This window comes from Bacillus cereus group sp. BfR-BA-01310 (assembly GCF_022664325.1).
GTDB lineage: Bacteria > Bacillota > Bacilli > Bacillales > Bacillaceae_G > Bacillus_A > Bacillus_A paramycoides.
This window is the reverse complement of the sequence record NZ_JAKUHD010000001.1, coordinates 690,902-745,722: the sequence shown is the minus strand read 5'-3', so window position 1 is coordinate 745,722 and position 54,821 is coordinate 690,902. Positions and strand designations below refer to the sequence as shown.

Genomic DNA, 54,821 nt, shown 5'->3' with positions numbered 1-54,821 from the left:
TGTTACTCTCGCGGAGAAGGCAAAGAAACAAACGACAGTTGTAGTGGAATTAGATCCACCGAAAACGTTAGATACGCAGCGATTCTTTGAAGGGGCAAGAGCACTGAAAAGGGCTGGAGCGGATGCTATTACTCTAGCAGATAATTCATTAGCATCTCCTCGCGTTTCTAATATGGCTATGGGTGCATTATTAACGAAGCATGATATTCCAGTATTGACGCATTTAACGTGTAGAGATCATAACGTCATTGGATTGCAGTCTCATTTGCTTGGATTATCAGCATTAGGTATGGAGGAAGTGTTAGCTTTAACTGGTGATCCAGCGCGTGTTGGTGATTTCCCAGGTGCAACTTCTGTATATGATTTGTCATCTATCGAGCTAATTAAAATGATTAAAGAGATGAACGACGGTCGTTCTATTTTAGGGAAATCAATCGGCCCGGCAACAAGATTTTCTGTCGGAGGTGCATTCAATCCTCATGTAAGACATTTAAAAGCAGCGGTAAAACGAATGGAAAGAAAAATAGATGCTGGAGCAGAGTACTTCTTAACTCAGCCGATTTATGATGTAGCTTTAATTAAAGAAGTATATGAAGCGACAAAGCATTTGGAACAACCTATCTTTATTGGAATTATGCCGTTAGTAAGTAAGAGGAATGCCGATTTTCTTCATTTTGAAGTGCCGGGTATTACTCTTCCAGAAGAGATAAGGCAAAGAATGGATGGACATGAAACGAAAGAGGCAGCTATCGAAGAAGGAATTCGTATTTCACAACAATTAATTGATGCAGCGATGAAATATTTTAACGGTATTTATCTTGTTACGCCGTTTTTAAAATATGAAATTACAGAACATCTCGTGAAATATGTGAGAGAAAAGCAAGAAGTGAAAGAAGTGAAAGAAGGTATTAATTGATGAAACGAATAGAAGAGAGATTACAACATGAAATTTTAATATTAGATGGTGCAATGGGAACGATGATCCAACAAGAAGACTTAACAGCGGAAGATTTTGGAGGAGAAGAATACGAAGGGTGTAATGAATATTTAGTAAAAACAAGACCCGATGTTATTTTAAAGATTCATAAAGCTTATATTGAAGCTGGTGCAGATATTATTGAAACAAATACGTTTGGTGCAACTAATATTGTACTAAGTGATTATGCATTGTCTCATTTAGATGAAGAGTTAAACGAAAGGGCAGCGCTTTTGGCGAAGCAAGCGGTTAAAGAAAGCGGGAAAGAAGTATTTGTTGCGGGAGCGATGGGACCAACGACGAAAGCGATTAGTGTTACAGGCGGTGTGACTTTTGAAGAGTTAATCGAAGCATATACAAGGCAAGCGAGAGGATTATTAAGAGGAGAAGTTGATGTATTGCTCGTTGAGACGAGTCAAGATATGCGTAATGTAAAGGCTGCGTATATTGGAATTCAATCGGCGTTTGAAGAACTAAACAAAATAGTACCTATTATGATTTCGGGAACAATTGAGCCGATGGGAACGACTTTAGCAGGGCAAACAATCGAAGCTTTTTATTTATCAATAGAGCATATGAAGCCGTTATCTGTTGGATTAAACTGTGCGACTGGTCCGGAATTTATGAGGGAACATATTCGTTCGCTATCTGATTTATCGGAGTGTTATATTTCTTGTTATCCAAATGCCGGTCTTCCAGATGAAGATGGGCATTATCATGAATCGCCAGCTTCACTTGCTGAAAAAGTAAAACGTTTTGCTGAGGAAGGCTGGATTAATATTATTGGTGGTTGTTGTGGCACAACACCCGCACATATAAGTGCAATGAAATCGACGCTTGCCTCGATTAATCCTCGTGAGCATCATGAACGAGTTGGACATGGAGTTAGTGGGCTAGAAGCACTGCAATACGATGATTCTATGAGGCCCCTATTTGTTGGAGAAAGGACGAACGTAATTGGATCGCGTAAGTTTAAAAGATTAGTAGCAGAAGGGAAATTTGAAGAGGCTGCTGAAGTGGCAAGAGCACAAGTGAAGAAAAATGCTCATATTATTGATATTTGTATGGCGGACCCTGATCGTGATGAAATAGAAGATATGGAAAGATTTTTGGCAGAAGTTACGAAAGTGCTAAAAGTCCCGATTATGATTGATTCGACAGATGAAAATGTTATGGCGAAAGCTCTTACTTATATTCAAGGAAAAGCTGTTATTAACTCTATTAATTTAGAAGATGGAGAAGAACGTTTTGAAAAAGTGACACCTCTTCTTCGGAAATACGGTGCTGCTATAGTTGTAGGGACAATTGATGAAGATGGTATGGCGGTTAGTGCAGAAAGAAAGATAGAAATTGCTAAAAGAAGTTATGAGTTACTAACGAAGAAGTACGGTATACGCCCATCTGATATTATTTTTGATGCGCTTGTGTTTCCTGTAGGAACAGGTGATGAAGAATATATAGGTTCAGCGGCAGCGACTATAGAAGGGATTCGTCTTATTAAAGAAGCGTTACCAGAATGTTTAACAATTTTAGGGGTGAGTAATATATCATTTGGTCTGCCGCCGGCCGGCCGAGAAGTGTTAAATTCGGTCTTTCTTTATCATGCAACGAAAGCAGGATTAGATTATGCGATTGTCAATACGGAAAAATTAGAGCGCTATGCGTCAATTCCGGAGGAAGAAAAACGTCTTGCAGATGCATTATTATTTGAAACGACGAAAGAGACGTTAGAAGAGTTTACAAACTTTTATCGTGTTGCCAAAACGAAAGATGTCGTTGTACAAGAAACGCTAACGCTTGATGAACGATTAGCAAACTATATTGTAGAAGGTACGAAGCAAGGACTACAAGAAGATTTAAGTCTCGCGCTTACAGAAGGACGAAAACCGCTGGATATTATTAATGGTCCACTTATGACAGGAATGGATGAGGTGGGGCGATTATTTAATAATAATGAGCTTATAGTTGCTGAAGTATTGCAAAGTGCTGAAAGTATGAAAGCTGCCGTAAGCTATTTAGAGCCACATATGGAATCTAGCGATAGTGCGAAAAAAGGGAAAGTATTATTAGCGACCGTTAAAGGGGACGTACATGATATTGGGAAAAACCTTGTTGAAATTATTTTATCAAATAATGGATATGAAATTATTAATTTAGGAATTAATGTTCGTTCGGATAGAATTGTTCAAGAAGTACAAGAAAAGAAACCTGATATCATTGGTCTTTCCGGTTTATTAGTAAAATCAGCTCAACAAATGGTAACGACTGCCGAAGATTTAACAGCAGCGAATATTGATATTCCAATTGTTGTCGGTGGTGCAGCGCTAACGAGAAAGTTTACAGATAATCGTATTTCTCCATCATATAAAGGGCTCGTATGTTATGCGAGTGATGCGATGACTGGCCTTGATATTATTAATCGATTACAAAAAGAAGAAGAGCGTGAGAAGATGAAGCAAGATAAAAAGGAACGCCATCTTCATATTGTGAAACAAGAGGAGAAGAAAGTAGAAATTCCGGCAGTTATTGAACCTTTACCAAAAGCGACGGTTATAGTGCCCGATTCAACAAAACGAATTGTATTACGCGATATTCCGGTTTCACATCTTTCCCCATTTTTAAATAGACAAATGTTACTCGGGCACCACCTTGGATTAAAAGGAAACGTAAAAAAACTCCTGCAAGAAGGAGATAAAAGAGCGCATGAGCTAAATGACTTAATTGATGAATTATTACAAGAAGGACAATCTTGGTTACGTCCGAAAGCGGTATATCAATTTTTCCCGGCGCAAAGTGATGGACAAAATATCGTTATATACGATCCAGAAGATCATACACGTATTATTGAGCGATTCGAATTTCCGAGACAAGGAAAAGCTCCATACCGTACTTTAGGTGATTACTTACGCCCGATTGGAGATGAGATGGATTATGTTGCTTTCTTATCTGTCACTGTTGGAGAAGGTGTCCGCGATGTTGCAGAGGAATGGAAGGCGAAGGGAGATTATCTACGCAGTCATGCGATTCAATCGTTAGCACTCGAATTAGCAGAGGGGCTCGCAGAGAAAACACATATGTTAATTCGAGATCGCTGGGGAATTCCAGATTCACCAGAACTGACGATGGAGGAACGATTCCGTACAAAATATAGAGGTATTCGTGTTTCATTTGGTTATCCAGCATGCCCAGAACTTGCTGACCAAGAAAAATTATTTCGCTTAATTCACCCAGAGGAAATAGGGATTTCATTAACAGAAGGATTTATGATGGAGCCGGAAGCGTCTGTAACGGCCATGGTATTTTCTCACCCTGAGGCAAGGTATTTTAGTGTACTATAGTGTAGAAGGGGGAGACGTATGAAAAAAATAGTCTTTACAGGTGGCGGTTCGGCAGGACATGTAACACCTAATTTAGCAATTATTCCACATTTACAGGAAAAAAACTGGGACATTTCTTACATCGGTTCTCATCAAGGAATTGAAAAAACGATTATAGAAAAGGAAGGAATTCCGTACTATAGTATTGCAAGTGGGAAGCTACGTCGTTATTTTGATTTGAAAAACATAAAAGATCCTTTCCTTGTGATGAAGGGTGTTATGGATGCGTATATAAGGATTCGAAAACTAAAACCGGATGTTATTTTTTCAAAAGGTGGTTTCGTATCTGTACCAGTCGTAATTGGCGGATGGTTAAATAGGGTGCCAGTTTTGTTACATGAGTCTGATATGACACCTGGACTAGCAAATAAAATTGCGCTCCGTTTTGCCTCAAAAATATTTGTTACATTTGAAGAAGCTGCGAAGCACTTACCGAAAGAGAAAGTAATATATACAGGATCGCCCGTGCGTGAAGAAGTACTAAGAGGAAATCGTGAAAAAGGTTTAGAGTCTCTAGGATTTTCCCGTAAGAAATCAGTTATTACTGTTATGGGAGGAAGTTTAGGAGCAAAGAAAATTAATGAAACTGTTCGATTGGCACTTCCAGATCTTCTGAAAAATTATCAAATTGTTCATCTTTGCGGAAAAGGAAATCTTGATGAATCATTACAAAATAAAGAAGGATATAGACAATTTGAATATGTACATGGAGAGTTACCAGACATATTAGCAGCAACAGATTTTGTTATTTCACGTGCAGGATCCAATGCGATTTTTGAATTTTTAACATTGCAAAAGCCGATGCTTTTAATTCCGTTATCGAAATCTTCAAGTCGCGGAGATCAAATTTTAAATGCAGAATCCTTTGAAAGACAAGGGTATGCATCGGTATTATATGAAGAGGATGTAACGGTGGACTCGCTTATACAGCATGTAGAAGAGTTATATCATAATAATAAAACGTATAAAGAAGCGTTAAAAAAATATAATGGAAAAGAAGCGATAAAGACCATTATTAAACATATCTCGGAGGCATGATTTTTAAATCATGCCTTTTTCAATAGAATGAAAGGTTCGAAGAATTGATATATTTATGTTACAATAACAGATGGTTAATAGGGAAATTCCAATTGATTAAGCGTGAAAATACGAATGGATTAGGAGTGACTGTGTTGGAGCTAAGTCTCTATGAAAATACTGCACTTATTATATGCTTTGTGTTGTACGTTGGTAGTGTTATTGTTTATATTTCACGGAAATTTTCACAAGAACGAGAGCTTGAGAAATCAGAAATAACAGCTGAACTAGAAATGTTAGCTGATGAAAGTTATAAAAAACAAAAAATAAAAGAAGACCATGAGGCACCCCATCATTTAAACACAAATAAGTTCTAAAGATGGGGATTTCTTTTGAAAAAAATCCCATTAACGCTAAAGAAGGAGTTTCCCCATACATAATTAAGGAGTGTATATAAATGAATTTTTATATCGCCTCAGGATTCCAAAATAAACATCTTGTACGCTCTATAGCGAATGAACTGAAAAATTCAGGATGGCACCATACATATGATTGGACCCAAAATGAAAGAGCAGTTAATCAAGAACAATTAAGAGAAATTGGTCAGGCAGAGAAGAATGCTATAAAAGAAGCCGATGTCTTTTTACTTATATTAGATGGCGGAAATGGAAGTCATACAGAGTTTGGAATGGCGATTGCGCTAGAGAAAAAGGTATATATTTATCATGAAGGAAACCCGCTGCAAACAACGTTTTACCATTTGCCAGAGGTAAGTATTTTTGATGGAGATGCATCTGAGTTTGCATCTTATGTTATAAAACATATGGAATAATAGTAACTACCTAAAAGATTATAAAAGTGATCTTTTGGGTACAGTGATGATAAGAAAAAGCCATAAAGGAGTTATGTTATATGAAATTAGAAAATGGATGGGAAACAAGTTTTTTAGAAGTTGTACAAAATAGTGAGTTCAAGAAAGATGCACTTCTTAGCCAATTGCTTTGTGAGGATAGTGAAGAAGTGGAAGAGCTTGTTGATGACTATGGTTATGAAGAGATTATTGAACGTGAACATGATGATGAGTTAGCTGAAATTTTAGGAGAAGAACTTTTCAGTGAGATGGAACGACACGTATTTTTATCTTCACAGCCAGAAGAAAAACTTATTTCATTCGTCAATGGATTAGGTTTTCATGTGTTAGATTGGATCGTGCTTCTTGAAACAGAATTTGGCATTGATAGTGCAAATTTCACATCGGATGCAGTAAAAATGTTAGAAAAACGTTTTAGACAGTTCCCATACATAGAAGATAAAACGATTTTTGATATGACTTTTGGAGAAGCAATGGATGTATTACAATCCGTTACAGGATTACAACTAAAAGAAAAGATGAACATATAATGAAAAAAGAACGTGAGGATATCACGTTCTTTTTTTTACATAATAATAATTTTATCATCTAGCTTTGTTTGTCCAGTAAGAAGAGCATTTAAATACTCTACTTTTCGTATGCAAGTTTGTATATGTCTTTCGACCTCTTGTAACTCTGCTTGGTGATGTGTCTCAATTGGGTGAATTTGTACGTTGAATTTTTCAAATTGACTACTATATGTTATTTCTGCATAGCCGCTCATAATATCGGTTTCGTTATGAAATAAAAATTTCTTTGTTTCTTCACAGAATGATACATCCTGAAAGCCATATACTTTTAATGCTTCAATTACTTTTTTAATCATGTTTGTATTCATTTTTTAACCCTCTTTACGAAGTTCTACTTATATATTATAACATAAAAAATTACATAGAAAGCGCTTCCAAGTGTGTTTTATTATAAACTTTACGTTTCAATCATAAAAATGAAACAAAGAAAAAATAATTGTAAAGAAGGAAGGACTCTTTTATTGTTTCGTCATATATATAGAGAAATAGTGCAATGAAAGGAAATTTTCCGAAGTTGTGTTCGTATTTCCAATTTGAGCGCAGTAAAAGAGGTGAGAATCTTGAACTTTGATATTGTAGGGCAAAAAGCATATATAAAAGATGGGCCGCATCGGAACCGAATTGGAATTGTAAAGAAAAAGGAAAAACAATTAGAGACATATTTTGTAATTGTAATTGATGATCAAAGTATTGATGTAGAGCTAAAGGATATTGTTTTAGTTGGAGTAGATGTGCGGCAATTTCATGAATGGTGCGAGCAAAATGGTTATTTGTAAAAGGGACGGGCTGTGAGAAAATAAAAGATATTGGTAGAGCTTTATTTATAGTATTTGAGACGATATGTTATGCCTTATGTTTGAAAGATAAAGTGAAACTTTAATCAGTGGGGGTTTTGTTCATCCCCCACTGATTATTAGTTGAACCAATCGGGCATTAACGGGCAGTAAGGCTCCCACCTAACTTCCTCGCATTCTCCGAATTTTGAGGTGGGAGCCTTACTGCCCGTTAATGCGGAATAAAGAGGAAGATGGGAAGAAATAAAAAAGGAAGCTAACAATTTACCATGTTAGCTTCCTTTTTTATTATGAAGCAATTTCCCCAGTTTTTACATCGTCTTGATTGTACGTATCTTGATCTAATTCACCAAGCCATTTACTAGAAATAAGACCTGCTGTCATAGAGCCACTCACGTTAAGAGCTGTACGCCCCATATCGATTAATGGCTCAACCGAGATAACAAGAGCGACAATACCGATTGGTAAGTTCATTGTAGATAGTACGATTAATGCTGCAAATGTTGCACCGCCACCAACACCGGCAACACCGAATGAGCTAATTGCAACGACAGCGATTAAAGTTAAAATGAATTGTGGTTGTAACGGATCAATTCCGACAGTTGGAGCGACCATCATTGCAAGCATCGCTGGATAAATACCTGCGCAACCATTTTGACCGATAGATACCCCGAAGGATGCAGCGAAGTTTGCGATTCCTTCTGAAATACCAAGTTTTTCTTTTTGTGCTTCAATATTTAATGGCATTGCACCTGCGCTAGAGCGAGAAGTGAATGCGAAAGTTAATACAGGGAATACCTTTTTTACATATTGAATTGGATTTAAACCAGATAGAGCAATTAATAATAAGTGAATGATAAACATTACGATAAGTGCTACATAAGACGCCAAAACGAAATTACCAAGTTTTAAAATAGCATTTATATCGCTACCAGCAACTGTTTTCGCCATAAGTGCTAATACGCCGTATGGAGTAAGTCGTAAAATTAACGTTACCATTCGCATTACGATCGCATATGCAGCATCAAGCATCTTTTTAAATAACTCAGCTTGTTCTGGATACTTTCTCTTTACACCGATAAAGGCAATTCCGATAAAGGCTGCAAAAATTACGACAGAAATTGTTGATGTAGGACGAGCACCTGTTAAATCAAGAAATGGATTTGTAGGTAACAGTTCTAATAATTTGTCTGGAATTGTTGTTTTTTCAATTGAAGTAAATCTTTCTTCAACTAGCTTCAGGCGAGCAGATTCTGCAGCACCTTGTTGTAAACCTGTTGCTGATACATCAAATCCTGCACTTGCAGCTATACCGACAGCCGCAGCAATTCCTGTAGTAAGAATTAAAATTCCAATAATAAGACCACTGATTTTACCAAGGTTTTTCGTTAATTGTAATTTTGTAAATGCTGAAATAATAGATACTAAAATAAGTGGCATAACGATCATTTGTAGTAATTTCACATAGCCGTTACCGATTAAACCGAACCAGTTATTAGATTCAATAATTACTTTAGAAGTAGGCTCATAAATAAATTGTAATATAAGACCAAAGATAATTCCGACTCCTAAAGCAGTAAATACACGTTTATTAAAAGATACATGCTTACGTTGCATATAATACAATACACCAACTAAAATGAGCATGACTGCGATGTTAATACCGACAAGCAGTGTATTCATGTTAATTCCCCCTAATTCCAATGTGTTATATAGAATATAAATTAACAAAACCGATAAGTCAACTAGGAAATCGCGGGAATTAAAAAAAGATGGCAAATTTGCCATCTTTTAATGTCCAACTCCAGGGACAAGTAAAAACGTTGTGTACCATGTAAATCCAATGAAGAACACTGTTAAATACGCCCCGAATACGTATATATACATACGCTCTGTTAATTTTAAATAGCTTAAAAGTACGAAGAAACCTGTTTGTCCTAAAAATAATAGTGCGGTCGAATACATATCCCCTAAGTAAAACATAACCGAGAAAATTCCAGTCCAAAAGCCGAGAACGCGAAACATGCGCTCCATGCCATCTCCCTCCTTTTCTAGAAAAAGTAAAACCTCTCTTCATTATAGTTTATTTTTCATACTATTGTAAATATTCGTTCATATAAAAGAAAAGAAGCCAACTATAATTGACTTCTTCTCAGATAGGAAATTAAATTTGAATTTTATAGTTACAAGATTTACATCCGTCAAGTAGACTATCATTTCTTGTTAATTCCGCATTCGGGAATAGGATTTCAAAAATTCCTCTCATCATATCTCCGTGCATATTACAAATTTCAGTCGGATGATGAACAGCAACTTCTTTAAATGGGCAATTGTGTACATCATAGAAAATTTTAGTTCCATCTGTACTTAATTCAAAAGCAGGAGATAAGCCAGCTGTTGAGAATGCTTCTTTTGCGATTTGAATTTTTTGTTCTATTGTTAAAGCTTCTTCACTTACATTTAACTGATGCATATGTTGTTCCATTAATTCTTTACCAAATTGTTTTCCTGTTTCATAAAGTGCTTTTTCACCAGCTGCCCCAAGGCTAAGTAGTGAATTAAAAGCTACTTTCGCTAATAATTGATAATCGCGAAATGGGAATTGTAACTGGATGACATCTTGAGACAAGACGTATAGTCTGCTCGGTCGCCCGCCCTTTCCAGTTTTCTTTGTCTCTGACTTTAGCATATTAACATCTTCTAATTTAGATAAATGCAAGCGTGCTACGTTTGGATGAATGTTAAACTCATCTGCAATTTCTTGTACAGTTACGTAATTATGTTTTTGCGAAATGTATTTATAAATGTAATAACGAGTTGGGTCAGATAATACACCTGTAATTTTTAAAGTTTGTTCCATGAGGATCTCCACCTTTATCACTTTATCCAAGATATTAACATTATAATACAGATAAACTTACATATAGGTAATTTCAGACAATAATTCGGAAATTGTTCATAATTTCACAAACATATTTTTCCTTTTTGTTCTAGTGAAAAGACAAAAGTACTAATTTTTCTTTTCCAGTTTTTCATGATATATACATGGTGAGGAGGGAAGTTTGATGAATGGTGTCGAGCTTTTTGCGAATATGATTATGAAAGAAGCTTGCGGGGTACAAGCATCGGACCTACATATTGTACCAAGGCAAAAGGATGTGGCGATTCAATTACGTATAGGAAAAGATTTAATTACGAAACAGTATATTGAAAAGGACTTTGGAGAAAAGCTTGTTTCGCATTTTAAATTTTTAGCATCGATGGATATAGGAGAGAGGAGAAAGCCACAAAGTGGTTCATTGTATTTACAAATCGATGGACAGGAAGTATATTTACGCCTTTCAACACTTCCAACAGTATACCAAGAAAGTCTCGTTATTCGCCTACATTTACAGGCATCTGTTCAGCCACTGTCTCATCTTTCATTATTTCCAAGCTCAGCGAAAAAATTACTCTCTTTTTTACATCATTCTCATGGGTTACTCGTGTTTACTGGACCGACGGGCTCTGGAAAGACAACGACAATGTATGCATTATTAGAGGCAGTTAGAAAAAGACAAACACGTCGCATCGTTACACTTGAAGATCCGGTTGAAAAAAGGAAGGACGGCTTATTACAAATTCAAATTAATGAAAAAGCAGGTATCACATATGAGACGGGACTAAGGGCTATTTTACGTCACGATCCGGATATTATTTTAGTCGGTGAAATTCGTGATGAAGAAACAGCAAAAGTAGCTGTAAGAGCAAGTTTGACTGGACATTTAGTAATGACGACGTTGCATACAAATGATGCGAAAGGAGCGATACTACGATTTATGGATTACGGTATTACACGACAAGAAATTGAACAATCATTATTAGCCGTAGCAGCGCAGCGACTCGTTGAACTAAAATGTCCGTTTTGCAAAGGGAAATGTTCAACTTTATGTAAATCAATGAGGCAAGTAAGGCAGGCGAGCATTTATGAGTTGTTATATGGATATGAATTGAAACAAGCGATTAAAGAAGCAAGTGGAGAGCATGTTATGTATAACTATGAAACATTGGAATTGGCAGTACGAAAAGGATATGCTTTAGGGTTTTTAGAAGAAGATGTTTATGTTTAAGAGAAAATGGAGTTTAAGCGATCAAGTGTTACTGTTGAAAAGGCTAAGCGAGTTATTAGAAAAAGGTTATTCACTTTTACAGGCGTTAGAATTTTTGCAGTTTCAATTACCTTCAGGAAAGAAAGATCAGGTACAGCGCATGATAGAGGGGTTGAAAAACGGACAAAGCTTGCATGATTCTTTTCATCAATTAATGTTTCATCCGGATATGCTAAGTTATTTGTTTTATGCTGAGCGACACGGTAATATTTCTTTTGCATTGCAACAAGGGAGTGTGCTTCTTTATAAGAAGGATAAATATAAGAAAGATATGATGAAAGTACTTCAATATCCTATTTTTTTAGCGGTTTTTTTAATGCTTATTCTTTCTGTTTTCAACCTCGTTTTATTGCCACAGTTTGAAACTCTCTATAGTTCTTTACGTTCTACAACATCACCTCTTACGGAGCAAGTTTTATTTATAATCAAATCATTACCTTACTTCATTTTTATCATTTTTCTTACTGTAATAATTGGGTTTAGTTTATATATGTTTTACTTTCGAAAACTTCCTCCTATTCAAAAAGTAAAGATTTTAATCCATATTCCTCTCATGAAAACATTTCTTATTTTAAATCATTCGCATTATTTTTCTGCTCAATTAAGTGGATTATTACAAGGGGGATTGTCAGTGCTAGAAGCTTTAATAGTAATGATGGAACAAAAGCATCATCCATTCTTTCAGTATGAAGCAACCAGGATTGAAAGACAATTAATTGCGGGAGAACAGTTACAAACTATTATTGCTAAAAGTGGTTATTACGAAAAAGAACTTTCTTATATTATTACGCATGGACAAGTAAACGGTAATCTGGCAACTGAGCTTGGTGATTATAGTGAACTTATTATTGAAAAGATAGAACGGAAAATTAAAAACATTTTAGTTGTAATTCAACCGATTTTATTTACATGTATCGGGGTTATAGTCATTCTTATGTATTTGGCAATGATTATGCCAATGTTTCAAATGATGAATTCAATTTAGGGGGATTTGTATGGAGAATGAGAAAGGTTTTACTCTTTTAGAAATGCTATTAGTAATGGTTGTTATATCTGTATTATTACTATTAATCATTCCAAATGTAGTTACACAGTGTTCCTCAGTGCAAGGAAAAGGGTGCGACGCATATGTAAAATCTGTAGAAGCACAAATACAAGTATATCAGTTACAGTATAATAAGATTCCATCAATAGATGCGCTTGAAGAAGGAAAGTATATTACTTCTAAAACATGCCCGAAAGGCGAATTAATCTATATTTCCGATGATGGTGCAGTATCTGTCGGGAAATCGTGAAGCAAAAAGGTTTTACGTTTTTAGAAATGTTACTCGTTTTATTTACTATTTCTGTACTGAGTGTTGTTGCGCATTTTAATGTTACTTCATTATATGAAAAACAAAGAGTTGAGCAGTTTTTGAAACAGTTTTCAAATGATGTTTTGTATATGCAGCAGTTAGCGATTAAGCGTCAAAAACAGTATACGTTACGATGGTATAAAGAGAAAAATATGTATTATATTTGGGAATCGGAGACGGAATCTTTAATTGCTAAGAGAGAATATGATAAAAATATACAAATTGATTTGCATACTTTTCCAAACCCGATGACGTATAATTTGAGGGGAAATATTAATAGGGGTGGTACGATTTTACTTTCGTATCGAAATTACAAATATGAGATTGTATTTCAGCTCGGAAGAGGGAGATTTACGTATCGTGAAGTGTCAAAAAGGATCAGTAATGGCTGAGATGCTAGTAGCACTAAGTTTATTAATGATGGCGGTATCGTTATTGCTCCCGCAAACGATATTGATTATGCAAGAAAGAAAAAATATACAAATGCGCTATAAAGCATTTGTATTATTAAAAAAAGAAGCAACTTTATTCGTGTATGAGAATGAGGAAAAGCGAATAAAAGAGCAAGTTATAAAAGGAGTTGTATATTACACATATTGGAGAGGAGATGAAGTTTGTACGATGTGGCATGATGTGAAAGGGAGAACGATGGAGCAATGCCTTTATGCAGAGAAAAAATAAATTAGAAGCGGGGTTCACATTAATAGAAATGATTGCGTGTTTGTTTCTTTTATTAATGTTCTTTTTACTTTTACCACGGCTTCATATTATAGGGATCGAAAATATACAGTCAAAAGGATTAAATGATTGGGAGTGGGATGTATTTTTAGAGCAAGTGCAAATGGAGTATCGTGAAGTATCAATGGGGAGAAATATAGTAATTGAAAATAATGAAAGTATTTTGCGTTTCCAACACCGTAATGGTGATGAGGTGACGTATGAAAAAGTGGATAGTAATCTTATAAGAAAAGTAAATATGCGCGGAAGGGAATTTATATTACAAAATGTTGAAGCAGTTTCGTACAAATTAACACCTCATTTGCTATTTATATACGTGAAAGATATAAGTGGTGAAATATATGAAGGTGTTGTTATGCGCTATAGTGAAATTGGAATAGAAACATGAGAAAACAAGATGGATTTGCATTGCCAGGAACAATTATTCTGCTGGTTTTATTAACTTCTTTTTTGATGTATGAAACAAATATGTTACTTTCGGATAAAAAATTTTATATTGAAATAGAACAAAAAATTTTTATGGAGGAACTTGTTGATCGAGCTATTGCAGATATAAAAAAAGACTTACAGCAAAAAGAAAAGAATGATACATTTTTATTTCAGTATGAAAAAGGAAAAGTGAGTGGAAAATATGTCTTTGAAAATGATGTTATTATCATTTCGTTGCAGTGTGTTACGAAACAGAAAGTTTTTTATGTAGTGAGCTTTCGCTATAGGAAAAAGGATAATAAAATATTTGATTGGGTAGAAGGCTGATATGTAAATGTAATTGAGAGAACTGGATGTCAATATTTATATAAAATATATATAGAAAAACCATGTATCTCGATTCAAAAATGAGTCGAGTTTTTTTATGGGAATGGATAAATATAGAAGGTTAAAGTTTAAATTTTCTCAAAAAAGAGAAGGGTGGGAAGAGTATGATATATTCATGCTATCCGATCATTTTTTTAAGGGAGATAGGTACATGGAAAATGAAAATCATATAGTTGGAAATAAAGAAATGACGATTTTTGATCACAAAGGCAACACGATTGTGACAGAGGATAGAGATGTACACATTATCTCAAGATTCGAAGAGCCTCTTATTGTCGTATTAGCAAATGTATTAAGTGATGAAGAATGCGATGAATTAATCGAATTGTCTAAAAATAAAATGGAGCGTTCTAAAATTGGTTCATCACGTAATGTAAATGATATTCGAACAAGTAGCGGTGCATTTTTAGAAGAGAATGAACTTACTTCGAAGATTGAAAAACGAATTTCATCTATCACGAATGTTCCTGTAGCGCATGGAGAAGGATTGCACATTTTAAATTATGCAGTGGATCAAGAATATAAAGCGCACTATGATTATTTTGCGGAACATAGTAGATCAGCTGCTAATAATCGTATAAGTACACTTGTCATGTACTTAAATGATGTAGAAGAAGGCGGGGAAACATTCTTTCCGAAATTAAATCTTTCTGTACACCCTAGAAAGGGAATGGCAGTATACTTCGAATATTTTTATCAAGACCAATCACTAAATGAGCTTACGTTACACGGAGGGGCACCTGTTACGAAAGGCGAGAAATGGATTGCAACGCAATGGATGAGAAGAGGTACTTATAAGTAAAAGCAAGCTAGCTAGCTTGTTTGATTGTGAAAAAATAGTGAGTATGTTACGTTTTGTTCTTCATAGCATAAGAAGAACAAAACGTTTTTTTATTAAATAAAGTAACATCTTTCGTTATAATAACAAATAATAACGGATGATTGAGAGGGACGAAAATGAAGTCTATATACATAACTGGTTATATGGGAGCAGGGAAAACAACAATCGGGAAAGCACTAAGTAAAGAACTTCATATGGATGTTGTAGACACAGATCACCAAATTGAAGAGAAGCAAGGAAAGTTAATTCGGCACATTTTTGCCGAAGAAGGAGAAATTGTTTTTCGTGAATATGAAAGTGAAATGTTGCGTTCACTACCAGCCCATAATGTAATTATTACAACTGGTGGAGGGATTATTGAACGCGCAGAAAATCGAAAGTGGATGAAAGAGAACGGCACTATCGTATATTTATATTGCGATCCATATGTGATTGCAGAAAGGCTTCGTGAAGATACGACACGTCCGCTATTTCAGAAGAAAGATATAGATGCATTTGTAACGAAATTCGAATCGCGCCGAGCTTATTATGAAGAGGCGGATATTCATATTGATACGACAAATAAGTCTGTAGAACAAATTATGAATGAATTAAAGGGGAAGATTAATGTATAAAAAAGTGGACATACTAATCAAGTAGGGGTGATGATAATATGTCTACTAATGATTATGTTCGCTTTGTGACACAGCAATTTGTGTCATATATGGATGCTCCAAAAGAGGATCGAAAACAAAAGAAGGAACAACGCCGTGCAGAGAAAGAGCCATTCTTAAATAAATGGTTTGGTGTTATGCCGCTGAGCGCTGCTTTGTTTTATCGAAATGTAAAAGATAAAAGAAAAAAATCAAGCTAATTATTTTCTACGAGTATTTACGGTGAAAATACATTGGATTCTTTTGTGATAAGTATATGGAATGAAAAATCCCTAGTGCAATAAGGCACTAGGGATTTTTTCTATTGTACAGACTCTTTTTCTTCTGTAACTGCATGTATTTTATTATTTACCCATACAAATCCTATTCCTATACAAATAGAAATTCCCCAACCAACAGCGGTCATAATAGCTCTCATTTCACCATATCCATCTACACCGAAAACAGAGATAAAATAGATTTTCAAGAAGCTTTTTAAAATAAATTGAAGACCAAAAAATAGTGTTAAATATTGTAATGCTGGATATATACGACTATCACGATAAAGCTCACGGCTTTTATCGCGATCATGACCTTGCAGTGCTGCAATATCCGCAGCAAAATATAACATAAGTGGTTTTTTTATAAAAATTGAACATATGACGATAATACCGAGTACGATATGGTAATATGCATCATTCCATAACATTCGTTCGGCTGATCCTGATATTAAATCTACAGTTGTATTAGCGATGAGTGTGATTAAAATAAAGAACCCTGTCACGTTAAACTGTTTTTCCTTTTTAAACGTATACAGTGTATAAATAATCCCAGGGATAGATGAGATTAACATTGCGTAATAAGGATCGATATAAGGTTTTGCAAATTTCCAAATGAGGAATGGGAATACGAGATAAAAGACAAGATCTAATATAGCTTTTTTATTTTGATTCATATACAGCCTCCTTAAGTCATACATATATTTTATAATATAATTTCTGAAAATTGTATAAGGTTTAATGGAAAAAGAAAAAGTATATCAATCTTTGGGGGAGTAGTAGATTGAAAAAAATTGCCCCTAGCGTAGTAAGTTTTTTTAGTATATAATAAAGGAAACGCTTTCATTTTTGATTTGTTCACAAAATGGACGGAAAATCACATATTTACTATTGATATGTTGCTTTATAATGAAACTAATTAAATATACATGCATACAATATTGTGAAATAAATAACATAAATAATCTATATAAATGTAAACGTTATCAAAGAGAGAGGTGGAGACAATGAGTAAATTTTTCTTCAATCATAATCCAGCAACATTAGAGGATGGAAGGCTTGTTAAGTATGCTGAAATTATTTATGGAGAAGGTGGCCGTTCTGTATTAGAAAATTTAATGGTGAAGGCATCTATCAGATTGCGTGATCGTTATCCGAATAAATCTGACGAGCAAATCTCGAACCTCGTAAATCAAGGTATCCATGATATGTTTCAAAAATACGTGAATGAGTAAGAGTAGCTAATTGCTGCTCTTATTTTTTTGTATAAGGATTGAGCCTCTAGCTGAAAATAAAGGTGCATGTTGAAACATGAAAAAGGAGGGGAAAAGATGAGCAATGGAATTGGGCGTTCAAAAGAGAATCTTCCGACTGATGCAAATCATGTAAGTGCGAAGGATCGTGCATATCAGAAACGTATGACGAAGAAAAACCAGCAAGAGCGTAATGACGATAGAGAATAGGCTGGGAAATATCTTAAAAGAAGCTCCTTCTAAAGCTGAAGGAGCTTTCTTTAAGATAGAAAATGATTTGCGGTAATATAGAAGAGACCACCGTTTATAATTTGCATTGTAATGCGTGGTTCGTATTGTTCTTGTAATGCTTGCTTTTCAATTTCATAGCTTTCTGGCAGTTCATCGTTATCTTCGTAAAACCGATTTAAAAGGTCTAAATCGTGATTCCAACGCACTCTTGCTTCTTTTGCCCACGTATGGTCGTCTTCAGCTATTATACTTTTTAAAGCATCCTCTATACGTTGTAAGCCACTTTGTGGCTTAATGATAGGTGAGAGTGTAAAACAAAAATCAGGTATTTTCGGCGTGAGTTTGATCTCTGCTAAAGTGTCATGAAAGTTTGCAATCATTGTGCCAGAAATAAGATGAATACCGATGGAATGAAGTATGTCTTTTTTTCGGTCGCATTGATAAGATACTTTTATATTTACACCAAGCCAAGGATGTAGAGGGGTATGAGTTGCCCCGCTATGTTTCACTTCCTCATATAAACGTATGTATGAACCTAGTTCTTTTGTTGTTTCAAAGATTTGATGCAAACGTGGTGAACCGTAATGAATAAGTTCACCATCATTTTCTTCATCCTCCGAATTTGTAAGGAGAGTAAGACGCATCGGATTAGGAATGCCTCCTGTTTTTTCGAGATAGTGCCAATAGAAAGGACGATTCATTAATAATTTGTCCATTTCAATTGTTAATTGTACATCTAATAGATGAGGAGAGTGCTCTAAAATTTCACAGTTATTCGCCTCGAAAAAGTTGTATAAGTAATTATGAATTTCATTTTGCTGCATAGTCTTGCACCTCAGCTTCATTGCGCTTCGCAAAATCGATAATAGATGTTAAATTTTCCATCTTGATTCGAATTTCACCTTCGCTTTTTGATTGCGCGAAAATTTCTTGAATATGCGAATCAATATTTTTCATATTGATTCTCGTTAAAATTTCATCGAGTTCGCCGATTACACGTTCAAATAAATTAATTTTTTCATATAGTAGTTTTAAAATGTGCTCTTCAACAGTATGTTTTGTTGCTAAGTTATAAATGTGAACATCATTTTTTTGTCCTAGGCGGTGAATACGCCCAATCCTTTGCTCGAGGCGCATTGGATTCCATGGTAAGTCGTAATTAATCATATGGCTACAAAATTGCAAGTTAATTCCTTCACCGCCAGCTTCGGTCGCAATTAACACTTGTGCATGATTTTGGAAAAGCTCCTTCATCCAATCTTTCTTCCCGCGCTTAAATCCACCGCGAAATGGGACAGAGGAAATTCCATGTTGCTGTAAGAACCATTGTAAATACATTTGCGACGCTCTATATTCAGTGAAAATGATGACCTTATCGTCAATTTCTTTTATAAGCTCTAGAGCTTTATTTGCTTTTGAGTTGAACGGAATATGATTAATTTTATCCATCAGCACATCAATATGTGGGTCCTGTATGTAATGCTCATTTTCTTTCTGCCTTTTTTCTACATGTTTTTTTAATGAATAGTAAACAGCTTCACGACTACTACATGCCTCTCGTTTTAAAGTTAAGGATGAGAAAGCGGACGTGAAGGCATCTTGTCCTCGCCAATTTTCAATTTCAGTATATAAAGCTTGTTCTTCGTCATTAAACTCAACGAATAATGTTCGTACATGCCTCTTTGGCCAATCAATCCCAGTATTATGACGTCTATTTCGAACCATCACTTTATTGATGAGAGCTTTTAAATCTTCATCAGATTCAGCTGAACGATTTTTGGAAGCATAATATTCTTCAAAATTAGATTGATTGCCTAAATGACCTGGTTTTAATAAAGAAACAAGGTTGAAGATTTCATCAATTTTATTTTGAACGGGAGTTGCGGTTAGTAATAAACAAAACTTCTTTTTTAATCGTTGTGCAAATTCATAGTTTTTTGTTTTATTATTTTTTAGTTTATGTGCTTCATCGATAATAATCAGATCATACTCTAAGTTTAAAACGATATCGCGATGTGGCGAACGTTTCGCAGTATCGATTGATGAAACGATGACATCAGCTTGTTCCCAAGAATAACTTTTCTTTTGAGCGACCGCAGGAATAAAAAATTTTGTGTTTAGTTCATACGCCCACTGAGAAACGAGGGAAGCTGGAACGAGAATGAGTACTTTTTTTACAAGTCCTCGTACCATATATTCTTTTAAAATAAGACCAGCTTCGATCGTTTTTCCAAGTCCGACTTCGTCTGCTAGAATCGCTTTACCATTCATTTGTTCAATGACATTTTGAGCGACTTCTAATTGATGTGGAAGCGGCGTGAAATGTGATAAATGTTTCGGTGCTTGCAATCCATCAAAAGTAGGGACGAGTAATGATTTCTCTGTTTTATAAGCTAAATGATATAAATCCCAATTTGTCCAAGGACCATCTTCATCAATTCGTTTTAAAAAATTATTTTGCCACGTTCGATCTACGGAAATATCAACATTCATTAAGACTCTCCCACCTTTTATAAACTAAAGTGATTATGAAAAAAATCTTTATTATAAGCCTTGTAATAAGGCGCTATCACACTTACTAAAAGTTAAAGAATAGGCAATGGTAAAGGGATAAATCCCAGAAGTTGTATTTAATAAGATTAAGAATAAAAAATTCTAAATTATTTTTTATGCTAGAATATTGATGAAATATAGCGAATAATGTTAGGATAATGTTGTGAAATGTGTGGAATCTTTCGTATTTTATCCAAGAAAGTAACTTTTTATTTACGCTTTCATAAAAAAATATAATGAGATTCCGTATATCCTTATCTTTTCAGAATGAAAATGTTTAGATATGGGAAGCAACTTTTATTGATTTGTCAGAGCATAAGGGGGAAAGAGCATGATTACATTACAACGTACACCGTTATTTGATGTATACGCGAAGTATGGCGGGAAAACAATCGACTTCGGTGGTTGGGAATTACCAGTTCAATTTTCAAGCATTAAAGAAGAACACGAAGCTGTACGTACAGCGGCAGGTTTGTTCGATGTATCTCATATGGGAGAAGTAGAGGTAAAGGGTGTAGATAGTTTAGCATTTTTACAACGTGTTGTTACAAATGACGTATCTACCTTAAAGGTAGGAGGCGCACAATATACAGCTATGTGCTATGAAAATGGTGGCACTGTAGATGATTTATTAATCTACAAACGTGGTGAAGAAGACTATTTATTAGTAATCAATGCATCAAATATCGAGAAAGATTACGAATGGTTAGCAAGTCATGTAATTGGCGATGCGAAAGTAGTCAATGTTTCTAGTGAAGTTGCACAGCTTGCAATTCAAGGACCAAAAGCAGAAGGCATTTTACAAAAAGTTGTGTCAGAAGATTTGAAAGAAATTAAGTTCTTTAAATTTAAAAACGATATTCTTGTAGATGGAATTCCTGCACTTGTATCTCGTACAGGTTACACGGGTGAAGATGGATTCGAAATTTACTGTAAGAGTGAAGATGCTGCAAAACTTTGGGAGAAACTTCTTGAAGTTGGAACAGAAGAGGGCTTAAAAGCATGTGGTTTAGGTGCTCGTGATACACTTCGCTTCGAAGCAACTCTTCCGTTATACGGACAAGAATTATCAAAAGATATTACACCGCTTGAAGCAGGAATTGGCTTTGCGGTTAAAACAAATAAAGAAGCAGACTTCTTTGGAAAAGAGACGTTAAAAGAGCAAAAAGAAAACGGTGCACCTCGTAAGTTAGTCGGCATCGAAGTAATCGAACGTGGTATTCCTCGTACGCATTACCCTGTATTTATAGGAGAAGAAAAAATCGGGGAAGTAACGAGTGGTACACAATCTCCAACGTTAAAGAAAAGCATTGGTTTAGCACTAATTGATGTAAAATACGCAGCAGTTGATACAGAAGTAGAAATTGAAATTCGTAATAAACGCGTCAAAGCAGTAGTTGTTCCAACACCATTTTATAAACGTTCAAAGTAACGGGGAGAGGGGTAGATTTCATGTTGCATCGTTATCTTCCAATGACAGAAGAAGACAAAAAAGAAATGTTACAAACAATCGGCGTTCAAACGATTGATGAGTTATTCTCTGATATTCCAGAGAGTGTTCGTTTTAAAGGGGATTTAAAAATTAAAGAAGCAAAATCAGAGCCAGAGCTTTTAAAAGAGTTATCTCAAATGGCTAGTAAAAATGCGAACTTAAAAGAATACGCTTCTTTCTTAGGAGCAGGCGTATACGATCATTACGCTCCAGTAATTGTTGATCATGTTATTTCTCGTTCAGAATTTTATACAGCTTACACACCATACCAACCAGAAATTTCACAAGGGGAGTTACAAGCAATTTTTGAATTCCAAACAATGATTTGTGAATTAACAGGAATGGATGTAGCAAACTCTTCTATGTATGACGGAGGTACAGCTTTAGCTGAAGCGGCAATGCTAGCAGCTGGTCATACGCGCAAAAAGAAAATTCTTGTGTCTAGTGCAGTTCATCCAGAATCAAGAGCGGTACTTGAAACATATGCAAAAGGTCAACATCTTGAAGTTGTTGAAATTGATCATAAAAACGGTGTAACAGATTTAGAAGTATTACAAAGTGAAGTAGATGATACAGTTGCTTGTGTAATCGTTCAATATCCAAACTTCTTCGGACAAGTTGAAAAGTTAGCTGATATCGAAAAAATCGTTCATCAACAAAAATCATTATTTATCGTTTCTTCAAATCCATTATCATTAGGCGCATTAACACCGCCAGGGAAATTTGGTGCTGATGTTGTAATCGGTGATGCACAACCATTTGGTATCCCAACGCAGTTTGGTGGACCTCACTGTGGTTACTTTGCAACAACGAAAGCATTTATGCGTAAAATTCCAGGACGTCTTGTCGGACAAACTGTAGATTCAGATGGTAAACGTGGGTTTGTATTAACGTTACAAGCACGTGAACAGCATATTCGCCGTGATAAAGCGACGTCTAACATTTGTTCAAATCAAGCGTTAAATGCATTAGCAGCATCAGTTGCAATGACAGCACTTGGAAAACAAGGTGTGAAAGAAATGGCACGTCAAAATATTTCTAAAGCACAATATGCAAAACGTCAATTCGAAGCGAAAGGTTTCACAGTAACATTCGCTGGACCATTCTTCAATGAATTTGTTGTAGATTGTAAACGTCCAGTTAAAGAAGTAAATGATGTATTAATACAAAAGAATATTATCGGTGGTTACGACCTAGGCCGTGATTATAAAGAGCATGCAAACCATATGCTTGTAGCAGTAACAGAGCTTCGTACAAAAGAGGAAATTGACACACTTGTAAACGAAATGGGGGCTATCCAATGAAGAACCAAGACCAAGCACTTATTTTTGAAATGAGTAAAGAAGGACGCGTAGGATATAGCTTACCCAAATTAGATGTAGAAGAAGTAAAATTAGAAGATGTGTTTGAGAGTGATTATATTCGAGTAGAAGATGCAGAGCTTCCAGAAGTATCTGAACTTGATATTATGCGCCATTACACAGCGCTTTCAAACCGTAACCACGGTGTGGATTCAGGGTTCTATCCACTTGGATCTTGTACGATGAAATATAATCCGAAAATTAATGAAAACGTAGCACGCTTCGCAGGCTTTGCAAATATTCATCCACTTCAAGATGAAAAAACAGTGCAAGGTGCAATGGAATTAATGTACGATTTACAAGAACATTTAATTGAAATTACAGGTATGGATACCGTTACATTACAACCAGCAGCTGGTGCACACGGAGAATGGACAGGTTTAATGCTAATTCGTGCATACCATGAAGCAAAAGGTGACTTTAACCGTACGAAAGTAATTGTTCCTGATTCTGCTCACGGAACGAATCCAGCATCTGCAACTGTAGCTGGTTTTGAAACAATTACAGTAAAATCAAATGAAAATGGTCTTGTTGATTTGGAAGACTTAAAACGTGTTGTCAATGAAGAAACGGCAGCACTTATGTTAACAAATCCAAATACATTAGGCCTATTCGAAGAAAATATTTTAGAAATGGCAGAAATCGTCCATAATGCAGGCGGTAAATTATACTATGATGGTGCAAACTTAAATGCCGTATTAAGTCAAGCTCGCCCAGGAGATATGGGATTTGACGTTGTGCATTTAAACCTTCATAAAACATTTACAGGCCCGCACGGCGGCGGTGGCCCAGGTTCTGGTCCAGTAGGTGTGAAAGCTGATTTAATTCCGTTCTTACCAAAACCAATTTTAGAGAAAACGGAAAACGGTTATCACTTTAACTACGACCGTCCAGAAGCAATTGGACGTGTGAAACCATTCTATGGTAACTTCGGAATTAACGTTCGTGCATACACATATATTCGTTCTATGGGTCCAGATGGATTACGTGCAGTAACTGAGTATGCTGTATTAAATGCAAACTATATGATGAGAAGATTAGCACCGTTCTACGATCTTCCATTCGATAGACATTGTAAGCATGAATTTGTATTATCAGGTCGTCGTCAAAAGAAACTTGGTGTACGTACGTTAGATATTGCAAAACGTCTGCTTGATTTCGGCTACCATCCACCAACAATTTACTTCCCATTAAATGTGGAAGAATGTATTATGATTGAGCCAACAGAAACAGAATCAAAAGAAACGTTAGATGGTTTCATTGATAAAATGATTCAAATTGCTAAAGAAGTAGAAGAAAATCCAGAAGTTGTACAAGAAGCGCCACATACAACGGTAATTAAACGTTTGGATGAAACGATGGCTGCTCGTAAACCAGTGTTACGTTACGAAAAACTAGCACCTGTACAAGTTTGATTGGAAAAAAAGAACTCGCTATATGCGGGTTCTTTTTTTTGCAAAATTGGTGCAGATAGCATGAAAAAAATGTTAAAAATTTATATTTTTTGTTTCATATTGCTGTAATGATGCCGTTTCATAGGTGGTTTTGTTGAAAAAGTCGGTTTGATAAAAGTATTTATTTTTGTTAGAATTTTATTGAAATTAAGAAGATGTGATGGGGCAGAAATTACTCATTTTTATGTATATGTGAAAAAACGAGCAAGACGGGGGTGGAAGTGTGGGATATCGATGTTATAGAATGGTATACCATTTAGAAAACGGAGAAACAATTAAAGATGTAAAAGAATTTTGTTATCGAGACCAAGGGAAAGTGTTAGAAAGAGTAGCGCATCGTGTAATGGATAATAGAGAAGTGACAGCGATTGATAAACAAGGAACAATCATTTCAATAGCGTGTGAGGACATTGTAAAGGTAGAACTCGATTACATAACAGAAAGTTAACCTTGAGTCATATCGAATTATTCGATACAATATACTGTTGAATGGTGAAGTGAAAAGAGAGGAGTTTATCATGGGTAGTACAAGACACTTTTATATGTTTATTTTAGCGTTTGTTCTTGTTGTGGCGTTAACGATTTATTTAATTGTTGATAGCACTTGGTACAACACAGTTCATCCAGCATTCCTTCTGTTTATGTATGTAGGAATTGCAGTAGTTAGTTTCGGAATGAGAGACGAAATGTTAGATCGCTTTGAAAAGTGATACATATACGAAAGGCCAACAGGAAAATGTTGGTCTTTTTTTCTTGCCAAAAATAGGATGTTGTGTATATACTGTATATATAAGTTATATACAGTATATACACACTGGAGGAAAACATGAATATTATTATTTCGAATTCTTCCCAAGACCCTATTTATGTACAAATAAGGAAACAATTAAGCCAGCTTATTTTAAATGGTGTTTTAAAGGGTGGAGACCAATTACCGTCTATTCGTAGTTTAGCGAAGGAATTACAAATTAGTGTAATTACAACGAAGCGTGCGTACGAGGAGCTTGAAAAAGAAGGTTATATAGAAACTGTTGCTGGGAAGGGGACGTATGTTTCACGTAAAAATAATGAACTATTAAAAGAACAACGTTTACGTTTATTGGAAAGTAAGGCTGAAGAAATTGTGAGAGAAAGTAAAGTGTTGCAGCTTTCACTAGAAGAATTGCAGCAGATGATTGCGTGTTTATACGAGGGGGAATGAGAAGATGTTAGAGCTAAAAAACGTTTGTAAAAGTTATCAAGATTTCTCAGTGAAAAATATAAGTTTTACATTACCACGTGGATATATTATGGGATTTGTCGGACCGAATGGTGCCGGGAAAAGTACGACGATCAAAATGATTATGAATTTAATTAGAAAAGATAGTGGCGATATAAAAATTTTTGGTAAGGACAATAAGAAAGCTGAAAAGGAAATAAAACAAAATATCGGTTTTGTATATGATGAAAATCATTATTACGAAGATTTAACGTGTGAGCAAATGAAGCGTATTATTGCACCGTTATATAAAAAGTGGGACGAAAATCAGTATCAATCGTATATGCAACGATTACAAGTTCCAAAGTATAAAAAAATTAAAGAGTTATCTAAAGGGATGAAAATGAAATTTGCTATTGCAATCGCGCTTTCACATCATGCGGAATTCATTATTATGGATGAACCAACAGCAGGATTAGATCCAGTTGTTCGAAGTGAATTACTTGATATGTTGCAAGAAATTGTAATGGAAGATGAAGTATCTGTATTATTTTCAACGCACATAACAACAGATTTAGAACGTATTGCAGATTATATTACGTTTATCAATGACGGAGAAATTATATTTACTGGTGAGAAAGATGAATTGATGGAGAACTACGTAATCGTAAAGGGAAGCAATGATTTATTAGATCGAGAAGGAAAAGAACTATTTGTTGGATTACGAAAAAATAAATTTGGTTTCGAAGGTTTAGCGAAGGATAAACAAGCAATTATTGACTGGTTTGGAAAAGAGGTTGTATTAGAAAAGCCTAATTTAGATGATATTATCGTTTACACTGCGCAGGGGAGAGGTGCCTATGCGTCAGCTCATCTATAAAGATTTATTCTTTTTTCGGATAACTTGGTTAGTGAATCTGATTATGCCTCTTGTATTATTTATGTTAGATCCAAGTGGTGAATTGTTATTTTCGATGAGTTGTCTATTTATAACCATTTCTTCCGTTATGACGTTAACCTTTATGGATGAAAGGAATAAAAGTGACATTATTATAAATAGTTTACCGGTAAGTCGAAAGGATATCATAGTTGCCAGATATATTTCCTGTGCAATATTCATTGTAGGTGGCATGCTCTCTACGATGTTAGTTGTTTTTCTTATAAGAGGCATTGTGGTCATTGGTGATATCGGTGCATATCATCCTAATCTATACATTGAAGTTCCATGGTATGAAGTAATAAATGGAGTTGTTTACGCTGTATTTTTGGTTGTCACGTTTTTTCCTAGTTATTATGGTACAAAATCGAAGGTAGTAAGAAGTATAGTATCAGCAGCATCAATAGGAGTGGGGGGAATCCTTTGGATATTTATTAGTGATGGGCTGAATGAAACAGCACCTTCATTCATTGAGTGGATTATGAATCCAGTGCATATTGGTGTATTCATAGTTGGAGGGATTATATTAGCTAGTGTATATATCGCTTCTATGTTTCTAACAATTAAAATTTATGGATCGCGTGATTTATAGAGAGGGGAATTTGCATGAAACAGTTGATTTTGAAGGAGTTTTTCTTACAGAAGAAGATGTTTCCTTTCTATTTTTTAATACCTATTTTATCGATTTTTAGGAATTCTGTAGAACCGATGGGCATTGCAATAGGATTATTTATGACATGTAGTATGATTATATATATTTCTTTTTATTATGAAGAGAAAAGTAAAACAGAAAAAGTATTAGTGAGTTTGCCTATAACGAGAAAAGAGATAGTTATAGCTAAATATATTTCAAGCACATTATTTATTATAGCCGGTTTGAGTACAACTTCTATAGTCGTAATATTAGGAAATATTTTGTTGAACAGAGATATAGTTATTCCTGGATATGCAATGTTTTCAGCAATAGTAGCAACTTTGATTTATTGTGTAGTAATGATACCTACTAATTACATCGGAGGAAATAAAGCTACTACTATCTTGTATGTTATTATGATTTTTCCTTTAATAGGTATGATTGGCCTTATGTGTAATATTTTTGGTGATAAAACAATTATGTTAAAAGTACTGCACTCTGAGGATGCTACACTAGCAATGGGTGTTCTTGGTATCGGCGTGTTAGTAAGTATAGTCATATCAATGTTACTCTCAATGAAAATGTTTCAGGAGGCAGAGCTATAGAAGGGGCATTTTCATATTAGGAGGTGTAATAAATGATCAAGCAATTAGTCTTAAAAGATATGATGTTGCAAAGAAAGTTAGGGTTTGTTTATCTAATATGTTTGTTTTTCCTTGTCATTGTTGATTTTCGAAGTGATAGTTTTCTGATGACATTTAGCATGTTTATACCTGTTCTTGGAATGATGCTGTCAATGAGTTATGAGGATAAAAATAAAAGTGAAATGATAATAAATAGTTTACCGTTGCAGCGTAAAGAGATTGTCATAGCCAAATACATATTTGTAAGTATTTTAGTTACTTTAGGTGGAATTTTCCCATTTACTGTTAGTTTAATACAGTTGCAAAATGAAAATACAACTATATTTATGCTATGGGGAGCGATTCTCGGAGGAATAACAGGTGGTTTTGTTTATAGCATAATTGTGCTTCCAATTGAATTTTCAGTAGGGTATAGCAGTGCAAAACAAATTGCTCCTTTTATCGGAATTGCATTTGGGTATTTAAGTGGACTGATTGTAAGTAACGTATGGTTAGGTGTAGAGAATGCTTGGAGCACAAGTATATTCATAAATATTTGTTTTATAGCTGGACTGTTGCTTTTATATGTCATCTCGATGATACTCTCAATTCATTTGTATAATGAGCGTGATTTGTGAGGAGAGGGGGAGAATAGCGTTGAAGCAACTTATTTTAAAAGATTTCATCGTCCAATGGAAATTTTTAATTTGGTACATACTGTATCCTGTTTTCTTTTATATGGCCTTAACAGATACGGAAAATTTATTCATAATTATGTCAGTAATTTTTACAGTTGGGGCAACAGTAAAAATCTTTGAAGAGGATAGTAAAAATGAGAGTGAAGTTATATTAAATAGTTTGCCAATATTGAGAAAGCAAATTGTGTTTGCGAAATATATAGTAGCAATTATTATTCTTTTCATAAGCATAACGATTGGTTGTTTCACGATGGGGATGAAAAATGGATCCAATGTATTTGAATTTATGGGAATGACAGTGGTTACTAGTATCAGTGTTATTTTAGTATATTTAAGCTTTGTCTTACCGATATCGTTTTGCCTAGGATATAAAAAATCTATTTTTATTACGCTTTTTATACTAATAGCACCGGTTCTTATTTTAGAAATGTTTTTTCAAATTAACATGGAACAAATGCAACTATATAAAAGCATATTGTTCGTTAGTTCAATATGCATGTTCATAGTATCGGTCTTCGTTTCAGTAAAAATATATGAAAAAAGAGAATTTTAAAAGGTGCCTCATAAAAGGCACCTTCTTCAATAACGGCAATACGAGAGCAAAAGTTTATAAAAAGAAACGCTATTCGGCACATCTTTCGGAGTATGTAATATAAAGCTGAAAACGATGATGAGAGCGAGAAATAGGAAAAATAAAAATAGGATATGTTTATGTACAGAATTTTGCATATCATCCACTCCTTTTTTTAGGTAGTATGTCCAAAAGAAAGGAGGGTATGAGAAATTTTAGGAGGGAGAACGATGGGAAAACGAAAATTGTTATTTGGAATAGGGGTAATATTTTTTTTAATTGGCCTCATAGTATCAAATGTTTACTCAGATATACCATCGCCATTTCCTAAATTGCATAAAGGGATTGGTATAAGTGTTGCCATAGTTGGTCTGCTTTGTCTTATCGCATCAAATTTCTATAGAAAATCTAAATAGACATAAAAAAGGACAGTTACTCTTTTTCAGAGGAACTGTCCTTTTTAAATAACTTGTTCCATAGCTTGGCGATACTCCATATAATTACGATTGCAATGGAGGCAATAATTGACCAAGTGATAGATGCAATTTCAAGTGCCATGTTAGGAAGGAACGTAAGAATGGATAATACTTTATGAAACAACCATTCTATTATATGAAAACTTATTTGTAATAGAATGACGGTCCCGAGTGTGATCCATGTTAAGATTTGTTTTCCTTTTTCTTTCCACATGACATTCACCTCACGTTAGCTTAATAGTTTTAAGCCAACAGCGCCGCATAGAATACAGCTTAAGAAGGCAAGACGGCGCCAATCCGCTGATTCACGGAAAATAAGAATACCGAGAAGTGCACTTCCGGCAGTTCCGATTCCAGTCCAAATTGCGTAAGCAGTTCCCATCGGTAACGTGTTCATCGCAAGGGATAAGAAGAAGAAGCTTACGCCGAAGTTAGCGATTAAAATAATTTTTGGTGCCCAGCCTTTCTTTTCAGTGGCTACTTTCATAAAGAGTACACCAATAATTTCGCAAATACCAGCTAGAATTAAAAATACCCAAGCCATTTTATGCAGCCTCCTTCGCTTCTTTTTCTTCTGTTACTCGTTTTAAACCGATTACTCCGAAGAAGATTAAACCGATTAATAATACTTTTACGATAGAGAAAGGTTCTCCGAAAACAAAAATCTCTGTAAGAACGATTCCGCCAGCGCCAATCCCTGTAAAGACTGCGTACACAGTACCGACAGGTAAATCTTTGTAAGCTCTAAATAGTAGTACGAAACTAATTGCGATTAATAAAGCGACACCAGCCCACTCAAGTGGTGCCTCCGCGTGTTTTAGTCCAATCACCCAAAAGATTTCAATAATACCAGCTATGATTACATAAATCCATGCCATATGTTATTTCTCCTTCCTACCAGTCGTTAGGTAAAGGGCTTAAAAACGACGCATTGCAAAGGAGCAATCCGTCAGTTTGAAAGTCCGCGCCAAAATACTTTCCAAGAGGCGTTCAAACGTGTCTCAAAGCGATTTAAACCTGCGTATAATAGTTCGACCATAAGGCCGTCTAGTAAGCATAGATAAGCTTCTAAGGCGTCTTTTACTTCAATGTTATGCAGTTCCCCTTGGTCATTTGCCCGTTTAAATACAGGATATAAAAGTTTTCTAACGTTTTCGATGTGTGTATTCGCCTTATCGATAATTTGTTCGCGAAATGCATCAGGCGGAAAATACGAAGTTCGTAACCAAAACATTGATTCTTCACTTTCACCAAATCGTTTTGCATATCCTTTTAACAAACTTACGAGCAGTTCTTCTGTAGATGACGTTGAAAACTTTTCAATATCGCCTGTGAAGCTCTGTACATCTTTTTGAAGAGCAGCCTCTAAACATGTAAAGTACAACTCCTCTTTTCCTTTAAAGTGTGCGTAAATCGATGGTTTTTTAATCCCAACTTCTTGAGCAATATTTGCTAATGAAGTTCCTTCGTAGCCGTAGCGTGCGAAATGAGAAAGTGCTATAGCTTTAATGCGGTTTGCTGTCATTTTCATCCCCTACCTACCGTTCGTTAGGTTAATTATATGAGATGAAAATTATAAAGTCAATGGGGAAACGTTGAAAAAAAGAGCACTATAGTTAGCACTCTTTTTTTAGACCGTTTTTCGCTCAATTAAATGGAATGAAAGTTCTTCTGAGCTTCCGATAATTTGTTCGTCTTGCATCTGCTTATGGAATAAAGAAAAAGCACGTGATCCCATCGTGAGGCCGGGATGCTCAATAGTTGTAATTTCTAATGCTTTTGAAATTTCATGATTATCGAATCCAAGGATAGCGAGGTCCTCAGGGACGCGAATGCCATGTTTTTTTGCTTCTGTTAATAAACCAGCAGCTACTTGATCATTCGCTGTGAAAATAGCAGTTGGACGATTTGTCATATTTAAAATGCGTTGAAGTATTTTTGCCCCGTCCTGCATCGTATAGCATTGATGAAAAATCCAATCAGGGTGCACTATTTTTCCTTCGTGACGAAGAGTATCGGCGAAAGCTTTTTCACGCTCGATTGAATTAACACTTGTTTTTCTTGCTAAACAAATGCCGATTTTTTCATGACCTTTACTTAGTAAATAGGAAGTACCGAGACGGAACCCTTCATAATGATCTACATAGACAGATGAAATGAGGGGATGTTTCATTTTTTCACATGAAATAATGGGAGCGAATTTTGCGAACGGTTCAATTTGTTCCCATGAACTCGTTCGAGAGCAAATAATCATCCCGTCGAATTGTTTCATTTTCATCATTTCAAGAACGCGAATTTCTTCAATACTATCGTAATTCGTTTGGCACAAATTAATATGATATCCAGCTAATAATGCTTCGTTTCCGATTCCTTCAATAATGGTGCTAAAATACGGGAGATTAATGAAAGGTAGCATAACGCCAATTGTATATGTTTTACCTCTTATTAAATGGACTGCATTAATATTTTTTGCATAGTTCAATTCTTCAACTGCATCTAGAACACGCTTACGTTTTTCTTCTTTTACGTAAGGATGATTATTAAGGACACGGGAAACCGTTGATATGGATACACCAGCAGTTTTTGCAATTTGTTTTATATTGGCCATATGTATCACCTCTTTATTTATTATAAGGGAAAATAATAAGAATGAAAAAATCTTGACCTGAAAAGCTTTTCACAATCTATGTTATAAATATGACTTCCGTTATTCGCGTAACCTTTTTATTTGGGCGTAAGAGTGGCGAGGTCATTTTTGTATGTCCACAAAGAATTTTTGTCAAAATGTGTGAGAATAACTTGGAAAGTTTTCAAAGGAGGAGTTTGATTGTAAAGCGAATATGAAGAGAATATAAACGCTTCGTTCGTTAAGAGAGCGATATGAAAGGGCGGAAACAAATTGAAAAAAGGAATCATTTGTTTCGTGTTTTCTAGTGTATTACTTAGCTCATGTTCATTTCAGCAAACGATGCAAGAAGAAAAAACATTTGTGGGAACAACAGGAGGGGCTATGGATCGTGTTACTGATCCTATGCCGCTAAAGGAGCTTCCGAAATATTTTCCGGCGAAGTTTAAGGTTCCAACGTTTTTACCTTATGACATTACGAGTGATGTGATGGGGGAGGTAAGAACGATGGGAAAGAAGAATGCTGTCGTAACGATTAAATATAAGCAACAAGAGAAAGGAAGGCACGACTATATAGAATTAACAGTGGCAAACTTTTCTTACAGTTTTCCATACCTCGTAGAAGAGAATCGATTTCAAGAACAAATGAGGTTGAATAATGGAGCACCTGCTTATTTTAAAAATAAGGATGATTACGAACGAGGAGACGAATTTGCTACGCTTATATGGAAAAAGAAGGGAATTGAATATCAGCTATTATATCGTAATATAGATGAGAAAGATGAAGATGTGATCAAACAGAATCTACTGTACATTGCGAACAATATGGAATAAAAAAACTAGCTGAATGATACAGCTAGTTTTTTGTATGTTATTTCTTTTTAATTTTGCCTGTCCAAGATTTAAATCCACCTTGTAATTGGTAGAAATCTTTGTAGCCTTGTTTTTTTAAGTATTGTGCTGCACGACCTGTACGGAATCCGCTTTGGCAATATAAATAAACAGGTTGATCTTGGCGAAGTTCTTTGTAGCGAAGGCGAATTTGTGATAATGGAATGTTACGCGCGCCTAAAATATGTCCCGCGTTAAATTCATCCGCTTCGCGAATATCGATAAGCTGTGCTTTACGGTAGCCAGCGCGAAATTCTTCTTCTGAAAGTGTTTTAATTAATTTTTTCTGATAGAAATACATCCATACAGTGTAGCCGATGAATGCTACAATTGCGACCAGTATAATAATCAAGTTTGTTGACACGATTCTATCGCTCCCTTTTTTCTTATCCTACTTTCAATATTATAATGACCATATGTATTTATGCAACAGATTCATTTGTATATAAGAAGAAATTTCGTATTCTTTCACAAATTTTGTCGAATTTGGTAGACTAGAGAATGTGAAAAATAATTGGTTATATGAGGTGCAGGATGGGAAAAGAAAAATGGTGTTATATTAACTCTGGTCAATGTTCACCGGCATTTAATATGGCGTTAGATGAATGTTTATTAAATTGGCAAAGTGAAAAGAAAATGCCACCAACAATTCGTTTTTATGAATGGGAAGTACCAACATTAACAGTTGGGTATTTCCAGCGTGTTGAAAAAGATATAAATATGGATGTAGTTAACGAAAAGAAATATGGATTCGTTCGTCGTCAAACAGGCGGCAGGGGTGTACTACATGACAAAGAATTAACGTACAGTGTTATTGTGTCTGAAGATCATCCGAATATGCCAAAAACAGTTACAGAAGCATATCGCGTTATTTCGCAAGGCTTATTAGACGGGTTTAAGGCATTAGGATTAGAAGCGTATTATGCAGTTCCGAAAACAGAAGCGGATCGTGAAAATTTGAAAAATCCGCGTTCAGGAGTATGTTTTGATGCACCGTCTTGGTATGAAATTGTAGTTGAAGGAAGAAAAATCGCAGGTAGTGCTCAAACACGTCAAAAAGGTGTTATCTTACAACACGGTTCTATTCCGTTAGAAATTGATTTAGATGAGTTATACGACCTATTTTTATTCCCAAATGAGCGAGTGAAAGAGCGCATGAAGAACATGTTTTCTTCTAAAGCGGTAGCGATTAACGAATTAACAGATCGTACATTTACGATTGACCAGTTAATTAAAGCGTTTGAAGCTGGATTTGAAAAAGGATTAGATGTAGAGCTTGTACCGTATGAACTAACAGAAGAACAACTTCATGAAGTTCAAACTTTAGCAAAAGAGAAGTACGAAAGTAATGATTGGAATTATAAAAAATAAGGAGATGGCGACCGCCATCTCCTTATTTTTATAGTAAATTAAGTACTTTTTCTACTTTGATTCCTTTATCTTGTAAAGAACGAAGGCGGTTTACAACGTCCATAATTTCTTTGTCGAATGTAACGCTAATACCTTGGTTTTGTAGTTCTTCTTTTAATCCTTCAATAGAATCATCTATGTCGATGCCAAGCTCGTAATCTTGACAAACTTCAATTGTCTTTTTCACGAGTTTCACATAATTTTCTTGTAGTTTTGAATTTGTTTCAGTCAAAGCAGGTTGCTTCGGTTTTGCAGGAGTAACCGGCGCTGTCTCTTGCTTTGTAACTGGAGTAGATACTACTTTTTTCACAGGTGCTGGAGTAGATAGTTCTACAGCCGCTTCTACACTTACTGGCTTCGGTGTTGGTACCGGAGTAGGTTTAGGTTCTGCAGCAGGTGTTTCTACACGCATAACAGGCTTTGGAGCAGGTGTAACTGCTTTTGGAGCTTCTACAACCACTTCTTTTTTCGGAGTAGCTTCTACAACTGTTTCTTCTTGCTCAGCAGCTTCTTTATTTTCTTTGCTCCACATAACGCGTTCAATTTCTAGAGAAACATTGTTTTTGTTCATCGCTGTTAATGTAACTTTACCAACTTCAGCGTTCCCAGTGAAATCAACAATTTTATAAATGACACTCTTGTTCCAATCCACGTTTCCGCTCAAAAATAATTCTTCGTTACATTTCGGCGTTAAGCCCTCGATTTTAATTTCTGCGTTTACACCGTTTTCACTATATACCATAATTAGCGAAGCATTTACATCTTCGTCTGCTAACATTAGTTCACGTACCATTTTGCCGGTGCGTACTTGCGTTTTCTTCTTAACTGACATCAAATTTCTCCTCTCAAAAATTCAGTAATAATAAAAAAATCGTATAACGAAAAATAATTGCTCACGAAGATTTATGATACCGATAATAAAAGCATCACGTCAACAATTAACTTTAATTATTTTGCATTTTTCTTATTTTCTTTATGAAATTTTTCAATTTGTAAAATTAGACAGAAGAAAAACAGCCTGTTGAAGGGCTGTTAAAACGTGGAAAACTTTAGTGTGTGTTTATTTTTCATTGCTTTTCATAACTAACGAGAGAAGGTAATTATGAAACCATTTATGCCAAAGCTCGTTTGTTTTGAACCAGGAACATCACCATTTGAAGAACGCATTGAGGCTGCTCGTAAAGTAGCAGGGGCTGGTTATCCAATTAGCTTTATTGTTGCACCAATTTATATGCATGAAGGGTGGAAAGAAGGATACCGTGAATTGTTTGAACGATTATACAATGCGTTGAAAGATATGAAGATACCAAATTTAACGTTCGAATTAATTCAACATCGCTATACTAAACCGGCAAAAAAAGTCATTCAAGAGCGTTTTACAAATACGAAGCTTGAAATGGATGAAGAGAAGCGGAAATATAAAGGCGGACGATACGGTATTGGGAAATATGTATATAAAAAAGATGATGCAGAAGTATTGGAAGGAACAATAAGAGGCTATATATGAATATTTTCCTGATGCAGAAATTCAATATTTTACATATGGGAAATCTGTATTCTTTTTTGTTTTACGTATTTAGGCTCGTTTCCACCTTGTCACGTTATTCTTTCTGGTGTATCATTTTATTGATTGCTTCGTACGGAATAAGCAAAATGAAATTGGATGGAGGAAACCGATGCCTACCCCTAGTATGGAAGATTATATTGAACAAATTTATTTGTTGATTGATGAAAAGGGTTATGCCCGCGTATCTGATATTGCTGAAGCGCTTAGTGTACATCCATCCTCTGTAACAAAAATGGTACAAAAATTAGACAAAGACGAATATCTAATTTATGAAAAATATAGAGGGCTTGTATTAACATCAAAAGGTAAAAAAATCGGAGAACGTCTCGTATATCGTCATGAATTGTTAGAGCAGTTTATGCGTATTATCGGTGTGGATGAAAGTAAAATTTATAATGATGTAGAAGGAATTGAACATCATTTAAGTTGGGAAGCAATCGATCGCATCGGTGATTTAGTGCAATACTTCGAACAAGAAGAAGTTCGAGTTGAGACACTTCGTGGTGTTCAAAAAGCAAATGAAGAGAAAAGTAATTAAGGGGAACGTGTGGCGTTTCCTTTTTTATTTAAATCGAAAAGGGCGGGAAAATAATGAAAGCAATTATTTTTGATTTTGATGGATTAATTGTGGACACTGAAACAATATGGTTTCACTCTTTCAGAGATGCTGTTCGTGAATACGGTGGAGAGTTACCCTTAGAAGAATTTGCAAAATGTATTGGAACGACAGATGAAGTGCTTTATGCATATTTAAAAGAGCAATTAAAAGAAAAATTTAACGAGCATGCATTAAAGGAAAAAGTAACAACTTTACATAAAGAGAAAATGAAAATACCAAAAGCACGTGACGGGGTAAAAGAATATTTAGAAGAAGCGAGAGAACTTGGGTTAAAAATCGCATTAGCCTCTAGTTCCTCTAAAGAGTGGGTTGTTCGTTTTTTAGAAGAGCTACAGATTAGAGAGTATTTTGAAGTGATTAAAACGAGAGAAGATGTCGAGAAGGTAAAACCAGATCCAGCTCTTTATAGGATTGCGATAGAAGAATTAGGAATTGAACTGTCAGAAGCTGTTGTATTTGAAGATTCATTAAATGGATTGAAAGCAGCGATTGCAGCCGGATTAAAATGTGTCATCGTGCCTAATGATGTGACAAGAAATTTACAATTTGAAAACCATCACCTTCGTATTGAAAGTATGAAAGAAAAAAGTTTGAAAGAAGTGCTGCAACATATAAAGTGAAACTTTAATCAGTGGGGGGCTCATCCCCACTGATTATAAGCCACACTAATCGTGAAAAAAAGACCGTATTTCCTAAAAGGAAGCACGGTCTTTCTTTTTGTTTTTTTTACCTTCAATGACAGTTAAATGAGATTGTTTTCTTTTTCGTTTCAACGATGAAGAATTACCCTTTTTCCCCTTGTCATCAGAAGCATTCCGTTTCAAGAAAGAATTGCTTAGGGGTGCTACATTTTGTTTCCCGTGTTTGCGGTTCGATTGTTTTGCAGCACGCTTATATGAGCTTTGCGAATTTGCAGAACCACTAGAATTTGTAAACATTTTGTAGAGTAAGTAAAAGATACCGACGACAGCCAACATGATACCAATGTTTTTTAACACTCCCATTGGATCTGTAATAACAGATGAAACAAGGCCGAATATTGCTAATCCGATAATAAGTACAAATATAGCGAATGTAAACGAACGACCGTTCATAAGGGACACCTCCTAAAAACATATATTAAAATTAGTATATTAACGATGAGGAAAGGAGTTGAACACCATTTTTAAATAATTATTGTTTGTTTTCTAAACGTAATAATTCTTCAAACGATGCGATTGCAACTTCCGCTTGATCATCTGTTGGTTCTTTCGTTGTTAATAGTTGCAGCCATAATCCGGGATATCCAAGTACTCGTAAAACAGGAATATCTCGTAATCGATTGGTAAATTGTAATACTTCAAAAGAAATGCCGAGAACAACTGGAATTAATAAAATTCGGTTTACTACCCTGGCCCAAAGCGGATCTGTAGGGACGAGGAAATAGACAAACATTCCAATAATGACCGTAAATATAATAAAGCTACTGCCACAGCGATAATGGAGGCGAGTTTGCTTTTGAACATTTTCTACAGTCAGTGGAAGGTTATTCTCATAAGCATTGATTACTTTATGTTCTGCACCGTGGTACTGAAATACCCGCTTAATAAGTGGGGTTAAAGAAATAAAGTATATATAGCTCAATAATAGCATGAGCTTAATGACACTTTCGACAATGATTTGCCCCGTATGAGATGGGAAAATCGGTCTCGTTAATTCAGCTAAAAGTGCAGGAACTGCTGTGAAAATTACTTTACCGAATATGAACGATAAAACGCCAACTGCTGCAACTCCTAATACCATCGTTAATTTTGATTGTTCTTCTTTTTTATTTGCAAATTGTTCATCATCTTCTGGGTGGACATCAAATCGTTCTGAAGCAAAGTTTAAATGTTTCGCTCCATTCGCACTTGCATCCACAATAGCGGCAATACCTCGTAAAAATGGAATTTTCTTTAGTATAGATAATGCTTTATTACGAACGCGTGGTAAACGATAAAATTCAATCGATTTATCTTTACGACGAACCGCTGTAACAGTATATTCTCTACCGCCAAACATAACTCCTTCTATGACTGCCTGTCCGCCATATATTTGTTTTGACTCTTCTGCCATGTTAACACCAACCTGTATTTGTTTCTCTCTTATGTAGAAAAAGAGGCAATTGTCGTACTTGGTTCTGTCAGTTTGAAATAAGACAATCACCGAGTTTCCTTTATTTTATCGACAAATACAAGCGGATGACAAGAGGAAATGTTACGAGAGTCGGACATTTCTTATTCTTTTTATAGACAAATTTTGCAGGATTTAAACATGCTTCAAAATAGTTTCGGGCATACTATTGAGCGGAGGTGTCAATGTGAATCAAGAACAATCAACAATAAGGAATTTTGTACAGATTGGTTTATTTGGTGGCTTATTTTGGGGAGGTATATGGTATTTCCTTCATATATTTTCATTTACAGAAGCTGGCCCTAACTATTTACTTTTACCGTTTGCATTTGGGAATTGGAAAGAAGGGGTTTGGGGGAATGTGCTAGGTATCGTTTGTATGGGGCTCCTTTCAATTTTAGTGGCATTTCTCTATAAAGCTCTTTTTAAAAAGTTTGAAGGAGTATTACCTGGCATACTATACGGTTTATTTTGGTGGGCGTTATTATTTTTGGGGATTGGGCTAATGGCACCCGTTATTAAAAGTGCACTTCATTTACCGAAAGGAACAATTGTAACGACAGTATGTATCTTTATATTATATGGTGTTTTTATTTCGTATTCTGTATCATTCGAATCGAATAATACAAATAGAGGAGAAGGGCTCGAGAAGACAAACTATTCAAATAAGTGATTCCTATGTTAAAATGTCGTATAGACATTCTTTAATATTAAGGAGTTTTAAGAAAATGAAAAAGTTACTCCTCGTAAACGGTCCTAACCTAAATCGTCTTGGTGTCAGGGAAGTAAATGTATATGGAAAAGGAACGTTAGCGACGCTTGAAACAGATATGAAACAAGAAGCAGAAAAAATGGGAGTGGAGTTAGAATGTTTTCAATCGAATCATGAAGGAGCTATTATTGATATTATTCATGAGGCGGATGACATATATGAAGGAATCATTCTAAATCCGGGTGCATTTACGCATTATAGCTACGCGATTCGGGATGCTATCGCAAGCGTTTCGATTCCAGTTATTGAAGTACATATTTCTAACATTCATCAACGTGAGTCGTTTCGTCATGAATCTGTGACAGCGGCTGTTTGTGCGGGACAAATTGTTGGATTTGGTTTTTATGGCTATAAGCTAGCGCTATTTGCATTAATGGAGAAATTGAGGGAGGCATAAAGTAATGGAAAAGATCGAGAGATTAAGAAGTGCGTTTGATGAGGCTGGTATTGACGGTATCGTATTAACGAATGAACATAGCCGTAGATATATGGCGAATTTCACAGGAACAGCTGGAGTTGTACTAATTTCAAAAGAGCGTGCTCTATTTATTACTGATTTCCGTTATGTAGAGCAAGCTAGTAAGCAAGCGGTTGGATATGAAATCGTGCAGCACACAGGCCTAATTCTTGATGAAGTTGCGAAACAAGTAAAAGAACTTGGAATTCAAAAGCTAGGCTTTGAGCAAGATACCCTTACATATAGCTCTTACGTAACGCATAATGAAGCGATTGAAGCTGAATTCATCCCAACTTCTGGGCTTGTAGAAAAGTTACGCTTGATAAAGACTGATTCAGAGATTAAGATATTAAAGGAAGCTGCACAGATTGCAGATGCTGCCTTTGAGCATATTCTATCATTCATTCGCCCGGGAGTATCTGAAATTGAAGTGTCAAATGAACTTGAATTTTTCATGAGAAAACAAGGAGCAACATCTTCTTCGTTTGATATTATCGTTGCTTCAGGTCTTCGTTCGGCATTACCGCACGGCGTGGCATCTGAAAAAGTGATAGAAAAAGGAGATTTCGTTACATTAGACTTCGGCGCTTATTACAAAGGATATTGCTCTGATATTACTCGTACGATTGCAGTCGGTGAACCATCTGATAAATTAAAAGAAATTTATAATATCGTTTTAGAAGCACAACTACGTGGTGTGAACGGTATTAAAGCTGGTTTAACAGGCCGTGAAGCTGATGCATTAACGCGTGATTACATAACGGAAAAAGGATATGGTGAATACTTCGGACACTCTACTGGTCATGGAATCGGTCTTGAAATCCATGAAGCACCAGGTTTAGCGTTCCGTTCTGATACAGTACTTGAACCAGGTATGGCTGTAACAGTAGAACCAGGTATTTATATTCCAGGTATTGGCGGCGTACGTATTGAAGATGATATCATTGTAACGAGTGAAGGTAATGAGGTAATTACGAAATCACCAAAAGAACTTATTATTTTGTAATACACAGGAGGATTTTTTTACATGATTTCAGTAAACGATTTTCGTACAGGTTTAACAATTTCAGTGGACAATGCCCTTTGGCAAGTACTTGATTTCCAACACGTAAAGCCAGGTAAAGGTGCTGCGTTCGTTCGCTCTAAACTACGTAACCTTCGCACAGGATCTGTTCAAGAGAAAACATTCCGTGCAGGTGAAAAAGTAGAAAAAGCACACATCGAAAACCGTCGTATGCAATACTTATACGCGAGCGGTGAGGCTCACGTATTCATGGATAACGGAACTTATGAGCAAATCGAACTTGGTGAAAACCAAATCGAGCGCGAACTTAAATTCCTAAAAGAGAACATGGAAGTAGCAATTATGACATACCAAGGCGAAGTACTTGGTGTTGAACTTCCAAATACTGTTGAATTAAAAGTTACAGAGACAGAGCCTGGTATTAAAGGTGATACAGCTTCTAACGTAACAAAACCAGCTACATTAGAAACTGGTCTTGTTGTACAAGTACCAATCTTCATTAACGAAGGCGAAATGCTTATCATCAACACTGGTGAAGGTAAATACGTTTCACGTGCATAGTAAAAAAGCACTCGTGATAATCACGAGTGCTTTTTTTATCCCGCATTAACGGGCAGTAAAACTCCCACCTCAAAATTCGACTGGAGCAAAGAAGTTAGGTGGGAGATCAACTGCCCGTAAACGCCCGATTGGTTCAACTAATAATCAGTGGGGGGATGAACAACTCCCCCACTGATTATAGTTTCACTTTATAGGAAATAGGGCAGATAATAAATAATGGTTATTATAAAACTGAAAGCTGTAAGACTAGCAGTACCTATTGTGTAAGGGCTCCATGTCATTTGAAAAGGTTTTACCTTACCCGTTTTATATATAGTGTGATCAATGTTGGCATTTTGATTTATATTTAAAGCAATGAGCCAAATTGCACCGAACAGCGCGATGCTACCAAGGAAAAAGGTTTCCATAAATGACCAACCGACCATCTTTGAAAAAAGATAAATAAGAGCTAATTCTACTACAATTGTTAAACTAATTTTCAATACCTTCATATTTTCTCTCCTCATTTTGTGCTTCCAACCAATTTAAAAATTTCTCGCGGGATATAACATGCAGTACGCAAGGTGATTTTACTTCCTTTTCTAAAGCAGTATGTTCATCAGGGAAGCTATCTTCCACATGCAATGAAATATAAGGTAGTTTCTCTTGTGCTTTTAAAGAGCGAATGTTAGTCGTTTTAGCACCAGCGAATACGTATGTAAGTTGTAAGTCTAAAAATGCGATTTTAAAGATTTCTTTTTTAGCAGCCTCATTATATCCTTTTCCCCAATATGGATAACCGAGCCAACTTCCGATATGTGATTGTTTTTGATCATAATTAATATGTTTAAGTGTGGTGAGGCCGATTATTTCATTTTCTTCGTTTACAATCACTTTTGATAAGGAATGTTCTTTTCGTTCCTCTTCCATTGCAAATAGAATAAATGCTTTTGTATCTTCAACTGTTTCTACTTTTATTCCTAAAGCATTTTTTACATGTGGATCGCTAGATAGTTCAAAAATCGCATTTGCATATCGTAAATCAAGTGGTAATAAAGTAACGCTCTTCATCGTTTATGCCCCCTTTTCTATTAAATATATCATAAAATAATATGAATATTCAGATTTAAACGAAAGCAGTAGAGAAAAATTATGTTTTTACTTCTGAAATAGACAACCTCTGCATATGGTTGTACAAATATATTCTTTTTTAGAATTAGGAACTAGCAAACGTTATGGGAGAAGGTGGGAGAATGAAACAGTGGCTAGCGGCAATGGAAACATCCGTACTTGTGATGGGTTTACTTCGTTTGTTTTCAGGTAGCGCGGAAATATTCGCCGCTTTGCTTATGCTTTACGTGAATGATGCGAAAAAAGCATTGTTTATAAATGGTATGTTGGCGTTTGTTGGACCGACCGTATTAATTTTAACAATGACAATTGGTATAGCGAGTGTAGCAAGTGAGATTTCATTCCTGAAACTTTTTTTTCTAGCGCTTGGAATTGGCTGCATTTTTATCGCGTTGTTGAAATAGTAAGTCGAGTATAGTGGGGAGAAACTTATGAAAGAGGTATTAGAAGTTTTACCGAAAACGATGAAACAGTTAGTTGAAGATTGTAAGCAATACGATGTCCTAGAGGAAATTCGAGTTCGAATTGGAAGACCACTAGAATGTATCGCACATGGGGAAGTGTTTTTTTATGACTATGTTGCTACAGCGGAAGATGCAATCTACTTATTGAATAAATTAAGTCAATTTTCAATTTACACGATGGAAGAAGAGTTGAAACGTGGATATGTGACACTACGAGGGGGACATAGAATTGGCTTAGCGGGAAAAGTCATTACAGAAAAAAGTGAAGTAAAAATGATTCGAGATGTCTCTTCATTTAATATTCGTATTGCTCGTCAAAAAATAGGGATTGCTGAGCCGCTTTTGCCATATCTTTATGAATCACGATGGTTAAACACGATGGTAATTGGCCCACCACAAACGGGGAAAACAACACTTTTAAGAGATGTAGCACGCTGCATGAGTCAAGGAGTAAGCGCTTCGAAAATTTCTTCTTGTAAAGTAGGAATCGTTGATGAACGATCAGAGATTGCTGGATGTGTGAAGGGGATTCCGCAATATGATTTTGGTACGCGAGTAGATGTATTAGATGCTTGCCCAAAAGCTGAAGGAATGATGATGATGATTCGTTCTATGAGCCCAGATATATTGATCGTAGATGAAATTGGACGTAAAGAAGATAGTGAAGCGATTATGGAGGCGGTGCATGCAGGCGTTCAGCTTTTTATAAGTGCACACGGATTTTCTTATGATGATGTTGTGAAACGTCCATCGTTGCAGGCGGTGCTGGAACTTGGCGTATTTGATAGGTTTGTGGAATTGTCAAAAGCGAGAGGGCCAGGAACGGTTATGCAAGTGAAAGATAGATATGGAAAACCGGTATTACCGCATAGAAAGGCTCAAGGCGTATGGTGAAAATATTTGGTGCGGTATTAATAGTTGCTGTTAGCACTTTTTTCGGATTTTCATACGCTAAGCGATACAGCGAGCGACCGCGGCAGCTTAGGTTATTGAAGGCGGCATTGCAATCATTAGAAGCTGAAATTATGTATGGACACACACCTTTATCTGAAGCGGCTGAGCGATTAGTTAAACAAATGCCAAAGCCGCTAAATTGGATATTTCAAAGCTTTTCGAGGCGTCTAGAGAGCGGGGAACAAACAGTTAGAGAAGCTTGGAATGATAGCTTAAAGGAGAACTGGGCATTAACGGCGTTTAAACAAACCGAGCATGAGATTTTACAACAATTTGGTGAAACACTTGGACAACATGATCGTGAATCACAACAAAAACATATTCGCTTATGTATTACGCATTTGGAAAGAGAAGAAGGAGAAGCGAAAGCTTTACAACTCCAATATGAAAAAATGATAAAGAGTTTAGGAGTGCTAGCAGGGCTACTTATCGTAATTTTACTGCTATAGGGGGGAGAAAGGCGATGTCCATTGATGTTGGATTAATATTTCAAATCGCCGGAATCGGCATTGTTTTAGCTTTCATTCATACCGTACTAAAAGAATTAAAGCGAGAGGATATTGCAAATTGGGTTATCCTTGTCGGTTTTGTCGTCATTTTGTTTCATGTTGCATTTTTAATTAATACTCTGTTCGACAAGATTAAAAGTGTCTTTCTCTTCCAGTAAAGGAGGCGGTTCGAATCGAAATTATACAAATTGTCGGATTAGGCCTCGTTGCTACATTTTTAGCTGCTGTTTTAAATCAGCAAAAATCTAGTATTACATCGTTATTTATTGTGTTCGTTGGTAGCGTAATGTTTCTTCTCTTAATCGATCAAATTCATTCTATCTTGCAAATGATTGAGAGAGTGGCGAGTGAAGCGAAGGTTAGCAACGTATATGTAGAGACATTATTGAAAATTATAGGGATTGCTTATATCGCTGAGTTTGGTGCGCAAATTACAAAAGATGCTGGTCAAGGTGCAATCGCTTCGAAAATTGAATTAGCTGGGAAAATTTTAATTCTCGTTATGGCAATTCCTATTTTGACGGTTGTAATTGAAACAATTCTCGGGTTTTTACCTACGGGATAAGGGGGAGTGAATGTTGAGGAAGTTTGGAGCTAAGCTGCTATTTGCTTGCTTCCTTTTCTTTTCTTTACCGATTGTTGTACAAGCTTCTCCTGTAGAAACAAACGTCGTTGATCAACAATTGGATAAGCTCGGAATTGAAGATGTGAAGCAATTTTGGGACGGGCTTGTTACAAAATATGGAGGCTATTTACCAGAGAGTCAAAAAGGAAGCTTTATGGAGTTTGTAAAGGGAGAAAAAGAATTCTCCATAAAAGAGTGGATGATAGGTCTATTAAAATATTTATTTCACGAGCTTGTTGCAAATGGAAAGTTACTTGGAACGCTCATTATGCTCACAATTTTTAGTGCATTGTTGCAATCACTACAATCTTCTTTCTCAAAGAGTAGCGTAAGTAAAATTGCGGATGCAGTCGTATATATGGTACTTATTATTTTCGCTTTAAATAGCTTTTATGTTGTCATGACATATGCAAGAGAAACGATACAAACAATGGTAGATTTCATACTAGCCCTATTGCCAATTTTACTTGCACTGATAGCAACCGGGGGCGGTGTTGTTTCTGTATCATTTTTTCATCCAATCATCATTTTCTTAATGAATACGAGCGGGCTTCTGATGAATTATATCGTTCTACCACTTTTATTACTTGCAACTATATTAAGTATTGTAAGCACGATGAGTGATCAATATAAAGTTACGAAATTGTCCAAGCTTTTGCAGAACGTTAGTGTCGGGATTATCGGAATCTTTTTGACGATTTTTTTAGGGGTATTATCTGTACAGGGAACAGCGTCAGCCGTTGCTGACGGCATAGCTGTGAAAACTGCTAAATTTGTAACAGGAAACTTCATTCCTGTAGTAGGGAGGATGTTTACTGAGGCGGCGGATACTGTTATTAGTGCATCTGGATTATTAAAAAACACAGTCGGAATTATCGGGCTCGTTATTTTATGCTTAATTGTCGCTTTTCCAGCGATTCAAATATTTTGTATTGCGTTTATTTATAAATTCGCAGCAGCAGTATTGCAACCGGTTGGCGGAGGAGCAATTATTCAATGTTTAGATATTATCGGGCGAAGTATCATTTATGTATTTGCTTGTTTAGCTATCGTATCGTTTATGTTCTTTTTAAGTATCACAATTATTATTGCTGCGGGGAACATTACGCTCATGATGCGATAGGAGGTGAAGAGTATGCAATTTGTTACAGAGTGGATTAGAAATATTATCGTTTTTTTACTCTTGGCGACAATGCTTCATCTTATTCTTCCAAATTCAAACTTACAAAAGTACGTTAAATTCGTTGTAAGTCTATTATTAATTGTGTTAATTTTAACGCCCCTTTTTAAATTATTACAAACAGATGTGAACGAGGTAATCGCAAATTTTAACGAAGAAAAATATGTAACAGATGGATCAGTAAAAAATTCAATAGATTCGAAGAAAAAAGAAATACAAGCTCTAACACGTGCATATAGTTTAGAAGAGATGGCTACCAAAATGAAAAAAGAAGTAGGAAAAGAGTTTGAGAAAAAGTATGGTATGACAGTCTCTGAAATACAAATAGTTGCAGCGGAACATACAGAAGAAGTAAAGTCAGCGAAAGATATTCAATCTGTTGTTGTGACGTTGAAAGAAAAAGAACGTAGTAAAAATGATGCAATCGAAACAGTAAAGCAAGTTGAAATTAATACGAAAGAACCTCCAAAAAAATTAGAAGAAACGAATGTAGAAATGAAAGATTTCTTTTCAAGCAGGTGGCAACTAGAGGATAAACAAATCCAAGTTCAAATGGAAGGGAGGACAGGTAGAGTAAATGGACAATAAAGATAAAAATTCGAAGTTCTCATTTTTTCGAAACTTATTAAATAGGGATGAAAAAGAAAGTAATGAGAAGGGAAAAAAGGTAACACCTAAGTTTTTACTTGTCCTACTTATACTTGGGATTTTGCTTATGTTTTCTAGTAATTACTTTTCACCCAAAAAAGAAGAAGTACCTGTGTTTAAAGAACAAAAAACTCAAAACCAAGAAAAGGACGTACCAACTTTCGGACAAAAAAATAACGATAATATGTCAAATGTAGAAAAATATGAAAAAGCGTATGAGCAAGAATTGAAAGCCTCTTTAGAAGAGATAGCGGGAGTAAAAGATGTAACGATTAAAGTGAATTTAGATTCATCTGAAGAAAAAATACTTGAGAAAAATACGGTGAAACGCTCACAAACGACAGGTGAAACTGATAAAACAGGTGGGAAAAGGGAAGTAGACGACGAGTCTCTTGATGTAAAGACAGTCATTATACGTGAAGGTGATAAAGAAACTCCAATTGTTTTGCGAACAGAGAAACCGAAAGTACGAGGTGTTCTTGTCGTAGCAAAGGGAGTGGATAATATACAAATAAAAGCAATGGTAAAAGAAGCTGTGACACGATTGTTAGATGTGCCAGCTCATCGCGTTTCAGTATCACCGAAAAATTGATAGGGAGGAAATGAAGTGTTAAAAAAACAAACAGTTTGGCTATTAACGATGTTAAGTTTAGTGGTTGTACTATCTGTTTATTACGTGACAACTCCTGAGAAAATGAACAATGCGGCACCAACAACGAGTGAAAAGATGGGACAAGAAAAGCAAGGTGCTGATAAAGCGGTCACAAAAGAAACAACGAAAGAAACTACGAATAAAGAGACAACAAAAGAAAGTACGAGTAAGGAAACCACAAATAAAGAAACAGACAAAAAAGAGAATGCTAAAAAAGAAACAAGTAAAAAAGATGCTAACGTAACAGTTCAATCAAGTGATGAGAATTTCACAGCTTTACGTATGCAAATGGAAGATCAGCGTAGTGCTGAAAAAGAAAAGTTACAAGGTGTAATGAATTCATCAAAATCTTCAGCAGAAGAAAAGAGTAAAGCGAAAGATAATCTAGATGCAATCACTACAATGGAAACGAAGCAAGAATTACTTGAAACCGTGATTAAGTCTCAAGGTGGATATAAAGATGCTCTTGTAAGAGCTGATGGAACTGATATTAAAGTCACAGTTAAAGCGGCAAAGCATTCACAAAAAGAAGCGAATAAAATTATTCAGCTTGTAAGAAGTGAAGGCGGCCCAAAAGATGTAGGGGTAAAATTTGATCCATCAGTAAAATAAAGTGAACTTTAAATATCCTGTTAATACGGTTTAATTGTAAGGGGCATTTGTACTTTAAATTAGATAAAAAGAATAATAGAAAAAAGCTATCGCTTTCGATAGCTTTTTTCTATTTCATCTTTGTAGTTGCATTTAGTATTTTCAATTGGAAACGGGGAAATACGCTGTGAGTAAAAGATTAATGGTTCATGATACTGGTGATTACTTTTTCCGGATTTGACGTGGATGAAGAGAACCAATGTCCAAATCATTACGGCAGGCAAGAACAGAATGAGCCATATCATATGTCCACACCTCACTACAATAAATTTTCTACACTTTGAACATACTATTCTTTTATGAAGGAAGAATGAACGGCGCGTAAACAAAAAAATAATATTTGGTAAAAATATGTTTTTTTACCGTAGATAAAATGAAGAATACTGAGGGGATTACGTATTTACACTGTACAGTTTTGAAAATGTAAAGAATGTTTTTTTAGGAAGTGGTCTTGCCAATTTTGTGTGAAACTTGGTATTATTACTAGGTAATAAATTTTTAGTGGAATAATATTTTTACAGGAGTTTCAATTTATAATAAAGAAATATAAATTGGAATGTTTAAAAAATTTATCGTAAGATGGGAATAGTAAATATTTCTATTAGTAAATGTCATAGGAATGAAATGTCTAATAGAATGCATCGTATTTTTACAGTTAATCAATTTTATTGATGCCAATCTGTAAAAACGGGACAAACAAGAGTATGGGAGTGGATTTTACATGTTTAAAATTCAAGAAGTTCGTGAATTAATTAAATTAATTGATAGCTCTAATATTGATGAATTTGAATACAAAAAAGATGGTACAACAATCAAAATGAAAAAACGTGGTAATGAAGTTGTTACTATGCAAACACCGGTAACGAAACAAGTAGTACAACCAGTAGCACCTGTTGAAGTAGAAACAGCAGTAGCGGCAGCGCAAGTAGAAGTGCCAAAACAGGAAGAGAAGAAAGCTGTTCAAAATGAAAATCTACATAAAATCACATCACCGATGGTAGGGACATTTTATTCTTCTTCTTCGCCTGATACACCTCCATATGTAAGTGTTGGGGATAAAGTATCGAAAGATTCTATCGTATGTATTGTTGAGGCTATGAAGTTATTTAATGAAATTGACGCAGATGTGGAAGGCGAAATTGTTGAAATTCTTGTTAATAACGGACAGCTTGTTGAGTATGGACAACCGCTATTTCTTGTAAAAGCGTAATAAGGGAGTCTTTGTGATGATAAAAAAAGTATTAATAGCCAATCGTGGGGAAATTGCTGTACGAATTATTCGTGCTTGTAAAGAAATGGATATTGAAACGGTTGCAATTTATTCAGAAGCAGACAAAGAGTCACTTCATGTCCAAATTGCAGATGAAGCGTATTGTGTTGGACCAACGATTTCGAAAGAAAGCTATTTAAATTTGACAAACATTATAAGCGTTGCGAAATTGACAGGTTGTGATGCAATTCATCCGGGATACGGATTTTTAGCAGAGAATGCAGATTTTGCAGAATTATGCCGTGAGTGTAACTTGATTTTTATCGGTCCAAGTCCGGAAGCTATTTCAAAGATGGGCACAAAAGACGTTGCACGTGATACAATGAAAGAAGCAGGGGTTCCGATTGTACCAGGTTCACAAGGGATTATTAAAAATACCGAACAAGCGATCGAGCTTGCTAATCAAATTGGATATCCAGTTATTATTAAAGCGACTGCAGGTGGCGGTGGAAAAGGTATTCGTGTTGCACGCCATGAAGAAGAGCTTGTGAAAGGAATTCAAATTACACAGCAAGAAGCTAGTACCGCTTTTGGGAACCCTGGTGTATACTTGGAGAAGTACGTTGAAGATTTCCGCCATGTTGAGATTCAAATAATGGCAGATACACACGGAAATGCCATTCATTTAGGAGAGCGTGATTGTACAATTCAGCGCCGTCTGCAAAAACTATTAGAAGAAAGTCCATCACCTGCACTTGATGAAAACATTCGCAAGCAAATGGGTGAAGCGGCAGTTAAAGCGGCGGTAGCGGTTGATTATACAGGTGCTGGTACGGTTGAGTTTATTTATGAATATAAAACGAAAAGCTTTTATTTCATGGAGATGAATACGAGAATCCAAGTTGAACATCCAGTTACTGAAATGGTAACAGGGATGGATTTAATTAAAGAACAAATTCTTGTTGCTTCTGGAGAAAAGTTATCGTTACAGCAAGAGGAAGTACAATTTAATGGTTGGGCAATTGAATGTCGAATTAATGCGGAAAACCCTGCCAAAAAATTTATGCCATCTCCAGGTAAAGTAGAAATGTACTTACCGCCAGGCGGATTTGGTATTCGCGTCGATTCAGCTGTATATCCGGGATATTCAATTCCACCTTTCTATGATTCGATGGTTGCTAAATTAATTGTTCACGGAAAAACACGTGAAGAGGCAATTGCAAAAATGAAGCGAGCGCTCAGTGAATTTGTCATTGAAGGCGTACATACAACAATCCCGTTCCATTTGCAATTGCTAGATCATCCTGATTTTGTAAAAGGTGAGTTTAACACGAAATTTTTGGAAGAGCATGAACTTGTGACGCAGTGATACATTAAAGGAGGTTTTTTTCATGGCTGAACATATGTTAGATATGGGTCAAGATACAACTCTTGGAAAAGTAGAAATTGCACCAGAAGTAATCGAAGTAATTGCAGGTATTGCAGCTGCTGAAGTAGAAGGTGTAGCGGCAATGCGTGGTAATTTTGCTACAGATGTTGTTGAGAAGTTAGGTAAGAAAAATCATGGTAAAGGTGTAAAGGTTGAATTAGCGAACGAAGATATTATTGTTGACCTTTATGTTGTTATGTATTTTGGTGTAGCAATTCCAGTTGTTGCACAAAAAATTCAAGACAATATTCGCCAAGCACTCTTTACAATGACAGGACTTGAGCCAAAAGAAGTGAATGTTCACATCGTTGGCGTAACATTCGAAACACAAAAAACAGAAATCGAACCAGTGTAAGAGTGAAAAAGGTGCCTAGTAAAATAGGCATCTTTTTTATCGTTTCATTTCTTCACAAATTAAAACCCTCTAATTATTATACTATTTCAAAAAATAAGAAATAAAAAAGAAAATGTATCGTTTTTCCAAAAAACGTACATTGTGATAAGATATGGAACTTGAAGTTAATCTTTTTATTATTTTTCAGCCTTGTACCCCGTGTGTGAAACGATAAATTGTGTTATTATCATTGTATTATAAGGTTGGAAAATCAATGAAAACTGCAAGAGTAAGTGAATTGACGGCTTATAAATTATAATAATATAACAAAGCATAAGGAAAGACTTGAAGTATAAAGGAGAGTTACAATGAAACGTAGGACGGCTAGAGAAAGAGCAATGCAAGCATTATATCAAATGGATATTACAGGAGAATTAGAACCGAAAGTAGCGGTGGAAAATACGCTAGATGAAGGTGAAGAAACAAATGAGTTTCTAGAATCACTAGTTGTTGGTTTTGTCGAGAATAAAGAAGTAATTGATGAAGCGATTCGTCAAAACTTAAAAAAGTGGAAGTTTGAACGTATTAGTATTGTTGATCGCAGTATTTTACGTGTAGCTGTGTATGAAATGAAATACATGGAAGAAATTCCACACAATGTAACAATTAACGAAGCAATTGAAATTGCTAAAGCATTTGGGGATGAGGAATCTCGTCGTTTTATTAACGGCGTTTTATCTAATATAAAAGATACACTGTAATTTCTTTAAGGGGGAATCTTAAAATGGTAGCAGTAATCATCAAAGGAAATGAAGTTGCGGAGAAAAAACGAGCACAATTAAAAGAAGAAGTTGTGAAGTTAAAAGAGCAAGGGATTGTACCAGGATTAGCAGTTATTTTAGTTGGAGAAGATCCAGCATCTCGTTCTTATGTAAAAGGAAAAGAAAAAGGCTGTGAGCAAGTGGGAATCTATTCAGAGCTAATTGAACTTCCTGAAACGATTACTGAGGAGCGTTTGCTTGCTGAAATTGATCGTTTAAATGGAGACGACCGTATTAATGGCATTTTAGTACAATTACCTTTACCAAAACATATTGAAGAAAAAGCTATCATTGAAAGAATTTCACCTGAAAAGGATGTAGATGGATTTCACCCAATTAGCGTGGGGCGTATGATGACAGGACAAGATACATTCCTACCATGCACACCGCACGGTATTGTGGAATTAGTAAAAGAAACAAATCTTGATATTTCTGGAAAACATGTCGTTGTCATTGGAAGAAGTAATATTGTCGGTAAACCAGTGGGACAACTGTTTTTAAATGAAAATGCAACTGTCACATATTGTCATTCTAAGACGCAAAATATAAAAGAATTATCGAAGTTAGCTGATATTTTAATCGTAGCTGTTGGAAGAGCGAAAATGGTAACAGCTGATTATATTAAAGAAGGTGCGGTTGTAATTGATGTCGGTGTAAATCGTTTGGAAACAGGAAAGCTTTGTGGTGATGTTGATTTTGATAATGTATTGGACGTTGCGGGTTACATTACGCCTGTACCAAAAGGAGTTGGCCCAATGACTATTACAATGCTACTTCACAACACTGTTGAATCTGCAAAGCGTGCAGGTGTTGTTTGTAAATAATTTGAATCGGCTATGAGGAGAGAGCAATGGAGAAACAATATTTAACCGTTACAGCATTAACACGCTATATAAAAACAAAAATAGAGTACGACCCGCATTTGCAGTCTGTTTGGTTAAAAGGAGAAATTTCCAACTTTAAATATCATAGCCGTGGTCATATGTATTTTACATTGAAAGATGAAAATGCAAGAATTGCAGCGGTTATGTTTGCGGGTCATAATCGTAACATTAAATTCAGACCTGAAAATGGAATGAAAGTACTTGTAAAAGGAAAAATTTCCGTTTATGAGGCGAGTGGTTCTTATCAAATTTATATTCAAGACATGCAACCTGATGGAGTTGGAAATCTTCATTTAGCTTATGAACAATTAAAAGTCCGTTTAGAAGAAGAAGGGCTGTTTTCTCAAGTTTATAAGCGTCCAATCCCTGCGTATGCAAAAACAATTGGTGTTATAACGTCGCCAACAGGAGCAGCAATTCGCGATATTATAACAACGATTAAACGTCGTTATCCAATTGGAAACGTTATTGTGTTTCCTGTACTTGTACAAGGGGAGTCAGCGGCTCCCTCAATTGTACAAGCAATTCGCACAGCGAATGAAATGGGAGATATTGATGTTTTAATTGTTGGGCGTGGTGGGGGCTCTATTGAAGAATTATGGGCCTTTAATGAGGAAGTAGTTGCAAGAGCTATTTTTACAAGTGAAATTCCAATTATTTCAGCTGTAGGACATGAAACGGATTTTACAATTGCTGATTTTGTTGCTGATTTGCGTGCACCTACGCCGACTGCAGCAGCAGAACTTGCGGCACCTAATATTCTTGAATTGCAAGAGAAAGTGCTACAAAGAACTCTCCGTTTGCAAAGAGCGATGAGAGAGATGGTACATAAAAAAGAAGAAAAACTACAAGTGTTACAAAAATCGTATGCGTTCCGTTATCCAAGGCAAGTGTACGAACAAAAAGAAGAGCAGTTAGATAGGGCTCTTGAACAGCTTGTTTTAGCGAAAGAGCGTTATATAGATAAAAAAGTAAATCAATTAAAGCAACTTTCATTTTATTTAGAGAAGCACCACCCATCTCAAAAAATTATACAAACGAAAACTGCAATTGCAACGTTGCAAAAGCAATTGCAACGTGAAATGCAAACATTACTTCAAACGAAGGAGTTCGCATTTGTGAGAGCGGCTCAAAAGCTTGAAGCATTAAGCCCGCTTAAAGTAATGATGAGAGGGTATGGGCTTGTATACGATGAAGAGAAACAAGTATTAAAAAGTGTGAAAGATGTTAACCTTGGAGATGCTGTTTCGGTTCAATTACAAGATGGAATACTAGATTGTAGCGTATCGAGCATAGAGGAGCGTGAATTGAATAATGGAAAATAAGTTAAGCTTTGAAGAAGCAATTTCGCAGCTTGAGCATCTCGTTTCTAAGCTTGA

Annotated in this window: 75 protein-coding genes and 1 pseudogene (2 of these 76 running past the window's edge); 56 read left to right on the top strand and 20 right to left on the bottom strand. The window is 35.6% G+C overall.

Annotation, left to right across the window (positions count from 1 at the left end):
- The 6 genes from MR109_RS03920 to MR109_RS03895 all read left to right on the top strand — a co-directional run.
- Positions 1–916 carry the 3' portion of a bifunctional homocysteine S-methyltransferase/methylenetetrahydrofolate reductase gene (locus MR109_RS03920; protein ID WP_242271142.1) on the top strand. 926 nt of this gene lie to the left of the window's left edge, so only the last 916 of its 1,842 coding nucleotides appear in the window; the start codon falls outside the window, past its left edge; its stop codon occupies positions 914–916.
- Entirely contained in the window at positions 916–4,314 is a 3,399-nt protein-coding gene (gene metH / locus MR109_RS03915) for a methionine synthase (protein WP_242271141.1), read from the top strand. Before MR109_RS03920 ends, metH begins: the two co-directional genes overlap by 1 nt.
- 18 nt (positions 4,315–4,332) lie before the next feature.
- Positions 4,333–5,391 (top strand): undecaprenyldiphospho-muramoylpentapeptide beta-N-acetylglucosaminyltransferase, encoded by a 1,059-nt coding sequence (locus tag MR109_RS03910; protein WP_242271140.1) that lies wholly within the window; start codon positions 4,333–4,335, stop codon positions 5,389–5,391.
- 95 nt (positions 5,392–5,486) lie between these two features.
- Positions 5,487–5,747 carry a DUF3966 domain-containing protein gene (locus MR109_RS03905; protein WP_025147442.1) on the top strand — a complete coding sequence of 87 codons (261 nt, stop codon included), beginning with the start codon at positions 5,487–5,489 and terminating at the stop codon, positions 5,745–5,747.
- 80 nt (positions 5,748–5,827) lie between these two features.
- Positions 5,828–6,202: a nucleoside 2-deoxyribosyltransferase gene (locus MR109_RS03900; protein WP_098473268.1), complete on the top strand. Its 375-nt coding sequence runs from the start codon at positions 5,828–5,830 to the stop codon at positions 6,200–6,202.
- Positions 6,203–6,282: 80 nt separating this feature from the next.
- The gene (locus MR109_RS03895; RefSeq protein WP_242271139.1) at positions 6,283–6,771 is read left to right on the top strand and encodes a hypothetical protein; all 489 of its coding nucleotides are present in this window, start codon (positions 6,283–6,285) and stop codon (positions 6,769–6,771) included.
- A gap of 35 nt (positions 6,772–6,806) precedes the next feature.
- On the opposite strand, the gene MR109_RS03890 is transcribed toward MR109_RS03895, so the two are convergent.
- Positions 6,807–7,118, bottom strand: a complete 312-nt coding sequence (locus tag MR109_RS03890) for a hypothetical protein (RefSeq protein WP_071718624.1) — start codon at positions 7,116–7,118, stop codon at positions 6,807–6,809.
- A 252-nt stretch (positions 7,119–7,370) separates the two neighbouring features.
- Here MR109_RS03890 and MR109_RS03885 point away from each other — a divergent pair, with 252 nt between their 5' ends.
- Positions 7,371–7,586: a DUF3912 family protein gene (locus tag MR109_RS03885; protein WP_002173455.1), complete on the top strand. Its 216-nt coding sequence runs from the start codon at positions 7,371–7,373 to the stop codon at positions 7,584–7,586.
- A 306-nt stretch (positions 7,587–7,892) separates the two neighbouring features.
- On the opposite strand, the gene MR109_RS03880 is transcribed toward MR109_RS03885, so the two are convergent.
- From MR109_RS03880 to MR109_RS03870, 3 genes are all read right to left on the bottom strand, one after another.
- On the bottom strand, positions 7,893–9,287 hold the full coding sequence (locus MR109_RS03880; protein ID WP_048374185.1) for an L-cystine transporter: 1,395 nt from the start codon (positions 9,285–9,287) through the stop codon (positions 7,893–7,895).
- 108 nt (positions 9,288–9,395) lie between these two features.
- Positions 9,396–9,638 (bottom strand): DUF2626 domain-containing protein, encoded by a 243-nt coding sequence (locus MR109_RS03875; protein WP_098303818.1) that lies wholly within the window; start codon positions 9,636–9,638, stop codon positions 9,396–9,398.
- A gap of 130 nt (positions 9,639–9,768) precedes the next feature.
- Positions 9,769–10,464, bottom strand: coding sequence for a helix-turn-helix transcriptional regulator (locus tag MR109_RS03870; protein ID WP_002173452.1), 696 nt, complete (start codon positions 10,462–10,464; stop codon positions 9,769–9,771).
- Between the two features lie 205 nt (positions 10,465–10,669).
- Between MR109_RS03870 and comGA the strand changes: the two genes are divergently transcribed.
- From comGA to MR109_RS03820, 10 genes are all read left to right on the top strand, one after another.
- Complete coding sequence (comGA, locus tag MR109_RS03865) at positions 10,670–11,713, top strand: competence type IV pilus ATPase ComGA (RefSeq protein ID WP_242271138.1); 1,044 nt, start codon at positions 10,670–10,672, stop codon at positions 11,711–11,713.
- Positions 11,700–12,737, top strand: coding sequence for a competence type IV pilus assembly protein ComGB (gene comGB / locus MR109_RS03860; RefSeq protein WP_277930936.1), 1,038 nt, complete (start codon positions 11,700–11,702; stop codon positions 12,735–12,737). The genes comGA and comGB overlap by 14 nt, the downstream gene beginning before the upstream one ends.
- Before the next feature lie 10 nt (positions 12,738–12,747).
- A complete protein-coding gene (gene comGC / locus MR109_RS03855; protein WP_242271126.1) occupies positions 12,748–13,047 on the top strand; it encodes a competence type IV pilus major pilin ComGC in 300 nt (99 codons plus the stop codon).
- Positions 13,044–13,499 (top strand): competence type IV pilus minor pilin ComGD, encoded by a 456-nt coding sequence (gene comGD / locus MR109_RS03850; protein ID WP_071718630.1) that lies wholly within the window; start codon positions 13,044–13,046, stop codon positions 13,497–13,499. The genes comGC and comGD overlap by 4 nt, the downstream gene beginning before the upstream one ends.
- The gene (locus MR109_RS03845; RefSeq protein ID WP_048374179.1) at positions 13,492–13,788 is read left to right on the top strand and encodes a hypothetical protein; all 297 of its coding nucleotides are present in this window, start codon (positions 13,492–13,494) and stop codon (positions 13,786–13,788) included. The genes comGD and MR109_RS03845 overlap by 8 nt, the downstream gene beginning before the upstream one ends.
- Complete coding sequence (gene comGF / locus MR109_RS03840; RefSeq protein ID WP_098303820.1) at positions 13,772–14,233, top strand: competence type IV pilus minor pilin ComGF; 462 nt, start codon at positions 13,772–13,774, stop codon at positions 14,231–14,233. The genes MR109_RS03845 and comGF overlap by 17 nt, the downstream gene beginning before the upstream one ends.
- Positions 14,230–14,601, top strand: coding sequence for a competence type IV pilus minor pilin ComGG (comGG, locus tag MR109_RS03835; protein WP_002173445.1), 372 nt, complete (start codon positions 14,230–14,232; stop codon positions 14,599–14,601). Before comGF ends, comGG begins: the two co-directional genes overlap by 4 nt.
- A 211-nt stretch (positions 14,602–14,812) precedes the next feature.
- Complete coding sequence (locus MR109_RS03830; protein WP_242271123.1) at positions 14,813–15,463, top strand: 2OG-Fe(II) oxygenase; 651 nt, start codon at positions 14,813–14,815, stop codon at positions 15,461–15,463.
- A gap of 155 nt (positions 15,464–15,618) precedes the next feature.
- Positions 15,619–16,116: a shikimate kinase gene (locus MR109_RS03825; protein WP_242271121.1), complete on the top strand. Its 498-nt coding sequence runs from the start codon at positions 15,619–15,621 to the stop codon at positions 16,114–16,116.
- A 38-nt stretch (positions 16,117–16,154) separates the two neighbouring features.
- On the top strand, positions 16,155–16,355 hold the full coding sequence (locus MR109_RS03820) for a YqzE family protein (RefSeq protein ID WP_002173442.1): 201 nt from the start codon (positions 16,155–16,157) through the stop codon (positions 16,353–16,355).
- A 101-nt stretch (positions 16,356–16,456) separates the two neighbouring features.
- Here MR109_RS03820 and MR109_RS03815 read toward each other — a convergent pair whose 3' ends face one another.
- Both MR109_RS03815 and MR109_RS03810 read right to left on the bottom strand, forming a co-directional pair.
- Complete coding sequence (locus MR109_RS03815) at positions 16,457–17,089, bottom strand: VC0807 family protein (protein WP_242271119.1); 633 nt, start codon at positions 17,087–17,089, stop codon at positions 16,457–16,459.
- Positions 17,090–17,230: 141 nt separating this feature from the next.
- A complete protein-coding gene (locus MR109_RS03810) occupies positions 17,231–17,347 on the bottom strand; it encodes a GTP pyrophosphokinase (protein ID WP_071718678.1) in 117 nt (38 codons plus the stop codon).
- 72 nt (positions 17,348–17,419) lie between these two features.
- Between MR109_RS03810 and MR109_RS03805 the strand changes: the two genes are divergently transcribed.
- Positions 17,420–17,647: a hypothetical protein gene (locus MR109_RS03805; RefSeq protein ID WP_000032698.1), complete on the top strand. Its 228-nt coding sequence runs from the start codon at positions 17,420–17,422 to the stop codon at positions 17,645–17,647.
- Between the two features lie 96 nt (positions 17,648–17,743).
- Complete coding sequence (locus tag MR109_RS30020) at positions 17,744–17,875, top strand: hypothetical protein (RefSeq protein WP_053081430.1); 132 nt, start codon at positions 17,744–17,746, stop codon at positions 17,873–17,875.
- Positions 17,876–17,925: 50 nt separating this feature from the next.
- Here MR109_RS30020 and MR109_RS03800 read toward each other — a convergent pair whose 3' ends face one another.
- Together MR109_RS03800 and MR109_RS03795 are read right to left on the bottom strand one after the other, a co-directional pair.
- On the bottom strand, positions 17,926–18,720 hold the full coding sequence (locus MR109_RS03800; RefSeq protein ID WP_025147459.1) for a YqhG family protein: 795 nt from the start codon (positions 18,718–18,720) through the stop codon (positions 17,926–17,928).
- Positions 18,707–20,389: a DEAD/DEAH box helicase gene (locus MR109_RS03795; protein WP_242271117.1), complete on the bottom strand. Its 1,683-nt coding sequence runs from the start codon at positions 20,387–20,389 to the stop codon at positions 18,707–18,709. The genes MR109_RS03800 and MR109_RS03795 overlap by 14 nt, the downstream gene beginning before the upstream one ends.
- A gap of 391 nt (positions 20,390–20,780) precedes the next feature.
- On the opposite strand from MR109_RS03795, the gene gcvT reads away from it, so the two are divergent.
- The 12 genes from gcvT (at position 20,781) to MR109_RS03735 (ending at position 29,833) form a co-directional block, all read left to right on the top strand.
- Positions 20,781–21,881, top strand: a complete 1,101-nt coding sequence (gene gcvT / locus MR109_RS03790) for a glycine cleavage system aminomethyltransferase GcvT (protein ID WP_242271111.1) — start codon at positions 20,781–20,783, stop codon at positions 21,879–21,881.
- A gap of 20 nt (positions 21,882–21,901) precedes the next feature.
- The gene (gene gcvPA, locus MR109_RS03785) at positions 21,902–23,245 is read left to right on the top strand and encodes an aminomethyl-transferring glycine dehydrogenase subunit 1 (RefSeq protein ID WP_242271109.1); all 1,344 of its coding nucleotides are present in this window, start codon (positions 21,902–21,904) and stop codon (positions 23,243–23,245) included.
- Positions 23,242–24,717: an aminomethyl-transferring glycine dehydrogenase subunit 2 gene (gene gcvPB / locus MR109_RS03780; protein WP_048374172.1), complete on the top strand. Its 1,476-nt coding sequence runs from the start codon at positions 23,242–23,244 to the stop codon at positions 24,715–24,717. The genes gcvPA and gcvPB overlap by 4 nt, the downstream gene beginning before the upstream one ends.
- Before the next feature lie 283 nt (positions 24,718–25,000).
- Entirely contained in the window at positions 25,001–25,204 is a 204-nt protein-coding gene (locus tag MR109_RS03775; protein ID WP_000262495.1) for a DUF3929 family protein, read from the top strand.
- A 70-nt stretch (positions 25,205–25,274) separates the two neighbouring features.
- The gene (locus tag MR109_RS03770) at positions 25,275–25,466 is read left to right on the top strand and encodes a hypothetical protein (RefSeq protein WP_000535935.1); all 192 of its coding nucleotides are present in this window, start codon (positions 25,275–25,277) and stop codon (positions 25,464–25,466) included.
- Between the two features lie 116 nt (positions 25,467–25,582).
- A complete protein-coding gene (locus MR109_RS03765; RefSeq protein ID WP_098303828.1) occupies positions 25,583–25,957 on the top strand; it encodes a GntR family transcriptional regulator in 375 nt (124 codons plus the stop codon).
- A gap of 4 nt (positions 25,958–25,961) precedes the next feature.
- Complete coding sequence (locus MR109_RS03760; protein ID WP_242271102.1) at positions 25,962–26,834, top strand: ABC transporter ATP-binding protein; 873 nt, start codon at positions 25,962–25,964, stop codon at positions 26,832–26,834.
- On the top strand, positions 26,815–27,483 hold the full coding sequence (locus MR109_RS03755) for an ABC-2 transporter permease (protein WP_242271101.1): 669 nt from the start codon (positions 26,815–26,817) through the stop codon (positions 27,481–27,483). The genes MR109_RS03760 and MR109_RS03755 overlap by 20 nt, the downstream gene beginning before the upstream one ends.
- Before the next feature lie 14 nt (positions 27,484–27,497).
- The gene (locus tag MR109_RS03750) at positions 27,498–28,130 is read left to right on the top strand and encodes an ABC-2 transporter permease (RefSeq protein ID WP_242271099.1); all 633 of its coding nucleotides are present in this window, start codon (positions 27,498–27,500) and stop codon (positions 28,128–28,130) included.
- 32 nt (positions 28,131–28,162) lie between these two features.
- A complete protein-coding gene (locus MR109_RS03745; protein ID WP_098789582.1) occupies positions 28,163–28,786 on the top strand; it encodes an ABC-2 transporter permease in 624 nt (207 codons plus the stop codon).
- A complete protein-coding gene (locus MR109_RS03740; RefSeq protein ID WP_141548738.1) occupies positions 28,770–29,399 on the top strand; it encodes an ABC-2 transporter permease in 630 nt (209 codons plus the stop codon). The genes MR109_RS03745 and MR109_RS03740 overlap by 17 nt, the downstream gene beginning before the upstream one ends.
- Before the next feature lie 248 nt (positions 29,400–29,647).
- Positions 29,648–29,833 carry a hypothetical protein gene (locus tag MR109_RS03735; RefSeq protein WP_242271097.1) on the top strand — a complete coding sequence of 62 codons (186 nt, stop codon included), beginning with the start codon at positions 29,648–29,650 and terminating at the stop codon, positions 29,831–29,833.
- A 16-nt stretch (positions 29,834–29,849) separates the two neighbouring features.
- Here the strand turns inward: MR109_RS03735 and MR109_RS03730 are convergent, their stop codons facing one another.
- The 5 genes from MR109_RS03730 to MR109_RS03710 all read right to left on the bottom strand — a co-directional run bounded on the left by MR109_RS03730 (position 29,850) and on the right by MR109_RS03710 (position 32,501).
- A complete protein-coding gene (locus MR109_RS03730; protein ID WP_071718639.1) occupies positions 29,850–30,107 on the bottom strand; it encodes a DUF3975 family protein in 258 nt (85 codons plus the stop codon).
- Positions 30,108–30,122: 15 nt separating this feature from the next.
- The gene (locus MR109_RS03725; RefSeq protein WP_071718640.1) at positions 30,123–30,437 is read right to left on the bottom strand and encodes a DMT family transporter; all 315 of its coding nucleotides are present in this window, start codon (positions 30,435–30,437) and stop codon (positions 30,123–30,125) included.
- Between the two features lies 1 nt (position 30,438).
- Complete coding sequence (locus tag MR109_RS03720; RefSeq protein WP_071718641.1) at positions 30,439–30,771, bottom strand: DMT family transporter; 333 nt, start codon at positions 30,769–30,771, stop codon at positions 30,439–30,441.
- A gap of 71 nt (positions 30,772–30,842) precedes the next feature.
- Positions 30,843–31,424 carry a TetR/AcrR family transcriptional regulator gene (locus tag MR109_RS03715; RefSeq protein ID WP_141548737.1) on the bottom strand — a complete coding sequence of 194 codons (582 nt, stop codon included), beginning with the start codon at positions 31,422–31,424 and terminating at the stop codon, positions 30,843–30,845.
- Positions 31,425–31,523: 99 nt separating this feature from the next.
- Positions 31,524–32,501, bottom strand: a complete 978-nt coding sequence (locus MR109_RS03710; RefSeq protein WP_098303838.1) for a LacI family DNA-binding transcriptional regulator — start codon at positions 32,499–32,501, stop codon at positions 31,524–31,526.
- 315 nt (positions 32,502–32,816) lie between these two features.
- Here MR109_RS03710 and MR109_RS03705 point away from each other — a divergent pair, with 315 nt between their 5' ends.
- On the top strand, positions 32,817–33,353 hold the full coding sequence (locus MR109_RS03705) for a DNA polymerase III subunit delta (RefSeq protein ID WP_242271216.1): 537 nt from the start codon (positions 32,817–32,819) through the stop codon (positions 33,351–33,353).
- Positions 33,354–33,390: 37 nt separating this feature from the next.
- On the opposite strand, the gene MR109_RS03700 is transcribed toward MR109_RS03705, so the two are convergent.
- Positions 33,391–33,774, bottom strand: coding sequence for a rhodanese-like domain-containing protein (locus MR109_RS03700; RefSeq protein ID WP_025150053.1), 384 nt, complete (start codon positions 33,772–33,774; stop codon positions 33,391–33,393).
- Between the two features lie 170 nt (positions 33,775–33,944).
- Here MR109_RS03700 and MR109_RS03695 point away from each other — a divergent pair, with 170 nt between their 5' ends.
- The gene (locus MR109_RS03695; protein WP_242271095.1) at positions 33,945–34,781 is read left to right on the top strand and encodes a lipoate--protein ligase family protein; all 837 of its coding nucleotides are present in this window, start codon (positions 33,945–33,947) and stop codon (positions 34,779–34,781) included.
- 28 nt (positions 34,782–34,809) lie between these two features.
- Here MR109_RS03695 and MR109_RS03690 read toward each other — a convergent pair whose 3' ends face one another.
- Positions 34,810–35,652, bottom strand: coding sequence for a hypothetical protein (locus MR109_RS03690; RefSeq protein WP_025150055.1), 843 nt, complete (start codon positions 35,650–35,652; stop codon positions 34,810–34,812).
- Between the two features lie 300 nt (positions 35,653–35,952).
- On the opposite strand from MR109_RS03690, the pseudogene MR109_RS03685 reads away from it, so the two are divergent.
- From MR109_RS03685 to MR109_RS03675, 3 genes and pseudogenes are all read left to right on the top strand, one after another.
- Positions 35,953–36,400 (top strand): annotated as a pseudogene (locus MR109_RS03685) (spore photoproduct lyase family protein); the annotation flags it as partial.
- A gap of 96 nt (positions 36,401–36,496) precedes the next feature.
- Complete coding sequence (gene mntR / locus MR109_RS03680) at positions 36,497–36,925, top strand: transcriptional regulator MntR (protein WP_002173426.1); 429 nt, start codon at positions 36,497–36,499, stop codon at positions 36,923–36,925.
- 53 nt (positions 36,926–36,978) lie between these two features.
- Positions 36,979–37,626, top strand: coding sequence for an HAD family hydrolase (locus tag MR109_RS03675; protein WP_002173425.1), 648 nt, complete (start codon positions 36,979–36,981; stop codon positions 37,624–37,626).
- A 72-nt stretch (positions 37,627–37,698) separates the two neighbouring features.
- On the opposite strand, the gene MR109_RS03670 is transcribed toward MR109_RS03675, so the two are convergent.
- Both MR109_RS03670 and MR109_RS03665 read right to left on the bottom strand, forming a co-directional pair.
- Positions 37,699–38,100, bottom strand: coding sequence for an SA1362 family protein (locus MR109_RS03670; protein ID WP_002173424.1), 402 nt, complete (start codon positions 38,098–38,100; stop codon positions 37,699–37,701).
- Between the two features lie 79 nt (positions 38,101–38,179).
- On the bottom strand, positions 38,180–39,100 hold the full coding sequence (locus MR109_RS03665; protein ID WP_002173423.1) for a DUF1385 domain-containing protein: 921 nt from the start codon (positions 39,098–39,100) through the stop codon (positions 38,180–38,182).
- A gap of 244 nt (positions 39,101–39,344) precedes the next feature.
- On the opposite strand from MR109_RS03665, the gene MR109_RS03660 reads away from it, so the two are divergent.
- From MR109_RS03660 to efp, 4 genes are read left to right on the top strand one after another with little or no spacing between them, the layout of a single operon-like run.
- Positions 39,345–39,830 carry a YqhR family membrane protein gene (locus tag MR109_RS03660; RefSeq protein WP_242271094.1) on the top strand — a complete coding sequence of 162 codons (486 nt, stop codon included), beginning with the start codon at positions 39,345–39,347 and terminating at the stop codon, positions 39,828–39,830.
- A 55-nt stretch (positions 39,831–39,885) separates the two neighbouring features.
- Positions 39,886–40,326, top strand: a complete 441-nt coding sequence (gene aroQ / locus MR109_RS03655) for a type II 3-dehydroquinate dehydratase (RefSeq protein WP_002111769.1) — start codon at positions 39,886–39,888, stop codon at positions 40,324–40,326.
- A gap of 4 nt (positions 40,327–40,330) precedes the next feature.
- Positions 40,331–41,392: a Xaa-Pro dipeptidase gene (gene pepQ, locus MR109_RS03650; RefSeq protein WP_071718645.1), complete on the top strand. Its 1,062-nt coding sequence runs from the start codon at positions 40,331–40,333 to the stop codon at positions 41,390–41,392.
- Between the two features lie 21 nt (positions 41,393–41,413).
- Positions 41,414–41,971: an elongation factor P gene (gene efp / locus MR109_RS03645; RefSeq protein ID WP_071718646.1), complete on the top strand. Its 558-nt coding sequence runs from the start codon at positions 41,414–41,416 to the stop codon at positions 41,969–41,971.
- 188 nt (positions 41,972–42,159) lie between these two features.
- Here efp and MR109_RS03640 read toward each other — a convergent pair whose 3' ends face one another.
- Positions 42,160–42,462 carry a hypothetical protein gene (locus MR109_RS03640; RefSeq protein ID WP_242271092.1) on the bottom strand — a complete coding sequence of 101 codons (303 nt, stop codon included), beginning with the start codon at positions 42,460–42,462 and terminating at the stop codon, positions 42,160–42,162.
- Complete coding sequence (locus MR109_RS03635) at positions 42,443–43,021, bottom strand: GNAT family N-acetyltransferase (RefSeq protein ID WP_242271090.1); 579 nt, start codon at positions 43,019–43,021, stop codon at positions 42,443–42,445. Before MR109_RS03635 ends, MR109_RS03640 begins: the two co-directional genes overlap by 20 nt.
- A gap of 182 nt (positions 43,022–43,203) precedes the next feature.
- Here MR109_RS03635 and MR109_RS03630 point away from each other — a divergent pair, with 182 nt between their 5' ends.
- The 9 genes from MR109_RS03630 to MR109_RS03590 are packed head-to-tail and all read left to right on the top strand — an operon-like array spanning position 43,204 to position 48,725.
- Complete coding sequence (locus MR109_RS03630; RefSeq protein WP_000816054.1) at positions 43,204–43,485, top strand: YqhV family protein; 282 nt, start codon at positions 43,204–43,206, stop codon at positions 43,483–43,485.
- Positions 43,486–43,512: 27 nt separating this feature from the next.
- A complete protein-coding gene (spoIIIAA, locus tag MR109_RS03625; protein ID WP_025150063.1) occupies positions 43,513–44,439 on the top strand; it encodes a stage III sporulation protein AA in 927 nt (308 codons plus the stop codon).
- Positions 44,433–44,948 carry a stage III sporulation protein SpoIIIAB gene (gene spoIIIAB, locus MR109_RS03620; protein WP_048374157.1) on the top strand — a complete coding sequence of 172 codons (516 nt, stop codon included), beginning with the start codon at positions 44,433–44,435 and terminating at the stop codon, positions 44,946–44,948. The genes spoIIIAA and spoIIIAB overlap by 7 nt, the downstream gene beginning before the upstream one ends.
- Positions 44,949–44,962: 14 nt before the next feature.
- Positions 44,963–45,166, top strand: coding sequence for a stage III sporulation protein AC (spoIIIAC, locus tag MR109_RS03615; RefSeq protein ID WP_000020914.1), 204 nt, complete (start codon positions 44,963–44,965; stop codon positions 45,164–45,166).
- 23 nt (positions 45,167–45,189) lie between these two features.
- Entirely contained in the window at positions 45,190–45,573 is a 384-nt protein-coding gene (spoIIIAD, locus tag MR109_RS03610; protein WP_082147950.1) for a stage III sporulation protein AD, read from the top strand.
- A 10-nt stretch (positions 45,574–45,583) separates the two neighbouring features.
- Positions 45,584–46,756, top strand: coding sequence for a stage III sporulation protein AE (spoIIIAE, locus tag MR109_RS03605; RefSeq protein ID WP_025150065.1), 1,173 nt, complete (start codon positions 45,584–45,586; stop codon positions 46,754–46,756).
- Positions 46,757–46,768: 12 nt separating this feature from the next.
- A complete protein-coding gene (gene spoIIIAF / locus MR109_RS03600) occupies positions 46,769–47,401 on the top strand; it encodes a stage III sporulation protein AF (protein ID WP_025150066.1) in 633 nt (210 codons plus the stop codon).
- Positions 47,391–48,053, top strand: a complete 663-nt coding sequence (gene spoIIIAG / locus MR109_RS03595) for a stage III sporulation protein AG (protein WP_242271082.1) — start codon at positions 47,391–47,393, stop codon at positions 48,051–48,053. Before spoIIIAF ends, spoIIIAG begins: the two co-directional genes overlap by 11 nt.
- 15 nt (positions 48,054–48,068) lie before the next feature.
- Entirely contained in the window at positions 48,069–48,725 is a 657-nt protein-coding gene (locus tag MR109_RS03590) for a SpoIIIAH-like family protein (protein ID WP_098303847.1), read from the top strand.
- Between the two features lie 86 nt (positions 48,726–48,811).
- Here the strand turns inward: MR109_RS03590 and MR109_RS03585 are convergent, their stop codons facing one another.
- Positions 48,812–49,009: a DNA recombination protein RecO gene (locus MR109_RS03585; protein ID WP_082147949.1), complete on the bottom strand. Its 198-nt coding sequence runs from the start codon at positions 49,007–49,009 to the stop codon at positions 48,812–48,814.
- 476 nt (positions 49,010–49,485) lie between these two features.
- On the opposite strand from MR109_RS03585, the gene accB reads away from it, so the two are divergent.
- From accB to xseB, 7 genes are all read left to right on the top strand, one after another.
- Positions 49,486–49,974 (top strand): acetyl-CoA carboxylase biotin carboxyl carrier protein, encoded by a 489-nt coding sequence (gene accB / locus MR109_RS03580; RefSeq protein ID WP_048374153.1) that lies wholly within the window; start codon positions 49,486–49,488, stop codon positions 49,972–49,974.
- Positions 49,975–49,990: 16 nt separating this feature from the next.
- Positions 49,991–51,343 carry an acetyl-CoA carboxylase biotin carboxylase subunit gene (accC, locus tag MR109_RS03575; protein ID WP_048374152.1) on the top strand — a complete coding sequence of 451 codons (1,353 nt, stop codon included), beginning with the start codon at positions 49,991–49,993 and terminating at the stop codon, positions 51,341–51,343.
- 22 nt (positions 51,344–51,365) lie between these two features.
- Positions 51,366–51,758, top strand: coding sequence for an Asp23/Gls24 family envelope stress response protein (locus tag MR109_RS03570; RefSeq protein WP_000807630.1), 393 nt, complete (start codon positions 51,366–51,368; stop codon positions 51,756–51,758).
- 347 nt (positions 51,759–52,105) lie between these two features.
- A complete protein-coding gene (nusB, locus tag MR109_RS03565; protein WP_048374151.1) occupies positions 52,106–52,498 on the top strand; it encodes a N utilization substance protein NusB in 393 nt (130 codons plus the stop codon).
- Positions 52,499–52,521: 23 nt separating this feature from the next.
- Positions 52,522–53,382 (top strand): bifunctional methylenetetrahydrofolate dehydrogenase/methenyltetrahydrofolate cyclohydrolase FolD, encoded by an 861-nt coding sequence (gene folD, locus MR109_RS03560; protein WP_071718655.1) that lies wholly within the window; start codon positions 52,522–52,524, stop codon positions 53,380–53,382.
- A gap of 26 nt (positions 53,383–53,408) precedes the next feature.
- Positions 53,409–54,767: an exodeoxyribonuclease VII large subunit gene (xseA, locus tag MR109_RS03555; protein WP_048374149.1), complete on the top strand. Its 1,359-nt coding sequence runs from the start codon at positions 53,409–53,411 to the stop codon at positions 54,765–54,767.
- Positions 54,757–54,821: the start of an exodeoxyribonuclease VII small subunit gene (gene xseB, locus MR109_RS03550; protein WP_002173406.1), read on the top strand. 166 nt of this gene lie beyond the right edge of the window; the window shows 65 of its 231 coding nt (coding positions 1–65); it begins with the start codon at positions 54,757–54,759; the stop codon falls past the right edge of the window. Before xseA ends, xseB begins: the two co-directional genes overlap by 11 nt.

Coding starts and splice junctions, on each gene's coding strand:
- metH (WP_242271141.1), top strand. CDS start 916: ATGAAACGAATAGAAGAGAGATTACAACATGAAATTTTAATATTAGAT.
- MR109_RS03910 (WP_242271140.1), top strand. CDS start 4,333: ATGAAAAAAATAGTCTTTACAGGTGGCGGTTCGGCAGGACATGTAACA.
- MR109_RS03900 (WP_098473268.1), top strand. CDS start 5,828: ATGAATTTTTATATCGCCTCAGGATTCCAAAATAAACATCTTGTACGC.
- MR109_RS03895 (WP_242271139.1), top strand. CDS start 6,283: ATGAAATTAGAAAATGGATGGGAAACAAGTTTTTTAGAAGTTGTACAA.
- MR109_RS03890 (WP_071718624.1), bottom strand. CDS start 7,118: ATGAATACAAACATGATTAAAAAAGTAATTGAAGCATTAAAAGTATAT.
- MR109_RS03880 (WP_048374185.1), bottom strand. CDS start 9,287: ATGAATACACTGCTTGTCGGTATTAACATCGCAGTCATGCTCATTTTA.
- MR109_RS03875 (WP_098303818.1), bottom strand. CDS start 9,638: ATGGAGCGCATGTTTCGCGTTCTCGGCTTTTGGACTGGAATTTTCTCG.
- MR109_RS03870 (WP_002173452.1), bottom strand. CDS start 10,464: ATGGAACAAACTTTAAAAATTACAGGTGTATTATCTGACCCAACTCGT.
- comGA (WP_242271138.1), top strand. CDS start 10,670: ATGAATGGTGTCGAGCTTTTTGCGAATATGATTATGAAAGAAGCTTGC.
- comGB (WP_277930936.1), top strand. CDS start 11,700: ATGTTTATGTTTAAGAGAAAATGGAGTTTAAGCGATCAAGTGTTACTG.
- comGC (WP_242271126.1), top strand. CDS start 12,748: ATGGAGAATGAGAAAGGTTTTACTCTTTTAGAAATGCTATTAGTAATG.
- MR109_RS03845 (WP_048374179.1), top strand. CDS start 13,492: ATGGCTGAGATGCTAGTAGCACTAAGTTTATTAATGATGGCGGTATCG.
- comGF (WP_098303820.1), top strand. CDS start 13,772: ATGCAGAGAAAAAATAAATTAGAAGCGGGGTTCACATTAATAGAAATG.
- comGG (WP_002173445.1), top strand. CDS start 14,230: ATGAGAAAACAAGATGGATTTGCATTGCCAGGAACAATTATTCTGCTG.
- MR109_RS03830 (WP_242271123.1), top strand. CDS start 14,813: ATGGAAAATGAAAATCATATAGTTGGAAATAAAGAAATGACGATTTTT.
- MR109_RS03825 (WP_242271121.1), top strand. CDS start 15,619: ATGAAGTCTATATACATAACTGGTTATATGGGAGCAGGGAAAACAACA.
- MR109_RS03820 (WP_002173442.1), top strand. CDS start 16,155: ATGTCTACTAATGATTATGTTCGCTTTGTGACACAGCAATTTGTGTCA.
- MR109_RS03815 (WP_242271119.1), bottom strand. CDS start 17,089: ATGAATCAAAATAAAAAAGCTATATTAGATCTTGTCTTTTATCTCGTA.
- MR109_RS03810 (WP_071718678.1), bottom strand. CDS start 17,347: ATGCATGTATATTTAATTAGTTTCATTATAAAGCAACATATCAATAGT.
- MR109_RS03805 (WP_000032698.1), top strand. CDS start 17,420: ATGAGTAAATTTTTCTTCAATCATAATCCAGCAACATTAGAGGATGGA.
- MR109_RS30020 (WP_053081430.1), top strand. CDS start 17,744: ATGAGCAATGGAATTGGGCGTTCAAAAGAGAATCTTCCGACTGATGCA.
- MR109_RS03800 (WP_025147459.1), bottom strand. CDS start 18,720: ATGCAGCAAAATGAAATTCATAATTACTTATACAACTTTTTCGAGGCG.
- MR109_RS03795 (WP_242271117.1), bottom strand. CDS start 20,389: ATGAATGTTGATATTTCCGTAGATCGAACGTGGCAAAATAATTTTTTA.
- gcvT (WP_242271111.1), top strand. CDS start 20,781: ATGATTACATTACAACGTACACCGTTATTTGATGTATACGCGAAGTAT.
- gcvPA (WP_242271109.1), top strand. CDS start 21,902: ATGTTGCATCGTTATCTTCCAATGACAGAAGAAGACAAAAAAGAAATG.
- gcvPB (WP_048374172.1), top strand. CDS start 23,242: ATGAAGAACCAAGACCAAGCACTTATTTTTGAAATGAGTAAAGAAGGA.
- MR109_RS03775 (WP_000262495.1), top strand. CDS start 25,001: ATGGTATACCATTTAGAAAACGGAGAAACAATTAAAGATGTAAAAGAA.
- MR109_RS03770 (WP_000535935.1), top strand. CDS start 25,275: ATGGGTAGTACAAGACACTTTTATATGTTTATTTTAGCGTTTGTTCTT.
- MR109_RS03765 (WP_098303828.1), top strand. CDS start 25,583: ATGAATATTATTATTTCGAATTCTTCCCAAGACCCTATTTATGTACAA.
- MR109_RS03760 (WP_242271102.1), top strand. CDS start 25,962: ATGTTAGAGCTAAAAAACGTTTGTAAAAGTTATCAAGATTTCTCAGTG.
- MR109_RS03755 (WP_242271101.1), top strand. CDS start 26,815: ATGCGTCAGCTCATCTATAAAGATTTATTCTTTTTTCGGATAACTTGG.
- MR109_RS03750 (WP_242271099.1), top strand. CDS start 27,498: ATGAAACAGTTGATTTTGAAGGAGTTTTTCTTACAGAAGAAGATGTTT.
- MR109_RS03745 (WP_098789582.1), top strand. CDS start 28,163: ATGATCAAGCAATTAGTCTTAAAAGATATGATGTTGCAAAGAAAGTTA.
- MR109_RS03740 (WP_141548738.1), top strand. CDS start 28,770: ATGAGCGTGATTTGTGAGGAGAGGGGGAGAATAGCGTTGAAGCAACTT.
- MR109_RS03735 (WP_242271097.1), top strand. CDS start 29,648: ATGGGAAAACGAAAATTGTTATTTGGAATAGGGGTAATATTTTTTTTA.
- MR109_RS03730 (WP_071718639.1), bottom strand. CDS start 30,107: ATGTGGAAAGAAAAAGGAAAACAAATCTTAACATGGATCACACTCGGG.
- MR109_RS03725 (WP_071718640.1), bottom strand. CDS start 30,437: ATGGCTTGGGTATTTTTAATTCTAGCTGGTATTTGCGAAATTATTGGT.
- MR109_RS03720 (WP_071718641.1), bottom strand. CDS start 30,771: ATGGCATGGATTTATGTAATCATAGCTGGTATTATTGAAATCTTTTGG.
- MR109_RS03715 (WP_141548737.1), bottom strand. CDS start 31,424: ATGAAAATGACAGCAAACCGCATTAAAGCTATAGCACTTTCTCATTTC.
- MR109_RS03710 (WP_098303838.1), bottom strand. CDS start 32,501: ATGGCCAATATAAAACAAATTGCAAAAACTGCTGGTGTATCCATATCA.
- MR109_RS03695 (WP_242271095.1), top strand. CDS start 33,945: ATGGGAAAAGAAAAATGGTGTTATATTAACTCTGGTCAATGTTCACCG.
- MR109_RS03690 (WP_025150055.1), bottom strand. CDS start 35,652: ATGTCAGTTAAGAAGAAAACGCAAGTACGCACCGGCAAAATGGTACGT.
- mntR (WP_002173426.1), top strand. CDS start 36,497: ATGCCTACCCCTAGTATGGAAGATTATATTGAACAAATTTATTTGTTG.
- MR109_RS03675 (WP_002173425.1), top strand. CDS start 36,979: ATGAAAGCAATTATTTTTGATTTTGATGGATTAATTGTGGACACTGAA.
- MR109_RS03670 (WP_002173424.1), bottom strand. CDS start 38,100: ATGAACGGTCGTTCGTTTACATTCGCTATATTTGTACTTATTATCGGA.
- MR109_RS03665 (WP_002173423.1), bottom strand. CDS start 39,100: ATGGCAGAAGAGTCAAAACAAATATATGGCGGACAGGCAGTCATAGAA.
- aroQ (WP_002111769.1), top strand. CDS start 39,886: ATGAAAAAGTTACTCCTCGTAAACGGTCCTAACCTAAATCGTCTTGGT.
- pepQ (WP_071718645.1), top strand. CDS start 40,331: ATGGAAAAGATCGAGAGATTAAGAAGTGCGTTTGATGAGGCTGGTATT.
- efp (WP_071718646.1), top strand. CDS start 41,414: ATGATTTCAGTAAACGATTTTCGTACAGGTTTAACAATTTCAGTGGAC.
- MR109_RS03640 (WP_242271092.1), bottom strand. CDS start 42,462: ATGAAGGTATTGAAAATTAGTTTAACAATTGTAGTAGAATTAGCTCTT.
- MR109_RS03635 (WP_242271090.1), bottom strand. CDS start 43,021: ATGAAGAGCGTTACTTTATTACCACTTGATTTACGATATGCAAATGCG.
- MR109_RS03630 (WP_000816054.1), top strand. CDS start 43,204: ATGAAACAGTGGCTAGCGGCAATGGAAACATCCGTACTTGTGATGGGT.
- spoIIIAA (WP_025150063.1), top strand. CDS start 43,513: ATGAAAGAGGTATTAGAAGTTTTACCGAAAACGATGAAACAGTTAGTT.
- spoIIIAB (WP_048374157.1), top strand. CDS start 44,433: ATGGTGAAAATATTTGGTGCGGTATTAATAGTTGCTGTTAGCACTTTT.
- spoIIIAC (WP_000020914.1), top strand. CDS start 44,963: ATGTCCATTGATGTTGGATTAATATTTCAAATCGCCGGAATCGGCATT.
- spoIIIAE (WP_025150065.1), top strand. CDS start 45,584: ATGTTGAGGAAGTTTGGAGCTAAGCTGCTATTTGCTTGCTTCCTTTTC.
- spoIIIAF (WP_025150066.1), top strand. CDS start 46,769: ATGCAATTTGTTACAGAGTGGATTAGAAATATTATCGTTTTTTTACTC.
- spoIIIAG (WP_242271082.1), top strand. CDS start 47,391: ATGGACAATAAAGATAAAAATTCGAAGTTCTCATTTTTTCGAAACTTA.
- MR109_RS03585 (WP_082147949.1), bottom strand. CDS start 49,009: ATGATATGGCTCATTCTGTTCTTGCCTGCCGTAATGATTTGGACATTG.
- accB (WP_048374153.1), top strand. CDS start 49,486: ATGTTTAAAATTCAAGAAGTTCGTGAATTAATTAAATTAATTGATAGC.
- accC (WP_048374152.1), top strand. CDS start 49,991: ATGATAAAAAAAGTATTAATAGCCAATCGTGGGGAAATTGCTGTACGA.
- MR109_RS03570 (WP_000807630.1), top strand. CDS start 51,366: ATGGCTGAACATATGTTAGATATGGGTCAAGATACAACTCTTGGAAAA.
- nusB (WP_048374151.1), top strand. CDS start 52,106: ATGAAACGTAGGACGGCTAGAGAAAGAGCAATGCAAGCATTATATCAA.
- folD (WP_071718655.1), top strand. CDS start 52,522: ATGGTAGCAGTAATCATCAAAGGAAATGAAGTTGCGGAGAAAAAACGA.
- xseA (WP_048374149.1), top strand. CDS start 53,409: ATGGAGAAACAATATTTAACCGTTACAGCATTAACACGCTATATAAAA.